At 61.6% G+C, this 57,671-nt stretch carries 44 protein-coding genes, 1 tRNA gene, 1 rRNA gene and 1 pseudogene; 17 read left to right on the top strand and 30 right to left on the bottom strand.

From position 1 onward, the window contains the following. Nucleotides 1–1,171 precede the first annotated feature (1,171 nt). Together lapD and lapG are read right to left on the bottom strand one after the other, a co-directional pair. Complete coding sequence (gene lapD / locus AC30D9_RS28755; protein ID WP_490145335.1) at nucleotides 1,172–3,118, bottom strand: cyclic di-GMP receptor LapD; 1,947 nt, start codon at nucleotides 3,116–3,118, stop codon at nucleotides 1,172–1,174. Nucleotides 3,119–3,132: 14 nt separating this feature from the next. Beyond that, the gene (gene lapG, locus AC30D9_RS28750; RefSeq protein ID WP_370873791.1) at nucleotides 3,133–3,756 is read right to left on the bottom strand and encodes a cysteine protease LapG; all 624 of its coding nucleotides are present in this window, start codon (nucleotides 3,754–3,756) and stop codon (nucleotides 3,133–3,135) included. Between the two features lie 268 nt (nucleotides 3,757–4,024). On the opposite strand from lapG, the gene AC30D9_RS28745 reads away from it, so the two are divergent. The 5 genes from AC30D9_RS28745 to AC30D9_RS28725 all read left to right on the top strand — a co-directional run bounded on the left by AC30D9_RS28745 (nucleotide 4,025) and on the right by AC30D9_RS28725 (nucleotide 11,159). Then, a complete protein-coding gene (locus AC30D9_RS28745; RefSeq protein ID WP_134922351.1) occupies nucleotides 4,025–4,717 on the top strand; it encodes a GntR family transcriptional regulator in 693 nt (230 codons plus the stop codon). Nucleotides 4,718–5,402: 685 nt separating this feature from the next. Continuing rightward, nucleotides 5,403–6,179 (top strand): DUF3050 domain-containing protein, encoded by a 777-nt coding sequence (locus AC30D9_RS28740; protein ID WP_134922350.1) that lies wholly within the window; start codon nucleotides 5,403–5,405, stop codon nucleotides 6,177–6,179. Continuing rightward, the gene (locus tag AC30D9_RS28735) at nucleotides 6,176–7,108 is read left to right on the top strand and encodes a diiron oxygenase (protein ID WP_490145334.1); all 933 of its coding nucleotides are present in this window, start codon (nucleotides 6,176–6,178) and stop codon (nucleotides 7,106–7,108) included. Before AC30D9_RS28740 ends, AC30D9_RS28735 begins: the two co-directional genes overlap by 4 nt. A 10-nt stretch (nucleotides 7,109–7,118) precedes the next feature. Next, a complete protein-coding gene (locus AC30D9_RS28730) occupies nucleotides 7,119–10,664 on the top strand; it encodes an amino acid adenylation domain-containing protein (RefSeq protein WP_490145333.1) in 3,546 nt (1,181 codons plus the stop codon). Between the two features lie 30 nt (nucleotides 10,665–10,694). Then, the gene (locus AC30D9_RS28725; protein WP_490145332.1) at nucleotides 10,695–11,159 is read left to right on the top strand and encodes an SRPBCC family protein; all 465 of its coding nucleotides are present in this window, start codon (nucleotides 10,695–10,697) and stop codon (nucleotides 11,157–11,159) included. A gap of 463 nt (nucleotides 11,160–11,622) precedes the next feature. Here the strand turns inward: AC30D9_RS28725 and AC30D9_RS28720 are convergent, their stop codons facing one another. Then, complete coding sequence (locus tag AC30D9_RS28720) at nucleotides 11,623–13,503, bottom strand: methyl-accepting chemotaxis protein (protein WP_134922346.1); 1,881 nt, start codon at nucleotides 13,501–13,503, stop codon at nucleotides 11,623–11,625. 252 nt (nucleotides 13,504–13,755) lie between these two features. Between AC30D9_RS28720 and AC30D9_RS28715 the strand changes: the two genes are divergently transcribed. The 3 genes from AC30D9_RS28715 (at nucleotide 13,756) to AC30D9_RS28705 (ending at nucleotide 17,837) form a co-directional block, all read left to right on the top strand. After that, a complete protein-coding gene (locus tag AC30D9_RS28715) occupies nucleotides 13,756–14,256 on the top strand; it encodes a sigma-70 family RNA polymerase sigma factor (protein ID WP_490145331.1) in 501 nt (166 codons plus the stop codon). Then, complete coding sequence (locus AC30D9_RS28710) at nucleotides 14,246–15,247, top strand: FecR domain-containing protein (RefSeq protein WP_490145330.1); 1,002 nt, start codon at nucleotides 14,246–14,248, stop codon at nucleotides 15,245–15,247. Before AC30D9_RS28715 ends, AC30D9_RS28710 begins: the two co-directional genes overlap by 11 nt. Before the next feature lie 85 nt (nucleotides 15,248–15,332). Beyond that, complete coding sequence (locus AC30D9_RS28705) at nucleotides 15,333–17,837, top strand: TonB-dependent siderophore receptor (RefSeq protein WP_490145329.1); 2,505 nt, start codon at nucleotides 15,333–15,335, stop codon at nucleotides 17,835–17,837. A gap of 191 nt (nucleotides 17,838–18,028) precedes the next feature. Here the strand turns inward: AC30D9_RS28705 and AC30D9_RS28700 are convergent, their stop codons facing one another. After that, on the bottom strand, nucleotides 18,029–19,102 hold the full coding sequence (locus AC30D9_RS28700; protein ID WP_490145328.1) for a fatty acid desaturase: 1,074 nt from the start codon (nucleotides 19,100–19,102) through the stop codon (nucleotides 18,029–18,031). A gap of 100 nt (nucleotides 19,103–19,202) precedes the next feature. On the opposite strand from AC30D9_RS28700, the gene AC30D9_RS28695 reads away from it, so the two are divergent. Further along, nucleotides 19,203–20,207 carry an AraC family transcriptional regulator gene (locus AC30D9_RS28695; protein ID WP_134922341.1) on the top strand — a complete coding sequence of 335 codons (1,005 nt, stop codon included), beginning with the start codon at nucleotides 19,203–19,205 and terminating at the stop codon, nucleotides 20,205–20,207. 140 nt (nucleotides 20,208–20,347) lie between these two features. Here AC30D9_RS28695 and AC30D9_RS28690 read toward each other — a convergent pair whose 3' ends face one another. Beyond that, nucleotides 20,348–21,034, bottom strand: a complete 687-nt coding sequence (locus AC30D9_RS28690) for a Crp/Fnr family transcriptional regulator (RefSeq protein ID WP_134922340.1) — start codon at nucleotides 21,032–21,034, stop codon at nucleotides 20,348–20,350. A gap of 87 nt (nucleotides 21,035–21,121) precedes the next feature. Between AC30D9_RS28690 and AC30D9_RS28685 the strand changes: the two genes are divergently transcribed. Next, nucleotides 21,122–21,646 (top strand): Mpo1 family 2-hydroxy fatty acid dioxygenase, encoded by a 525-nt coding sequence (locus AC30D9_RS28685; protein ID WP_490145327.1) that lies wholly within the window; start codon nucleotides 21,122–21,124, stop codon nucleotides 21,644–21,646. A 136-nt stretch (nucleotides 21,647–21,782) separates the two neighbouring features. Here AC30D9_RS28685 and AC30D9_RS28680 read toward each other — a convergent pair whose 3' ends face one another. The 9 genes from AC30D9_RS28680 to dibA form a co-directional block, all read right to left on the bottom strand. Next, nucleotides 21,783–24,005: a GMC oxidoreductase gene (locus tag AC30D9_RS28680; RefSeq protein ID WP_134922338.1), complete on the bottom strand. Its 2,223-nt coding sequence runs from the start codon at nucleotides 24,003–24,005 to the stop codon at nucleotides 21,783–21,785. After that, nucleotides 24,002–24,511, bottom strand: coding sequence for a sorbitol dehydrogenase (locus AC30D9_RS28675; protein ID WP_134922337.1), 510 nt, complete (start codon nucleotides 24,509–24,511; stop codon nucleotides 24,002–24,004). The genes AC30D9_RS28680 and AC30D9_RS28675 overlap by 4 nt, the downstream gene beginning before the upstream one ends. Next, nucleotides 24,501–25,868, bottom strand: coding sequence for a cytochrome C (locus tag AC30D9_RS28670; RefSeq protein ID WP_490145326.1), 1,368 nt, complete (start codon nucleotides 25,866–25,868; stop codon nucleotides 24,501–24,503). Before AC30D9_RS28670 ends, AC30D9_RS28675 begins: the two co-directional genes overlap by 11 nt. 422 nt (nucleotides 25,869–26,290) lie before the next feature. Continuing rightward, complete coding sequence (locus tag AC30D9_RS28665) at nucleotides 26,291–27,280, bottom strand: sulfate/molybdate ABC transporter ATP-binding protein (protein WP_109756559.1); 990 nt, start codon at nucleotides 27,278–27,280, stop codon at nucleotides 26,291–26,293. 3 nt (nucleotides 27,281–27,283) lie between these two features. Beyond that, the gene (cysW, locus tag AC30D9_RS28660) at nucleotides 27,284–28,153 is read right to left on the bottom strand and encodes a sulfate ABC transporter permease subunit CysW (RefSeq protein ID WP_063323502.1); all 870 of its coding nucleotides are present in this window, start codon (nucleotides 28,151–28,153) and stop codon (nucleotides 27,284–27,286) included. A gap of 12 nt (nucleotides 28,154–28,165) precedes the next feature. Further along, nucleotides 28,166–28,984 carry a sulfate ABC transporter permease subunit CysT gene (cysT, locus tag AC30D9_RS28655; protein WP_013692011.1) on the bottom strand — a complete coding sequence of 273 codons (819 nt, stop codon included), beginning with the start codon at nucleotides 28,982–28,984 and terminating at the stop codon, nucleotides 28,166–28,168. 111 nt (nucleotides 28,985–29,095) lie between these two features. Next, nucleotides 29,096–30,109, bottom strand: coding sequence for a sulfate ABC transporter substrate-binding protein (locus AC30D9_RS28650; protein WP_109756560.1), 1,014 nt, complete (start codon nucleotides 30,107–30,109; stop codon nucleotides 29,096–29,098). A gap of 137 nt (nucleotides 30,110–30,246) precedes the next feature. Continuing rightward, complete coding sequence (gene oscA / locus AC30D9_RS28645; protein ID WP_003186967.1) at nucleotides 30,247–30,429, bottom strand: sulfur starvation response protein OscA; 183 nt, start codon at nucleotides 30,427–30,429, stop codon at nucleotides 30,247–30,249. Between the two features lie 143 nt (nucleotides 30,430–30,572). Next, nucleotides 30,573–32,480, bottom strand: a complete 1,908-nt coding sequence (dibA, locus tag AC30D9_RS28640) for a phosphodiesterase DibA (RefSeq protein ID WP_134922334.1) — start codon at nucleotides 32,478–32,480, stop codon at nucleotides 30,573–30,575. A 146-nt stretch (nucleotides 32,481–32,626) separates the two neighbouring features. On the opposite strand from dibA, the gene desA reads away from it, so the two are divergent. Together desA and AC30D9_RS28630 are read left to right on the top strand one after the other, a co-directional pair. After that, nucleotides 32,627–33,811, top strand: a complete 1,185-nt coding sequence (gene desA / locus AC30D9_RS28635; RefSeq protein WP_134922333.1) for a delta-9 fatty acid desaturase DesA — start codon at nucleotides 32,627–32,629, stop codon at nucleotides 33,809–33,811. A 219-nt stretch (nucleotides 33,812–34,030) separates the two neighbouring features. Beyond that, a complete protein-coding gene (locus AC30D9_RS28630) occupies nucleotides 34,031–35,020 on the top strand; it encodes a GGDEF domain-containing protein (protein WP_134922332.1) in 990 nt (329 codons plus the stop codon). Between the two features lie 146 nt (nucleotides 35,021–35,166). Here the strand turns inward: AC30D9_RS28630 and AC30D9_RS28625 are convergent, their stop codons facing one another. From AC30D9_RS28625 to gabD, 3 genes are all read right to left on the bottom strand, one after another. After that, entirely contained in the window at nucleotides 35,167–36,384 is a 1,218-nt protein-coding gene (locus tag AC30D9_RS28625) for an HDOD domain-containing protein (RefSeq protein ID WP_134922331.1), read from the bottom strand. 138 nt (nucleotides 36,385–36,522) lie between these two features. Next, nucleotides 36,523–37,800 carry a 4-aminobutyrate--2-oxoglutarate transaminase gene (gene gabT, locus AC30D9_RS28620; protein ID WP_134922330.1) on the bottom strand — a complete coding sequence of 426 codons (1,278 nt, stop codon included), beginning with the start codon at nucleotides 37,798–37,800 and terminating at the stop codon, nucleotides 36,523–36,525. A gap of 171 nt (nucleotides 37,801–37,971) precedes the next feature. Further along, nucleotides 37,972–39,414, bottom strand: a complete 1,443-nt coding sequence (gene gabD / locus AC30D9_RS28615) for an NADP-dependent succinate-semialdehyde dehydrogenase (RefSeq protein ID WP_134922329.1) — start codon at nucleotides 39,412–39,414, stop codon at nucleotides 37,972–37,974. A 350-nt stretch (nucleotides 39,415–39,764) separates the two neighbouring features. Here gabD and AC30D9_RS28610 point away from each other — a divergent pair. After that, a tRNA-Arg gene (locus tag AC30D9_RS28610) sits at nucleotides 39,765–39,841 on the top strand. Between the two features lie 62 nt (nucleotides 39,842–39,903). Here the strand turns inward: AC30D9_RS28610 and AC30D9_RS28605 are convergent. The 3 genes from AC30D9_RS28605 to AC30D9_RS28595 form a co-directional block, all read right to left on the bottom strand. Continuing rightward, complete coding sequence (locus AC30D9_RS28605; RefSeq protein ID WP_134922328.1) at nucleotides 39,904–40,521, bottom strand: hypothetical protein; 618 nt, start codon at nucleotides 40,519–40,521, stop codon at nucleotides 39,904–39,906. Then, a complete protein-coding gene (locus tag AC30D9_RS28600; protein WP_490145325.1) occupies nucleotides 40,518–41,090 on the bottom strand; it encodes an RNA polymerase sigma factor in 573 nt (190 codons plus the stop codon). The genes AC30D9_RS28605 and AC30D9_RS28600 overlap by 4 nt, the downstream gene beginning before the upstream one ends. Before the next feature lie 165 nt (nucleotides 41,091–41,255). Beyond that, nucleotides 41,256–42,929, bottom strand: coding sequence for a vWA domain-containing protein (locus AC30D9_RS28595; protein ID WP_490145324.1), 1,674 nt, complete (start codon nucleotides 42,927–42,929; stop codon nucleotides 41,256–41,258). 207 nt (nucleotides 42,930–43,136) lie between these two features. Here AC30D9_RS28595 and AC30D9_RS28590 point away from each other — a divergent pair, with 207 nt between their 5' ends. Continuing rightward, on the top strand, nucleotides 43,137–43,748 hold the full coding sequence (locus AC30D9_RS28590; RefSeq protein WP_490145323.1) for a hypothetical protein: 612 nt from the start codon (nucleotides 43,137–43,139) through the stop codon (nucleotides 43,746–43,748). Nucleotides 43,749–43,758: 10 nt separating this feature from the next. Beyond that, nucleotides 43,759–44,346: a hypothetical protein gene (locus AC30D9_RS28585; RefSeq protein ID WP_134922324.1), complete on the top strand. Its 588-nt coding sequence runs from the start codon at nucleotides 43,759–43,761 to the stop codon at nucleotides 44,344–44,346. Between the two features lie 88 nt (nucleotides 44,347–44,434). On the opposite strand, the gene AC30D9_RS28580 is transcribed toward AC30D9_RS28585, so the two are convergent. The 3 genes from AC30D9_RS28580 to AC30D9_RS28570 form a co-directional block, all read right to left on the bottom strand. Continuing rightward, nucleotides 44,435–45,748 (bottom strand): MFS transporter, encoded by a 1,314-nt coding sequence (locus AC30D9_RS28580; RefSeq protein WP_490145322.1) that lies wholly within the window; start codon nucleotides 45,746–45,748, stop codon nucleotides 44,435–44,437. A 38-nt stretch (nucleotides 45,749–45,786) separates the two neighbouring features. After that, nucleotides 45,787–45,960, bottom strand: coding sequence for a hypothetical protein (locus tag AC30D9_RS28575; RefSeq protein WP_167659291.1), 174 nt, complete (start codon nucleotides 45,958–45,960; stop codon nucleotides 45,787–45,789). A gap of 155 nt (nucleotides 45,961–46,115) precedes the next feature. Next, nucleotides 46,116–46,676: a YbhB/YbcL family Raf kinase inhibitor-like protein gene (locus tag AC30D9_RS28570; protein WP_307576563.1), complete on the bottom strand. Its 561-nt coding sequence runs from the start codon at nucleotides 46,674–46,676 to the stop codon at nucleotides 46,116–46,118. A gap of 139 nt (nucleotides 46,677–46,815) precedes the next feature. On the opposite strand from AC30D9_RS28570, the gene AC30D9_RS28565 reads away from it, so the two are divergent. Next, on the top strand, nucleotides 46,816–48,348 hold the full coding sequence (locus AC30D9_RS28565) for an FAD-dependent oxidoreductase (RefSeq protein ID WP_490145321.1): 1,533 nt from the start codon (nucleotides 46,816–46,818) through the stop codon (nucleotides 48,346–48,348). Nucleotides 48,349–48,415: 67 nt separating this feature from the next. On the opposite strand, the gene pgaD is transcribed toward AC30D9_RS28565, so the two are convergent. The 7 genes from pgaD to rrf form a co-directional block, all read right to left on the bottom strand. Beyond that, nucleotides 48,416–48,922, bottom strand: a complete 507-nt coding sequence (pgaD, locus tag AC30D9_RS28560) for a poly-beta-1,6-N-acetyl-D-glucosamine biosynthesis protein PgaD (protein ID WP_134922320.1) — start codon at nucleotides 48,920–48,922, stop codon at nucleotides 48,416–48,418. Continuing rightward, the gene (gene pgaC, locus AC30D9_RS28555; protein ID WP_046065579.1) at nucleotides 48,919–50,274 is read right to left on the bottom strand and encodes a poly-beta-1,6-N-acetyl-D-glucosamine synthase; all 1,356 of its coding nucleotides are present in this window, start codon (nucleotides 50,272–50,274) and stop codon (nucleotides 48,919–48,921) included. Before pgaC ends, pgaD begins: the two co-directional genes overlap by 4 nt. A gap of 1 nt (nucleotide 50,275) precedes the next feature. Then, nucleotides 50,276–52,273 carry a poly-beta-1,6-N-acetyl-D-glucosamine N-deacetylase PgaB gene (gene pgaB, locus AC30D9_RS28550; RefSeq protein ID WP_490145320.1) on the bottom strand — a complete coding sequence of 666 codons (1,998 nt, stop codon included), beginning with the start codon at nucleotides 52,271–52,273 and terminating at the stop codon, nucleotides 50,276–50,278. A 12-nt stretch (nucleotides 52,274–52,285) separates the two neighbouring features. After that, complete coding sequence (gene pgaA / locus AC30D9_RS28545; RefSeq protein ID WP_490145319.1) at nucleotides 52,286–54,766, bottom strand: poly-beta-1,6 N-acetyl-D-glucosamine export porin PgaA; 2,481 nt, start codon at nucleotides 54,764–54,766, stop codon at nucleotides 52,286–52,288. 243 nt (nucleotides 54,767–55,009) lie between these two features. Beyond that, nucleotides 55,010–56,515 (bottom strand): YdgA family protein, encoded by a 1,506-nt coding sequence (locus AC30D9_RS28540; protein WP_134922316.1) that lies wholly within the window; start codon nucleotides 56,513–56,515, stop codon nucleotides 55,010–55,012. A 158-nt stretch (nucleotides 56,516–56,673) separates the two neighbouring features. Further along, nucleotides 56,674–57,309, bottom strand: coding sequence for a hypothetical protein (locus AC30D9_RS28535; protein ID WP_025569814.1), 636 nt, complete (start codon nucleotides 57,307–57,309; stop codon nucleotides 56,674–56,676). Between the two features lie 187 nt (nucleotides 57,310–57,496). After that, nucleotides 57,497–57,612: ribosomal RNA gene (rrf, locus tag AC30D9_RS28530) — 5S ribosomal RNA — on the bottom strand. On the opposite strand from rrf, the pseudogene AC30D9_RS28525 reads away from it, so the two are divergent. Continuing rightward, nucleotides 57,602–57,671, top strand: a pseudogene (locus AC30D9_RS28525) (hypothetical protein); the annotation flags it as partial. The gene rrf and the pseudogene AC30D9_RS28525 sit on opposite strands and share 11 nt — an antisense overlap.

The raw sequence follows: 57,671 nt of genomic DNA, 5'->3' as shown, positions 1-57,671 counted from the left end.
AATCTCCTAGGACCTGACTTTTAGAGGGGGTGTATATCCGTTTCTGCGGTAACGGCTACTTACGGTTCCGCCCTGACGGCGGCTCACTTTTGAGAAGCGCAAAAGTAAGCAAAACGCTTTTGCCCCACCACTCGGCACCTCGCTAAGGCTCGGTGTGCCCTCACTCCGGCATTGCTCCGTGGGCCGCCGCGAAGGGCCATCCATGGCCCAGCGCGGCTACCTCGGCATCCATGCCGAGGTGCCCACTGCGCAATGCCTGCGTTCGGCCATCGTGGTTAACGGGGCGCCAAAATCTACGTCCACCGCGAGGCGGCCTTATAGCCGACCTGGTTCTTGATGGAGACCGCGTTTCTCCTGTGGGGGCGAGCCTGCAACATAGAATCTCCCACAGCGTTTACCGTTGATCAATCTGTGCCGTGATGGCTGGGAAGCTTTTGTGGCGAGGGGATTTATCCCCGCTGGGCTGCGCAGCGGCCCCCAAACCAAGCAACTCGGTGTGCCAGGAAGGCTGAGTTCATTGCTTTAGGGCTGCTGCGCAGCCCAGCGGGGATAAATCCCCTCGCCACAGGACTGTGCCGCTCCCAAAAACCCTGTGGGTATCCAACATCACCACAAACTGACCCTCCGCATCGCGAGCAAGCTCGCCCACAGTTGGACCGGGGTATGGCCGGAGAACCAGGCCGGCTGTCAGGCCGCCTTCGCGAGCAGGCTCGCTCCCACAATGGGATCGGAGTACGGCCGGGAGAGCCAGGCCGGCTGTCAGGCCGCCTTCGCGAGCAGGCTCGCTCCCACAATGGGATCGGAGTACGACCGGGAGAGCCAGGCCGGCTGTCAGGCCGCCTCGCTTCGGCTTTTGATCTGGGCCCCCGTTAACCACGCTGGCCGAACGCAGGTATTGTGGAGTGGGCATCCCGGCATGGATGCCGGGATAGCCGCGCTGGACCATGGATGGTCCTTCGCGGCGGGCCCACGGAGCAATGCCGGAGTGAGGGCATGCCGAGCCTAGGCGAGGCACCGAGTGGTGGGGCAAGACCTTTTGGTTACTTTTGGGGCGTTTGCCAAAAGTGACACGCCGTAAGGGCGTAACCGCCAGTGGCCGTTACCGCTGCAATGGATATGTACTCGTTCAAAAAGCACAGGCCGGCTACCAGGCCGCCTCGTCAACAAAGCCTCACCCCCACCGCCGAGGCTCCCCAACCAACTGCCCCTGCACCCCAAACAACCCCATCTCCCGAATCACCGCCAACTCCCCCTCCGTCTCAACCCGCTCGGCAATCAACGGCAGGTCAATACTGTGAGCCGCACGCTGGATCGCTTCAATGAACAGACGCTTGTCACTCTCCTGATCAATGGCACGGATATAACTGCCATCGATCTTCAGATAAGCCAACCCCAGGCGCGACAAGTTGCCGATCATGCTGAACCGCCCACCAAAACGCTGCAGGCTCAGAGAGAAGCCAAGCTCGCGCAGATGCCGGGTCAACTGCTCCAGGACAGCTTGCTCCGGCAGTTGCTCTTCACCAATCTCCAGGGTCAGGCGCTCCCCGAGGTTGGAATGCGCCCGCAGAATTTCAAAGACCTTGTTCAGCGCCTGCGGATCGGCCAAGGTCGCCGAAGACAGGTTCAACGCCAGGGATTGCTCATGTCCGGCCATTTGCTCAAGCACCTGTTCGAGCATCAAGCGGTCCAGGCGCGCGGTCCAGCCAAAGCGTTCCAACCACGGCAGGAACCGCCCGGCGGGAATCGTCTGCCCCTGCTCGTCCAACAACCGCGACAGCACTTTGTAATGCAGTACCACCTGGGTGTCCTGGGCAGCCACCACCGGCTGGAAGTACAGCTCGAAGCGTTGATGGTTCAAGGCCTGGTCGAGCAAAGTGTGCCAGGCATGGTGATCATCACCGACGCTGGCCACCGCACTGTGTTCAAGGCAGGCCCAGCCCGGTTCGCCCTGGCTTTCGGCCTGGGCCAGGGCCTGGTCGCCGAGCTGGAGCACCGCTTGCGGCGAGTCGCCATGGACGAATGGCGCCAGCCCGATGGAGGCCACCGACGCCACATCTGTCGCACCGGTGGCATGCAAGCTCGCCAACGCGGCTTCGAGGTTCTGCGCCAATTGCAGCGCTTCTTCACGCACCAGGCCCGGCGCCAGCACAGCGAACTCCCCGCCACGGATGCGCGTCACCAGGTTGTGGGTTTCCGGATACCGCGCGCACTCACGCAGCAATTGTTCGCCAACCGCTTTAAGCAACTGATCGGTGCGCTGCCCGCCCAGCCGTTGGTTCAAACCGGCCAGGTCCTTGACCCGCAGCAACAGCAGATAACCGGAACTGGCCTGCTCCGGGTTGCTCACCCGGACATTGAGCTGCATTTCGAAATAGCGCCGGTTGGCCAGGCCCGTGAGGTTGTCCTGATAGGACTCGATCCGCAGCTTCTCACTGCGCTCGGCCTGTTCCTGGAACAGCGCCTTGAGCTTCTCGACCATCTGGTTCATCGCCTGCACCACACGGCGCAGTTCAGGCGTGCGCGGCAACTCCGGCAGGCTCAGGAACTCGCGTCGAGCGATGGCATGGGACTGATGCACCATGTAGTCCAGCGGCTTGAGCTGGCGACGCAGCAGCAAGGCCCCCAGCACCGCGCTCACGGCGCCACACAGCAAAAGCCAGCCCAAGCTGCCCAACGCGCTCTGCCACAGCTTGGCGAGGGCGAACATCGGGTGGCTGACCACTTCGACCCGCGCCGCCTGCTCCCAGCCGCGACTGACAATGGCATCGCCGCCGGCCGGTTCCAGGCCGATGAGTTTGACGAACCATTGCGGCACGCTGCCGGCGTCCGGCGTGCCGGTGCGCTCGACCAGGGTCTTGTCGGTGGCCACGTCGACCACGCGGATGGTCGCGTAGTAGCCGCTGTCGAAGATCGAGCTGACCATCAGCTCCACCATCGCCGGGTCGTCGATGTTCGGCGTCAACGACAGTGCCAGCGCCGTGGCCGCGTCCTGGGCGTGGGAGCGCAACTGGTTGACGTACTGGGCCCGCGAGCTCTCCAGGCTGACCATGAAGCTGCCGCTGAAGGCAACCACCAGGAACAGACAGATAGCGATCAACAGCTGTTTGAACAAGGACATCTGAGCGCGCGCTCCTAGTTAGTCGTCTCGACCGGAAAACCTTCGGCCTGCATTTTTTTCAACACATCCTGCCACCGGGACAGGCGCTTGGTGTCACCCACTTTCTTGTTGCCCTTGGCGCCCGGCAGCCACAATCCTTCGGCATTGAAAGAGTAGACCGGGAGCAAGTCGGTTCGCTGGCTGGCCGGCAGGATGCCGTCGATCAGGCTGTCGAGGACCAGCGGCATCGCCTCGGGCGTGGCGTAATAGGTGAGCACCATGTGCGCACGGTTCTGCCGCAAGGCCTTGACGTAGGTGATGCGCAGCTTGTCACTGGACACCCCGAGATGACGCAGGCTGAAGTACTTGGCGATGGCGTAGTCCTCACAGTCGCCAGCGCCCTTCCACAAGGCCTGGATCGGGGTTTCCCAGTAGTCGACCTCGCGCCACAGGTCGATGTCTTCCACGTAGCGCACCTGTTTGTTGAAGAACAGGTTCACCACCTTGAGCTGTTCCAGTTCCGGGATCTGTTTCTGCGTCGCCAACAGTTGCTGCCACGCGTCGATCCGTTGCTGCCCTTCGCCCAAGGGGCCATATAACGCTTGCGCCCGTCGGCTGATCTGCGCAAAGTCCCAGTCAGCCCGTAGACCACCCAGCATCAGGCCGGCCAGCAGCAATGCCGAGCACAGCCAGCGCAAGGACCTGAGAACAGGGAAAGGTGCAGCCAAGGGAATACGTCCGAAAAGGGCCGTTGGAAATTCGTTGGATGGTGAAGCCTGGCCCACTAAAAGACAATGGCAGGGTGCAATCACCGCAGGCAGACTAAACTTTAGTTCAGGAATTGGGGCCGCGATATTTTGACGGCTTGGCAATCTGTAACTAATGTTGGCTTGGATCCAATTTCGTTACTACCAGTCAGGTGTTGTCGTGACACAGAAGCCCAAACCGCTTAGCACTATCCAGGTCAACGGGCCTATCCCGGCTGACCGGGCACGTTCGATCATCGAAGAGTCTCTGCGCGAGGCCATCCTCGATGGCCGCCTGCCTTGCGGCACCGCCCTGCGCCAGCAGGAACTGGCCGACCTGTTCGGCGTGAGCCGCATGCCGGTACGCGAGGCATTGCGCCAGCTGGAGGCGCAGTCACTGCTCAATGTGGTCCAGCACAAGGGTGCCGTAGTGGCGCCATTGATTACCAACAATGCGGTAGAAACCTACGCCCTGCGTTCAGTCCTGGAAGCTTTCGCCTTGCGCCTGTCCATCCCGCTGCTCGATGACAGCGACCTGGCACTGGCCGCCCAGTACATCGAACAGCTGGAAACAGAAACCGATCACGCCGAGATCGGCAAGCTCAACCGGCTGTTCCACATGTCGCTTTATCACAAGGCCCCCAACAGCAAGCTGCTGGACCTGATCGAGCGCGAGCTCAATGAAGAAGAGCGCTTCCTGCGCTTTCACCTGTCATCCATGGGGCTGGGCAAGTTGAGCCAGGACGATCATCGCGCGCTGCTCGACGCCGCGCGTGCCAAGGACATCGACAAGGCCATCGTATTGCTGGAACTGCACCTGGAAAAAGCCTCTGTCACCATGCGCCGGTACCTGGAACAGTCGTCGAACCCTTGACTCCACGCCGGCCGCTCCGGCCGGCGTAAAAACTTCTTACATATCCTTCCGACTCACTTGTCGCCTGCGCGGCACGGCCTGGCCGTGGCCGCGACTCGTCGTCCCATCAGTTCAATGGCACTGCCATCGATTTGGGCTCACTCTTGCGCTTGTCGATTCAAAACAGACCTGAAGAAGTCAACGCCTGGCTGAAACCAGACGAATCGAAGCCAATACGCAAGGAGCGTCGCCCACTGGCGGGATGATCGGCTGTCCGACCGGTGTCCCTCCCTTAAATCACAAACTTCTTAATTCCCTGATCCCTGAAGTGCTCCGAGTGAGGCATTCACTCGAACTATTCGATTCTGATACCCCTAAATCGGAAGGAGCTTCTTCGCCCAAATAAAACTTATATTAAAAGTTTTAACAGACCACTTCGCGCCCAATAAACTTGCCACTTCAAATAATTAAAAAAAATCTTGCCGCTCACTTGTTTTGTGTATTAGTTTTTTATTCGTCGAATTGTTATCGACCGCTTCCGTTTTCGGCCAACGCTTCAGAATCAAGCGTTACAGGCTGGCGACGCGCATTAAAGGCAAACACTTAAACTACTTGGGTAATTCATGGATTCCGGTCCAGGCGCCTGTTCGCCTTGATAAACAACGGGCAACTTTCCGGACACAACATCATTGATGAGGACGTTCCAATGCAGCCAACCAAAGAACAACTATCTCTGAAAAAACACGAACTTGGCCAACATCCGGTTTTTTCCGAAATAACATCAATCGATCTGTTACGCCGCTTTATGGAAAGCCATGTGTTTGCCGTGTGGGACTTCATGTCACTGACCAAACGGCTGCAACGGGAGCTGACCTGCGTGCACCTGCCCTGGCTGCCGCCGGCAGACCCGCACGCAGCACGCCTGATCAACGAAATTGTCTTGGGCGAGGAATCGGATGACCGCCCAGGCGCAGGCTATTGCAGCCATTTCGAACTGTACCTGGATGCCATGCGCGAGGTCGGTGCCGATACCCGCGCCATCGAACAATTCATCACCCTGCAGCAGGAAGGCGTCAGCCCCGAGACGGCGCTGGAGAGTGTCGAAGTAGAACCGGCGGCGGCACGTTTCGTCCGCCAGACCCTGCACACCGCCCTGCATGCCCCGGCCCACAGCGTAGCCGCCGCGTTCGTGCATGGACGTGAGAGTGTCATCCCGCAGATGTTCCAGCGCATGTTGGACGCCTGGGGCATTGGCCTGGATCAGGCACCGACGTTTCGCTACTACCTGCAACGGCACATCGAAGTCGACTCCGAGGACCATGGCCCGGCAGCGGAAAAACTGTTGGCCCGGCTGATCGACGGCGACCCGCAACGTGAAACCGAGGTATTGGCCGCCGCCCTCGCCGCCGTCCATAGCCGCGCGGCCCTGTGGGATGGCCTGCGCCAGAGCATGGCCCAACCGGTTGCACAGGTGACGCCATGAACGCCGTCGAATACCAATCCTTCGCCGACGCCTGGGAAAGCCGCGCCACCATCCGCACTCGACCACGGCGTCGGGTGGAAGACGACGACAAGCTGATCTTCCCCATGAGTCGCCAGCCACTGGTGCACAGCCAGACCTTTCTCAGCCATTGCCCGCAGTTGCGCGACTTTGTACTGGTGCAGAGCCTCTACAAGTTCATCAACGACGTGGTGATTTTCGAGACGGAACTGGTGGACCACACCGCCCGGCGCATCGCCAAGAACAGCTTCGGCATCGAGTTCCCGTTCGCCTGCCGTTATGACGCGATGACCGTGGTGGTGGACGAGGATTATCACGCGCTGGTGGCGATGGATTTCATGCAGCAGACCATCGACATGACCGGCATCGAACCGATCCCATTGCCCTCGCAGATCGAACTCAGCCGCGCCATACCCGCGACCCTGGCCCGGGCACCGGAACATTTGCTCAGCGCCGTGGAGCTGATCTGCATCGCCATTGCCGAGAACACCGTGACCAACGAAGTGGCCGCCTTCGCCCGGGACGACTCGGTCAAGGCCTCGATCAAGGGGCTGATGGCCGATCACTTGCTCGACGAGGGACGGCACTCCGGTTTCTGGACCCGACTGGTGCAGATCTATTGGCGCACCGCCCCCGAGGAAGACCAGGAGGCGATTGCCCGATTGATGCCCGGTTTCGTCGCCCAATACCTGGCGAGCGACCTGCAGCAAGCGTTCGACTTCGAGCTGATCGCGCACCTGCCCGTCGACGAATCGGTGCGCCAGTCACTGCGTGAAGACGCCAGTGCACTGGCATATCCCATCAATCGTTTTCACCCGTTGGTGGGCAACATCACGCGCTTTTTCCGCGGCAGCTCGATGCTCGCGTCCCCCTGCGTACGCGACGCCTTCGCTGATTACCTGACCCCATGAGGACCTTTCGATGAGACGCCTCGAAATTGCAGTGCCTGGCACAAGCCAGGCCATGGCCGAACTGGCCCGGGAACTGGAGCTGCATGGCCACGGTGTGGTGGGTCGGCAATCGCCGGCCGAGCACGGCGCGGTCGACCTGTCGATCGACGACGGTACGGTGACGTGCAACACCCAAGCCCGCACATGCCTTCAAGTGCGCGTGGCGTTGCAGGTCATGCCCGGGCAGGCATTACCGCAACCGGTGTTGGTATTTCGTGACGCTGCGCAACGGCTGTTGTGCCAGGAAGTGATCGCGCCGCAACATGACGGCAATGGCCAATCGTTGCGCCTGCGTACCCTGGCGACGCTGGTCGAGACTGGCGCACGACTGGTCAGCCAGTTATCACGGGATCAAACCTGCTTCGATCACTGGCCGACGGCACACGCTGACGCTATCGACCACCCCTTGCTCGGGCTCGATGCGCTGGAACCGCTGGCGTTCGAGCACGGCCTCAATCGGCCGCCGGTACCCTGGCTGCTGGCCGCCGCCGAGGTGCCGGTGATGCACAGCATCGAACAGCGCATGCTCGATGACGCGACGCAACCGGCCCTGTGGGTCGATGGACAACTCATCGACTACAAATCCTTGCGGCGCCTGGCGTTGAGGTTGCAGCAGCCGATGCTGGAAATACTGCAACGAGCAGAACATGAGAAAAGAGCTGTTGGAGAACCTGTGGGAGCAAGGCTTGCCCGCGATGAAGACACCGATGCTCTCAAACAAACCGCGTCATCGTTCATCGGGGGCAAGCCTTCCTCCCACAGGCCTTCCTCCCACAAGGTGATCGGCGTGTGCCTGCCCAAGTCCGCGCAGTTGTACGCGGCGATCCTGGCAGTGCTGGGCTGTGGGGCGGTGTATCTGCCGCTGGACCCACAGCACCCGGCGCAACGTCGACGCTTTATCCTGGAGAATGCCCAGGCGGACCTGCTGCTGCACGACGGCGACAGCGACCTGGGCGAGCTCTCGTTGCCCACGCTGAATGTCCATCAACTGCCAGCACCCAAGCCGGGCATCCCCGCTTCGCTGATCCGCCGCAGGGTCGACAGCGACGAACCGGCCGTGGCGATCTACACCTCCGGCACCACCGGCCAGCCCAAGGGCGTGTTGCTCAGCCACCACAACCTCAGCCATTTCTGTGCCTGGTACGGCGACTACGTCGGGTTGCAGCGCGACAGCCGGGCGTTGCAGTTTTCCACCATCAACTTTGACGCCTCGCTGCTGGATATCCTGCCGACTTTCATCCACGGCGCCCTGCTGGTGGTACCCAGCGAAGACCAACGCCGCGATCCGCAGCAATTGGTCGCGTTGATTCACCAGCAGCACATCAGCCACGCCTTTCTGCCGCCTGCGCTGCTGAGCGTCATGCCCCTCGATGCACCGCTGGGCCTGACGCACCTGATCACCGGTGGCGATGTCTGCGAGCCGTTCGTGATTGAACAGCTGGCACCGCAATGCAAGTTCCACAACATCTACGGGCCGACCGAAACCACGGTCCTGGCCACCACCCGGCAGTTCGGCGTCGGCGACAACAACCGCAACCTCGGCGTGCCCATCGCCAATGGCCGGGTGCTGATCCTGGACGAACAACTGCAACCCGTACCGCAAGGCACGCCGGGTGAGCTGTACATCGCCGGGCCAGGTGTCGGCCTGGGTTATCTGAACGATCCAGCGCTGACCGCGAACCGCTATCTCGACCTGGCGCTGCCCACCGGGGAAACGCTGCGGGTCTATCGCACAGGCGATATCGGCCAGTGGACCGACAGCGGCATTGAGCTGAGCGGGCGGCGGGATAACCAGGTGAAGATCCGCGGCTTTCGGGTCGAACCCGAGGAAATCGAACATTGCCTGCGCGATAGCCAGTTGTTTCGCCAGGTGGCGGTGGGGGTCGATGAACGGCGGCGGATCCTGGCGTTCCTGGTGCATCCCGAGCAAGCGCGACCCGGCGCTGCTCTCCAGGCGCTACGCGAGCATGTGCAGAACAGCTTGCCCAGCTACATGCACCCGACGGCCTACGTCGAGTTACCCAGCCTGCCATACACCAGCAACGGCAAGGTCGATCGTCGGGCATTGCTCGCCATGGCGGTGCAGGTGCACGTCGACGGCCAGCGGCGCCAGCCGCAGAACGCCCTGGAGACGCAACTGCAGCAACTGTGGGCCGAGTTGCTGGAGCTGCCGGTCGAAGACATCGCCACCGACGAAAGCTTCTTCAACCTGGGCGGACACTCGATCCTGCTGTCGCGGCTGCTGCTGAGTATCCGCCAGACGTTCGGTCGCAGCCTGTCGATCAATCGCTTCATTGAGGCGCCGACGCTGATGACCTTGGCGAAGTTGCTAGACGACCCTGAACAAAACAGCGCATCGACCCTCAGCCCCCAGGCCTTCATCGACGCCGAAGCCGAGCTCAACCTCGACCCGTTGCCCATCAGCCAGTGCGGCGATGTGCATAAGGTTGTGGTGACCGGCGCCAACAGCTTTCTCGGGGTGCACATCGTCGAAGCGCTGCTGGCCTGGGGCGCGACCGAAGTCGCGTGCCTGGTGCGCGCCAGCGCTGAACAAAGCGCGGCCGAGCGCTTCTCCCAGGCGCTTCAGGACAATCACCTGACTCACCTGGACCTGGCCCGCGTCAGCGTATATGCCGCCGACATCACCCAGCCGCAACTGGGTCTGCCGGACGACGTCTACGCGCGCATCGACAGTACCTTCGGTGCGCTGGTGCACAACGCGGCCCACGTCAACCATGTGCTCGACTACGAGTCCCTGGCGCGGGACAACGTGGAGCCGATCTTCGAATGCCTGCGCTTGTGTGAGGGGCGCAGCAAGAAGATCTTCAATTTCGTCTCCACGCTTTCGGCGTCCAGTGCCCTGGATGCCGACGGCCAGGTGCTGGAACAGCCCGCCGCCAAGACTCCGCCGATCTACATCAAGAACGGCTACAACCTGTCCAAATGGGTCGGCGAACGGATCCTGCAGCGCGCTCGGGATCGCGGGGTTTGGGTCAATCTGTTCCGCCCCGGCAACATCAGCTTCAACAGCCTGACCGGGGTCTGCCAGCCCCACAAGAATCGCTTGATGCTGATGCTCAAGGGCTCGATCCAGCTCGGCCAGGTGCCGGACCTCTCCCTCAATTTCGACCTGATGCCGGTGGACTTCCTGGCCCGCTTCATCGCCTTCCACGCCAGCCGCTACCAGCCGACGCAAGCGGTGTTCAACCTGCACAATCCCGAGCCGTTGAGCTGGGACGCTTATGTGGCGTCGTTCCGCGACAGCGGCCGGGAGTTTTCCCTGGTGAGCGTCGCCGAGTGGCAACGGCAACTGGCGCGAGTCGATGCCGACAACGCGTTGTTTGGCGTGCTGGGTTTCTACCTCAACGGCTTCGAGGAAGACATCGGCGACATCTCACTGATCAGCCACGACAACGCCCGCGCCGGTGTACGGCAGATGGGTGCCCGCTACCCGGAAAAGTCCCCGGCCCTGCTGCGTCGCGGCGCCGACTACCTCAAGGCCATCGACTTCATTTGAACCACCCAACCCAAAGCAAGGAGCAAGACCATGAGTGCATTGCAACCCGACACCCTGATCAAGAACCCCCATGCCTGCCACGTCGAAACCTCGGTGGAGGTGCCACGCGATGCGGCGAGCGTCTGGGAAATAGTGGGTAATTTTGGCGGATTCGATCAATTCATCCCGGCACTGGAACGCATCGAAATGACTGGCGACGGCGTGAGGTCCCTGCGCAAGAAGTTCTTCCGCGACGGGCAGAACCTGGTGGTGGAACAGCTCAACAGCCGTGACGACCAGGCCATGCACATGACCTGGACGCTGATCTACAACACCCTGGGCATCGACAACCTGTGGGCGGCCATGCGCGTCGAGCCCCTGACAGACAACCGCTGCCGCGCCACCTGGACCATCATCGCCGACCACACCGATGCTCATACGCTGTCGGGGTTCAGGGATTTCCTGCAAGGGTTTGCCGATGAGGCGATGGGAAATGTGCAAGTGATGTTCAAGTAAGCGCCAATGTCCTGTGGGAGAGGGCTTGCTCGCGATAGCGGTGAGCAGCTGGCAGTGATGTTGATTGCGCTGCCGTCATCGCGAGCAGGCTCGCTCCCACATTGGTTCCGGGCTGGGCCGAAGATCCAGACTCACCGCCAATGCCCTGTGGGAGAGGGCTTGCTCGCGATAGTGGTGGGGCAGCTGGCAGTGATGTTGATTGCGCTGCCGTCATCGCGAGCAGGCTCGCTCCCACATTGGTTCCGGGCTGGGCTGAAGATCCAGACTCACCGCCAATGCCCTGTGGGAGAGGGCTTGCTCGCGATAGCGGTGAGCAGCTGGCAGTGATGTTGATTGCGCTGCCGTCATCGCGAGCAGGCTCGCTCCCACATTGGTTCCGGGCTGGGCCGAAGATCCAGGCTCACCGCCAATCCCTGTGGGAGCGAGCCTGCTCGCGATTGCGGTATCGCGGTTAGCGGTACTGTCAGATCTTGAAGCTGTCCACCAGTTGCTTCAGTCGATTGGCCTGTTGCGACAAGGCATCGCAATCCTTCAGGGTTTCATTGAGGTTGGCCACGCTTTGCTGGTTCAGCAGGTTGATGTGGCTGACGTCCATGTTGAGGGTTTCCACCACGGCGGTCTGTTCTTCGGTCGCGGCGGCCACCGACTGGTTCATGCCGTCGATCTCACCGATGCGCTGCGTCACGCTGACCAGGCGCAGACCCGCCTGGTTAGCCACTTCCACGCTTTCTTCGCTGGAGACTTGGCTCGCGTTCATGGTGGTCACCGCTTCACGGGAGCCGACCTGCAGCGAGGTGATCATCTTGTGGATTTCTTCCGCCGACTCCTGGGTGCGATGCGCCAGGTTGCGCACTTCATCGGCCACCACCGCAAAACCACGTCCGGCTTCACCGGCACGGGCCGCTTCGATGGCCGCGTTCAGGGCCAGCAGGTTGGTTTGCTGGGAGATGCCCTTGATCACATCCAGGATGTGCCCGATGTTGTCGGTGCTGGCGTTCAGGGTTTCGATCTGAGTGCAGGAAAGGCTGATTTTCTGCGACAGCTCGGTCATGGCCTGAATGGTTTTCTCCACCACCTGACGACCGTCATCGGCCTGTTCGCTGGCACCGCTGGCATGTTGCGAAGCATCGGCGGCATTGCGGGCGATTTCCTGGGTCGCGGCGCCCAACTGGTTGATGGCCGCGGCCACGCTGTTGGTGCGGGCGCTCTGTTCATCCGAGCCAACGAGCGAAGCGTTGGACGAGGTCATCACCCGCTGTGACAAGTCATGCACCTGGCGAGTCGCGGAAGACACTTCGGAGATCGACGCGTGAATCCGCTCCACGAACTGGTTGAACGAGCCGCCCAATACCGCGAATTCATCCTTGCCCTGTACAACCAGGCGCCGGGTCAGGTCGCCCTCGCCCTGGGCGATGTCCTGCATGGCGCGGCCCATGGTGGTCAACGGACGCATCAGCACTTGGATCAGCATGCTCAGCAGCAAGGCAATGGCCGCCACCGCGACAAACATCGCGATCAACGCAGACGTACGGAACTGGCTCAGTGGCGCGTAGGCCTTGGCCTTGTCGATCGACAGACCGATGTACCACTCGGCGTTCGGCAGGCCGGTGACAGGGGTAAACGAAAGGATACGGTCCTGGCCGTTGAGCTCGACCTCCTGGATCCCCTTGCCAATGCGCACCGGGGTGCCGGGGTAGATGTCCTTGAGGTTCTTCATCACCTGGTCTTTATCCGGGCTGACGATCACCTGACCGTCGCCGCTGACCAGGAACGCATGGCCGATGCCACCGAAATCCACGGAGTTGATGATTTTCACCAGGGTTTCCAGGCTCAGGTCACCGCCCACCACGCCGAGCAGTTCGCCGTTGTGCTTCACCGGCAAGGCAATGGTCACCACCAGGCCACCCACCGCCGCCATGTAGGGTGGGGTCAGCATGGTTTTATCGGCGCTCACGGCTTGTTTGTACCAAGGGCGCTGACGCGGGTCGTAGCCGTCAGGCATTTTTGCGTCCGGACGTTGGGTGAAGACACCGTTGGCCTGGCCCACATAAGTGAACTGGAAGTTCGACGTCAGCGCCGGCTGATCGACCAACCCCGGCAGATCGGCACCAGAGCCTTGATGGGCGATGTTTTGCGCCAGGTTCTCCAGCACCAGTATCCGGCCACTCATCCAGTTCTGGATGCTGCTGGCGGTCAGGTCGCCGGATTGCTCGATGGACGACTCAAGGCTGCTGCCGATGGTGTTGCGCTGCAAATAATCGTTGTAGAGCGTGAACAGGGCAAAAGCCAGAACCACCACCCCAGAGGCGGCCAGAAGGATTTTGTGGCTGAACTTCAGATTCATCGATGAGCTTCTTATACAGGGAGTGGGGGTGCGTTCCAGGTTGTCAACGTTCCATGTAACAGCGCGGGCGGTTATCACTTCGCTCCACTTTGGTGCACGCATATCAGTCTGTCGGCAAGCCTGTACAAATAATTAGGGTTTCGAAGAAATAGGCGACGGGAGGCCATGGCAGGCGAGCGGTGGTTGCAAATTCGCCGACGCCTGATGACAATGCGACCTATTATCATTTGTAACATCCAGGCCCTCGCGTCCATGTCATCTCCCGAGTTTGCAGTACAGGCGCTCTACAGCCGGCATCACGGCTGGCTCAATACGTGGCTGCGCACCAGGTTGGGCAATGCCGCCGACGCGGCGGACCTGGCCCAGGACACTTTCGTGCGCCTGTTGCAGCGTAGCGAACACCTGGAGCTTCGAGCCCCACGCGCCTTTTTGCGCACCATCGCCCAAGGCCTGGTGATCGATCATTGGCGTCGAGAAGAAATCGAACGTGCCTACCTCCAGACCATAGCCCACCTGCCGGAAGCCGAAACCCCCGGCGCCGAAGCCCGGGCCTTGATCCTGGAATTGCTCGAAGCCATTGCCAGGATGCTCGAAGGCCTCAAGCCGAAAGTGCGCAAGGCCTTTCTGTTGGCCCAGTGCGAAGGCCTGACGTACAAGCAGATTGCCGAACAAATGGGTATCTCGTTGCGCTCGGTGGAGCGCTACGTCGCCGATGCGCTGTACCACTGCTACGTGTTGCGCTATGAAAGCTGAGCCGGCGGATCACTTGCAAAGCCGCCGCAACGGCCCGTCGCAACAGGTGGTCAGGCAGGCGATCAACTGGCTGCTGCGCCTGCGCAATCACACCACCCACCCGACCCTGCGCCAACAGTGCGATGCCTGGCGCGCCGCCCATCCAGAACACGAACTGGCCTGGCAGCGGGTGCAATCGCTGCACAACGAATTGACTTCAAACCTAAGGGCAGTGCCCGGCGCCCATATCGCCCTGGATACCCTGGAAAACAGCGCCCAGCGCCTCAGCCGTCGCCAGGCCCTGAAGTTGCTCTCGGGCGCCGCACTGGTGGGCGGTGCGACATGGCTGGGCAAGGATCTGGGCTGGCGCCCATGGAGCGCCGACTTCGCCACCGCCACGGGTGAACGCCGCGGTTTTCAACTGCCGGACGGCACGCGGCTCGAGCTCAATACCCACAGCGCCGCCGATCTGGACTTCAGCGCCCGGCAGCGCCTGATTACCCTGGTCCGCGGCGAAATCATGGTCACCTGTGGCCGCGACCCGGGACGTGCGCTGCTGGTGCAAGGCCGACATGGCCTGTTCGAAGGGCTGGAGGGACGCTTTGTCGTGCGCCAGGACAGCGACTGCACGCGCTTGAGCGTCACCAGCGGCCGGGTCGTTATTCGTTCGCACGCAAACAGCGATGGCACCCCCATTCAGGTCGAGACCGGGCAAAGCTATCTGCTCAGTGCATCGACCGCGACCCAGGCACCGCCCCTGGACATGGATGCAGGCGCCTGGGCCGATGGGTTGATCGTCACGCGCAATATGCGCCTGGCCGACTTTCTCAACGAAGTAGGACGCTACCGCCCAGGCTATTTGCACTGCGCGGCGTCGATTGCCGACTTGCGCTTGTCAGGGGTTTTCCGTTTGGAGGACACCGACAAGTTGCTGGCCGTCCTGCCACGCACGCTCCCTGTGCAAATCCGTTATCGAACCCGTTGGTGGATCACGGTGGAACGCCTGGCTTGATTTTTTTTGGCGGGTTTCAAGCCGGTGTCCGGCCAAGACAGTAAGCAACCCTTATCTGCCTCCAGCGACTCCAACGGAACCCACAATGACTGAGCGCGTACATCTCAAGAATCCCTTCGGCTTATCTTCGCAACCGGGCCAGTTGCGCCAGGCTGTTCATGCCGCGCTGTTATCCACCGCGCTGGGGGTCAGCCTCGTACCGATGCTTGCGGTCGCCGCACAAAACGACGTGATCGCCAGCCGTCAGAGCTACAACATTGCCCCCGGCCCACTGAGCGATGTGTTGAATCAGTTCGCCCGCCAGGCTGGAATTACCCTGGCAAGCACCCCGGCGCAAACCGGCAGCGTCCAGTCCCCGGGGCTCAAGGGCGAATATTCGCGCGACCAGGCCCTGAGCCAGTTGCTCAGCGGCTCAGGACTGGTTGCCGTCAGCCAGGATGGCAACAGCTACGTGCTGCAAACCGAGACCGTCGGCAGCACACTGGAACTGCCGACCACGGACATCAAGGGCTTCGCCCTGGGTAACGCCCTGGGCAGCATGGAAGGCTACAACGCCACCCACAGCCAGGTCGCCACCAAGACCAGCACCGCCCTGCGCGAAACGTCCCAGAGCGTGTCTGTGGTCACCCGCGAACAAATGGACGACCAGGGCGCGCAAACCGTCTCCCAGGCCATGCGCTACACCCCCGGCGTGCTGACCAACCCCTACGGCGCCACCCACCGTTACGACTACGTGGCGATGCGCGGCTTCAACGACGGCTCGGTGGATAACATCTACCTCGACGGCCTCAAGTCCATGGGCGACAGCGGCACCTACAGCTCCATGCAGGTCGATCCGTACTTCCTGGAGCGGGTCGATATCCTCAAGGGCCCGTCCTCGGTGCTCTACGGCCGCAGTTCGCCCGGCGGCCTGGTGGCGCTGACCAGCAAAAAACCGCTGTACGAGGCCTATCACCAGATCCAGGCCACGGTCGGCACCCAGGGCCAACGGGGCATGGGTTTCGACTTCACCGGCCCGGTGGATGACGACAAACGCATCACCTACCGGCTGATCGGCCTGGCGGATAGCTCCGATACCCAGTTCGACCACAACAAGGAGAAGCGCTTCGCCCTGGCGCCCACGGTGAACATCGATTTCAGCGAGGACACCTCGCTGACGCTCGAGGCCTATCTGCAACATGACCCCGACGGTGGCTACCACGGCGGCATGCCGGCCGACGGCACCTTGCATCAGCGCAACGGCCGGCGGATCTCGGAAAACTTCTTCGAAGGCGAACCGGGGGTCGATGGTTACGAACGCGACCAGCAGTCGTTCGGCTACCAGTTCGAGCACCGTTTCAACGATGTCTTCACCGCCCGGCAGAACTTCCGTTACCTGGACTCCCAGGTCACCAACGATCAGGTCTACGCCTATGGCTGGACCACGCCCACCAGCAACGAATTGAACCGCTATTACACCGGCGCCGAAGAAAAGCTCCATTCCTTCATCGTCGACAACATGCTGCAAGCCGAATTCTTTACCGGCGCGACCAAGCACACCGTGTTGATGGGTGCGGACTATCAACGACGCAAAACCGTGGTCGACTGGACCAGCGGCAGCCTCGCCCCGATCAACGCCTTCGACCCGACCTATGGCAACTCGGCCATCACCTACTTCAGCCCCACCAGCTACCTGCGGCGCCTGGAGCAGACCGGCGTCTACCTGCAAGACCTGATCGAGATGGACAAGTGGCGCTTCTCCCTGGGCCTGCGCCAGGACTGGGTCGAGACCTCGGATGAAAATCGCATTGCCGAATTCGGTCGCCCGCAAGGCACCGAAATCAACGACAAACGCACCAAGCTCACCGGCCGTGCCGGGGCACTGTACCTGTTCGACAATGGCCTGGCGCCGTACATCAGCTACTCCGAGTCGTTCAACCCGAACTCCTACGCCGACAGCGCCGGCAACCCGCTGCCGCCAACCGATGGCAAGCAATGGGAACTGGGCCTGAAGTACCAGCCACCGGGCACCGATGACCTGTACACCGCCGCGCTGTTTCGCATCGACCAGGAAAACCTGGCGACCAAACTGCCCCAGGAGAACTTCTACCGCGCCATCGGTGCCGTGCGCTCCCAGGGCCTGGAACTGGAAGCGCACCTGCAGTTGACCGAGCAACTCAAAGTGCTGGGCAGCTACACCTTCACCGACATCGAATATTCGAAATCGATGGTCAGCACCCTCAGCACGCCCACCGACGTCATCGAAAACAAGGGCAACTCACCGACTCAGGCGCCACGTCATATGGCCTCGGTCTGGGCTGACTACAAATTCGACAGCGGCGCGCTCGATGGCCTGCGCCTGGGTGGCGGCGTGCGCTATGTGGGCTACAGCTGGGCCGATGCGGAGAACACCATGAAGGTACCGTCCTACACGCTGTTCGATGCCTCGGTGGGATATGACCTGGGCAAGGTCGGCTTGAAGGGCATGGACGTGCGCCTGAACGCCAACAACCTGACCAACGAAACCTATGTCGCCTCATGCGCCAGCCTGAGCTATTGCTACCTGGGCGAAGAGCGCAATGTGGCGGCGACGGTGAGTTACCAGTTCTGACCCACTCCTGAGGCCGGGCATATACCTGTGGCGAGGGGATTTATCCCCGCTGGGCCGCGAAGCGGCCCCAAAAAGGTTGGCTGTGATCACACCTGACACACCCCGGCGCTTGGTCCTGGGCTGCTACGCAGCCCAACGGGGATAAATTCCCTCGCCACAAAGTATGTTCTCCATGCATAAGGTGGTGTGTCTCAAACCTGGGCCGCATTCACCTTCTCCCGCACGACACCCACTTCCCGCACAAACCTATTCGCCCGCCCAAACGTCCCGAAATCGTTAAACCGCACGCCCATTTCCCGCATCACCTCGTGAGCCACCGGCACCGTCAGTTGGCGAATGTAGAACGGCTCCTTCACCACGAAATGATGAATGCCGTGGCTGCTGCCGAAGTTGAAGCAGAACGCCTGCAACGGCCACAACCACCAGGGGTTCAGCACCTGTGTCTGCTGGATGACGTTGCCCGGCTCGATGTCGCCGTAGTAGTGCATGTTCGAACTGATGAAGTGCAGGCAAAAGGTCCGCAACACGTTCGGGCCGATGATCACCACCGCCGCAATGTCGATCACCTGCATCGTCGCCAGCGTGGTTGCCGACCAGTCAATCGACGTCCCCAGCAGACTGGCGACACCGTTGGCCCCGTGGAAACCGAGAAACACATACCAGGCGCCCCAGTGCAGCAACGCCAGCGGGAAATAAACCTTCAGCGTGCGCTTGAGAATGCTGCGCTTGTGCGCCCAGGTCTTGGCTCGCAGCAAACGGATGAAGGCCGACATCACGTTGTCGCCGACCATCAGCAACCGCGCCAGCCCCCAGGGTTCGCCGTTGGTGATGGCCCGCTCCTCCATGTCGGCCTCGCTACCGGACACTTTGTGATGGTTGAGGTGCAGGTGGCGGCGGATCCACGGATTGATCGTGCTCGGCCGCGCCAGCCACACCAGGCCCATCATCAGGTTGTGGGGCAGGCGCTGCTTGCGGAAATACATGCTGTGGATCAGGTCGTGTTCCAGCTCATGGGTCAGCGACGCGAAAAAAGCGTTGAGCAACAGGCACGCCCACCCGGCCAGGTCACCGTTGATGTAGAGCAGCGTCGAACCGATCATCCCGACCAGGGCGAACGCCAGGATGCCCGCACCCAGCGCATCCTGATGCCGCAGGATCGGATAACGCTGGCGCAGTTCATCGCCCCGGGCCAGTACCACCTGGCGAATATGGGCGGATCGCTGTTGTGCATTCAATCGCTCGGGGCTTGCGCAAGTGCCGTGCATGGCTTAAATCCTCTGTTATCGATGTGCACATCCTGCCGGGCGTCGTTCCCCGGGGTGGTAGCCGTAAACGCCAACCTGTTGACCGCAAGCGCCAATCGTCATGACTGAACCGACCTCCCTTGCCAGCTGGACCCGCGCCCTGCGCAAACAGCTCGATGCGTTGGGCCTGGACAGCCATGCCCTGTGCGTCGAAGCCGGGCTCGATCCACAACTGATGGACGACCCGAACGCTCGCTACCCGCTCTCGGGCACCACACGCCTGTGGGCGCTGGCGGTGCAGGCCAGCGGCGACCCGGCCATCGGCCTGCGGGTGTCGCGCTTCGTCAGCCCCACCACGTTCCACGCGCTGGGTTATGCCTTGGTCGCCAGCGGCAGCCTGCGGGAAGTGTTCGAGCGGATCGTGCGCTATCACCCGGTGGTCAGCGATGCGCTGACCCTGCAACTGAGCCGCGACGAAGACCGCTACCGCTTCAGTCTCGATGTGCCCCAGGGCCGTCCGGCGCCAGCCTTCGAAGCCATCGATGCGTTCGCGGCGATTTATGTGCGCACCTGTCGCAACCGCCTCGGTCGCGATTACGCACCGCTGGCGGTGTACCTGCGACGCCCGGAGCCGGCGGATCCCAGCCCCTGGCACAAAGTGTTCCGCTCGCCAGTGTATTTCGGCGCCGAACAGGATCGCCTGGAGTTCGAGCTCAGCGACTTCGACAGCCACCTGGACGACGCCAACCCGGAACTGGCCGAACACAACGAAACGGTGCTCGAGCGCACCCTCGCCCAGCTCAAGCCGCTGACCTGGGAGCGCAAGGTGCGCGCGGCCATCGAGGCCCAACTGCCCGAAGGCGAGCCCAGCGCCGAACGCATCGCCCAAGCCATGCACCTGAGCCTGCGCAGCCTGCAACGGCACCTGGCCGACGAAGGCTGCCGCTTCGACGCACTGCTCAACGAATGCCGGGAAAACCTCGCGCTGCTGCATCTGCGCGATCCCCAATGCTCGCTGAGCGAAGTCAGTTACCTGCTGGGCTTTGCCGATGCCAGCAGCTTCAGCCGCGCCTTCAAACGCTGGACCGGAATGACGCCGGGGCAGTTCCGGGATGGATTGCGCTAGGGGGATGGTGCGACCACGATAGCTGCGCCCCCCCTGTGGGGGCGGGCTTGCTCGCGAAGACGACTGCACAGTCAACATCCCTGTCAACAGACCCACCGCTTTCGCGAGCAAGCCCGCTCCCACAGATGCTGGGCCGGATTTCAGGTTGTGGTCAGGGCCCGCAACCGCTCGATATCCAGGATTTCGATCTCGCCATAACCCAGGTGGAGAATGCCCTGGGCCTGCAAGTCCTTGAGGATCTGGTTGGTGGTCTGGCGCGACAGCGCGAGCATCAGCGCCAGTTGTTCCTGGGGCAGTTGCAAGACCCGGCGCGCCGGTTCGATTTCGCCGTAGCCTTCGGCGATCATCAGCAGGCGGTGGGCCACGCGAGCCGGGGCGGGCATCAGGCTCAGGTGTTCGAGGTTGATGAAGGTCAGGCGCAGTTTGTGGCTCATCAATAATGCGAGATGTCGCCAGTAGATCGGTTGTTCTTGCAGGAAGGCCAGCAACGGCGCCTGGGGCAGGTGCAGCAGCGTAGATTGACCTACGACCACCGCGTCATGGGTCCGCGGCTGGCCATCGAACAGGCAGATTTCACCGAACCAATGGGGTGCTTCCACCACACTCAACAGCGCCTCCTTGCCCTGTTCGTTCACCGCACCGACGCGTACCGCGCCTTCGAGCACGGCGTACAGCCCGCAAGGTGGATCGCCGCGCTGGAACAGCCGATGGCCCGGCGGCAGACGACGCACCCGTGACATGCCCAGCAGACTATTCTGTAACTCAGCGGGCAGATGGCTGTACCAATGGCCGGCCATCAGGTGTGAGTGCCAGGGATGCGAATTCATGGAAACTCCGGGACAAGTGTCGGCTAACTGACAGAACGCCTTGTGGTACCTGGGCATCATGCAGGCATCACCTCAGGAGGAACAACAATGAAAAGCCTCGTCGATCATCTCAGTCAATACGCTGCTTATCACCGCGACCCACGCAACATCGCCAGCCATTTCATTGGCATTCCGCTGATCTTCGTCGCCGTCGCCGTGCTGCTGTCACGACCCGGCTGGCCGATGGGTGCGGTTCTGGTGTCGCCAGCGTTGCTGGCGGCCGTGGCCAGTGCGTGGTTCTACCTGCGCCTGGAAATACGCCTGGGTGTGTTGATGACGGTGCTGCTGGGCCTGTCGGTGTGGCTGGGCCAGATCCTCGCCGCGCAAAGCACTTCGGTGTGGCTGGGCAGTGGCCTGGGCATGTTTGTAGTGGGTTGGGTGATCCAGTTTGTCGGTCACTATTACGAAGGCCGCAAACCGGCGTTCGTCGATGACCTCTCCGGGCTGATTGTCGGGCCGCTGTTCGTGGTGGTTGAAGCGGGTTTCCTGCTGGGGCTTCGCGGCGAACTGAAGCAGGCCATTGAAGAGCGCGTCGGGCCGGTAACCCTGCGCAACCAGCGCTCGGCGGCCTGAAAAACAACGCATATTGTTCGCGCAGTGAGACAACTCTGTGGGAGCGAGCCTGCTCGCGATTGCGCTCGGCCAGTCACCGCCATGTTGACTGACCCATTGCTATCGCGAGCAGGCTCGCTCCCACAGGAGTCAGGCCTTACAGCGCACCAAACTCGACCCGTATCGTCAGCGCGCCAGTGTTATCTTTCAAACCAGAACCGTATTTCCCGGTCAGGTCATCGTTGATGCACAGTTGCAGTTCCCCTTGCTGGTCGCCCGGAACCTGCGCCAGATCCCCCACCAGGAAAGGCGTTCCATCGTTGCCCACGCGACCGACCAAGGCGCCTTCGGCGGCACCGGGCAACGCATAGCTGCTGTAGTCGATGTGCCTGGAACCGCCTTTTCCATCGACATTGCCGCCCTGCGGACTCGCGCACCATAACCCGCTGACGTAGCGAACCAGGCGCGGCACCAACCCGTTGACCTGCACACCCGTGCCCTGCCAAGGATTGTTGGCCTGGACCTGCATGGTCACCGCCTTCAGGTCGTTGGCCACGGTGTCTCCAGCCTGGAACGACAGCGCCGCAATCGTCAGGCTCGGATTCGAGGTGCCGGTGCTGGGGAACACGCCATCGCCTACCAGGAACAGGTTCTTGTGGTCCCAACTGCGTTGGTACTTGTCCACCACCGACTTGGCCGGATCATCGCCCATGCGATAAGTCCCCATCAGGTGCCCGGCGCCCTGGAAGCTGTAATCGTCACCTTTGTAGGTGAACGTCCCCTGGCCAATGGGCGCTGTCAGTTCCACGGCCCCGAGCAGATCCTTGATGATGTGGCTCGCCAGTATCTTCGCCTGCCTGAAACCTTCCTTGGTGTAATCGGACAGATCGTAGTGGATCTCCGGCCGGAGAATGCCGAGCCCGTCCGTGAGTTTGTCCGTCGAAGGCACTATGTAGCTATTGGATTGGTCGGGATGCTCCTCCACCTGCTCCACCAAAAAACCGATCCGAAACTGGCGAATGAACAGGTCGTTGAGCCGTTGGATCAGCGCCGTGCCATAAAGCGCCTCGGTGGGCGGCGGCGGGTTCTCTTTCGATGGCAACGGGTTGGTGTGGCTGTTGTTCGCCCCATCGATAAAATCGGCCACGGTGACATAAGGGTCGCCCACCGGCCAGTTCCAGCCCTCGTTGCCGATTTCGATGCGCCATGCCGCTCGCTGGCTGCGAAAATCGCCGTCACGCAGGCTCTCGATGCCCGCCGTGGACACCGGGCCACGGTATGGAAACACCGTCTTGCCTTCCGGCATCAGCCCCCAGGCCAGGTAAATCGGGTGGTCGGACAAACTGCGTCCTACTTGCCCACTGCTGTTGGCCACGCCGTTGGGCCAGTCCGGAGTCTTGGAGTTGAGCAACAATTTAGGGGTTTCAATGGCATGGGCCGCGATCACGTAACGCTGCCCGATGGCCACGCCGGTTCCCGTCTGCGGCCCGTCGCCAAGCTGGTATTGAATGAATTCGACGCCATTGATGTTCTTGTCCGGGCCCACCGTCACTTTGCTGGCCACGGTCCGGTACATGACCCGGACCTTGCCGGTGGACAGGGCCTTGTTCATGGTCACGGTCGCGTCGTACTTGGCCTGGATCGGGCAGATCGGCGTGCAGTTGGTATTGCCGGCACACACCCGGCGCCCGGCGTAGGGCTGGGAATTGCGCCCGGCCGGCGTCGGGCTGACCACCAGTGGCAAGCCGTCGAACGTCTGTCCGGTCACGGCAGTGACAAAACTGCCATCGACCAGGGACAACGGAATGCTGTGCATCGGGAATGAATAGCCTTCGGGAAAAGTCATGCCCAGGTAGGCCTGGTCGGCGACATTGGCCGACACCCCGATTTCCGCCTCGGCCCGGCAATAGGCGCTTTGCAGATCGTCGTAACCGATGGGCCAATCCACCCCGACGCCGTACTTGCTCCTCAGGCGAAAATCGTTCGGCACCATGCGCAGGCACGTCCCGACCCAATGCCAGGTCGTGCCGCCGCCCACCCGCTCATAGGTGCTGTTGAAGGGCAGCGGGCCTTTCTGCACCAGGTAGCTGGTTTTCGGCTCGTTCCAGCCGAGGATCAGGTCGGCGATGGTGGCCCGAGGGGCATTTTCCTTGCTCGGGTCGCGCGGCGTATCCAGGGTCGACACCGGCGGATAAGGGGATTCCGGGGTTTTCAGCGTGGCGGTGTAGAAGCGCTCCAGGTATTGAGTGCGGTTGACCGGGATCTCCGGCCCCGATTCGAGCACCAGTACATCGACGCCAGCCATGCCCAACTGATAAGCGATGATGCTGCCGGCCAGCCCCGCGCCAACGATGATCACCTCTGCTTGTTCGGTACTCATGACGAGGCTCCTTGCTCGTTGGCGGGCACGCCGGTGTAGTCCTCAAGGCTGGGCGGCGTGGTGTTCCAATAGCCGAAAAACATCTCGCTGTAGCCCATGGGATGGGCCTGGGCAATTTTCCAGGCCCAGCTCTGGATGTAGGCCTGGTCGGACACCACCGTCGAATCGGTCGACTTGTAGCTGCCAGTGGCATACGGCTGATACCAGACCCCCAGCAACCACAGCTTCATGATCGAACGCGCGGCTTGGGCAGTCTGCGTGACGGCTGGGCGCGATCCGTCCATCAGCACCGCCTTGGCGATCTGGTCGGGCGGCATGTGGTCGGCCGCCAGCGTGGCGTACTGCGTCAATAACGTGTTGAGCACCCCAGGGGTGATACGCGGAGTGATGAACGCGAGAAACGTCGACGGCAAACCTACCTGGTCGATCGTCGGTGCCAGCCGATCGGTGGGAATGCCGGTCAGGGCCGATGACAGGCCTACGAAATTGTCCAGATCACTGCTCATGGTTGACTCCTTGTCCGCCAGTGGACTGTGCGCGTTCGAGTAAATAGGTGAAATCCGCGAAGCTGGTACGCGGTGACTCGGTGACATGGGTGGCCGCATTGCCGTGACAGGCCATGCAACTGGAAGATGCCTGGGGCACCGTGCCCTGGATGTAGGTTTCCAGCGTGGCGTTGGCCAGGAACAACGGCGCGGGACTGCCCAATGGATTGGCGGCTGATATCTGACAGTTCGGCTGTGGTGCCGAAGGCCACTGGGTACTGATCAATTGATAGTTCGCCCAGACGCTCTGCGGGTTCACCGTGCGCAACAGCGCTTGATAGGTAGCATTCAGAGTCTTGGTGGCGTCGGTCAGCGGCACGTAGCGCACGATTTGCGAGGGCGTCGCCTTGACCGCCGGGTTCCAGGGCCGTGGCGGCGGCTGGTTGATGTCGCTTTTACTGGCGGCGTTGTAGAACAGATATGGCCCGGTCCGCTGGGCGAGGGGTGTGGCTTTTTCCGGCACGTTCTTCACATGCTCGAAGGTTGACCAGATCCATTGCGCCGCGCTGGTGGTCTTATGGACCATGTGCAATCCCACCAGCCCGACCGGCTCGGATACGCACGACTCCTCGACAATCGGCCCATGGCTCGGGTCGCTGTTGCCCGGGGTGTAGACCAAGGCATCGACAGTGTGAAAATCCTGCCGGTTGTCGTTGGGGCCCAGCACTTTCCACGACGCCTTCACCATCACCGCCCCGACCTGTTGGGTCTCGGTGGAACCGCAGCTGAAGGCCACGGCGTTCTTCGGATTGGCGGCAAAGAACTTCTGCTGGCCTTCGATGCTGTACAGGCCGTTGTCGACGATCCCGTTGAACATCGATTGGTTGACCACGATTTCGTTGCGCGTGTAGACACCATTCTGGTCCACCAGCGGGCCGCTCTCGAAGGGCTGGATAAATTCATCCAGCACATCGGGTACCTTGCCCATCTGCTGCAACAACCGGCCGGGCTTGAGTGACTTGCATGCTTCGGGGAGGCTTGCCGGGGCGTTCCAGGGCAGCGGCGCCTGGCCCTTGGCCCGGAAGATCTGGTAGCTCTCTTTCCAGCTTTCCCACACCGTGGCGCCATCCTGCTTGCCGATAGAGGTGCCGGTATCGGGATTGCCGTTGTCCAGCGCCGGCCAGTTCAGGGCAATGAAGGTCTGCCATGACAGGTCGTCGAAATTGGCTTGCAGGCTGGGCAGGGAAACCGGCTTGGTAACCGTGACATCGAAAGGTATCTGCGGCGACAACGAGGGGGTGGCGCTGACGGATGGGCTCAATAAAACGCTTATCAAGGCACAGCCAAACGGGCCGTGCCGACTGACTTCCATTCTCATACTCATCTCCTTGGCATCAGGCGCCAGGAGATAACACCGGTCCGTCATTGGACTCTTACTGCCTCCTGGCAAGTCAGAGTCTAGGTAGGGTTTGAGAGGGGAAAAGGGGTTGAAGTAGAACCAATCGAAGCAAGGTCGGGCGGGGTTATTCGGATTCTGCTCGGGGTGTCAGTGAGGGCGCCATCGCGAGCAGGCTCGCTCCCACAATGGATTGGGGGTTGAACCGCAGAGGTTGTGGCAGACACAGATCCACTTGTGGGAGCGGGCTTGCTCGCGAAAGCAGTGGACCAGATTGCATCGATGCTGAATGTATCTACGCCTTCGCGAGCAAGCCCGCTCCCACAGTTTTGGGGGTTGCCGACAGACTTGTGATCAACCCATTTCCCCTGTGGGAGCGAGCCTGCTCGCGATGCTTTTTGCTTTTAAAGGTTTGAGACTTTCTGCCAGACCTTCGGCTTGAAGAACAGCGTCTCGCCCTTCGCCAGGCCCACCAGGCTGTCGTGGTCCTTCACCACTTCGGCTTCGATCAATTCGCTCTGGCCTTCCACCTTCAGGGTTACCCGAGTGGTGGCGCCGAGCGGGCGAATGTCGCGCACTTCGGCGGCGTGGTGGTCTTCCAGTTCCGAGCGCGACAGTGACACCTCGTGAGGGCGGAACAGCACATGCCGATCCTCGCCCAAGTGCAGGCGGTTCGAGTCGCCGAGGAAGTGATACACAAAGTCACTGGCCGGGTTTTCATACACATCCCCCGGTGAGCCGATCTGCTCGATCACGCCTTTGTTCATCACCACGATCCGGTCGGCGACTTCCATGGCTTCTTCCTGGTCGTGGGTCACGAACACCGAAGTCAGGTTGATGTCCTCGTGCAGCCGCGCCAGCCAGCGACGCAGCTCCTTGCGAACCTTGGCGTCGAGGGCACCGAAGGGTTCGTCCAGCAGCAACACCTTGGGCTCCACCGCCAGGGCACGGGCCAGGGCAATACGCTGGCGCTGGCCACCGGACAATTGCTCCGGGTAACGGTCGGCGAGCCAGTCCAGTTGCACCATGTTCAGCAGTTCATGGACCTTGGTCGCGATCTGGCTTTCGTTCGGGCGCTGATTCTTGGGTTTCATGCGCAGGCCGAAGGCGACGTTATCGAACACCGTCATGTGGCGGAACAAGGCGTAGTGCTGGAACACGAAACCGACGTTGCGATCACGCACATCGTGGCCGGAAACATCCTCGCCATGGAACACGATGTTGCCTTGGTCCGGAGTTTCGAGACCGGCGATGATCCGCAGCAAGGTGGTCTTGCCGCAACCCGACGGGCCCAGCAGCGCCACCAGCTCACCGCTCTGGATATCCAGGCTGATATCGTCCAGGGCCTTGAAGGCGTTGAAATTCTTGCTGACGTTACGAACTTCGATCGACATGACTTATTCCTCCGCGGCGCTGGCGCGCAGGCGGTTGATTCGGTTTTCGCTCCACTGCTTGAGCAGCAGGATGAAGAGCGCCAGGATCAGCAACAGGCTCGCCACGGCGAACGCGGCCACGTGGTTGTATTCGTTGTAGAGGATCTCGACGTGCAGCGGCAGGGTGTTGGTCACCCCGCGAATGTGCCCGGACACCACCGACACCGCGCCGAACTCGCCCATGGCCCGGGCGGTACACAGCACCACGCCATAGATCAGACCCCACTTGATGTTCGGCACGGTGACATGCCAGAACATCTGCCAGCCATTGGCCCCCAACAGGCGCGCGGCTTCTTCTTCCTGGGTGCCCTGCTCCTGCATCAGCGGGATCAGCTCACGGGCCACGAACGGCACGGTGACGAAGATCGTCGCCAGCACGATGCCCGGCAGCGCAAACACGATCTGGATGTCGTGATCAGACAGCCACGGCCCGAACAGGCCCTGGGCACCGAACATCAACACATAGACCAGGCCGGCGATCACCGGCGACACCGAGAACGGCAGGTCGATCAGGGTCACCAGCATGCTCTTGCCACGGAATGAATATTTGCTCACGCACCACGCGGCACTGACACCGAACACCAGGTTCAGCGGTACCGAGATCAGCACGGCAATCACCGTGAGTTTCAACGCCGACAGCGCGTCGGGTTCAAAAATCGCCGTGAAAAACGCCCCCAGGCCGAGCTTCAGGCCCTGGGACACCACGATGAACAGCGGCAGCAGCAGGAACAGAGCAAAAATCAGCCAGCCGAGGCCAATCAGGATTCGCCGCGAAGTCGCACTGCCGCGGCGAGCGGCGTTGGTGGAGGCCGCGGAAATAGACGATTGGGACATGTTCGCGCCTCCTTATGGGGTTTCGATGCGCCGCTGCAGCAGGTTGATCAGCAGCAACAGGACGAAGGAAACCACCAGCATCAGCACGCCGATGGAGGTGGCGCCGGTGTAGTCGTATTGGTCGAGCTTGACCATGATCAGCAGCGGCAGGATCTCGGTTTTCATCGGCATGTTGCCGGCGATGAAAATCACCGAACCGTACTCGCCCACGCCACGGGCAAACGCCAGGGCGAAGCCGGTCAACCAGGCCGGCAACAACGCCGGCACGAGGATGTGGCGGAACACCTGCCACGGCTTGGCACCGAGGCAGGCGGCGGCCTCTTCGACTTCACGGGGAATATCGGCCAGCACCGGCTGCACCGTGCGCACCACGAACGGCAGCGTCACGAAGGTCAGCGCCAGGGTGATACCCAGCGGCGTATAGGCGATCTTGAACCCCAGGTCGGTGGCGAACTGGCCGACCAGGCCGGTCGGCGCATACAACGCCGTCAGGGCGATACCGGCCACGGCGGTGGGCAGGGCGAACGGCAAATCGATCATCGCGTCGATGATCTTGCGACCGGGGAAGGTGTAGCGCACCAGCACCCAGGCCAACAGCGTACCAATCACGCCGTTAATGATCGCGGCGTACAGCGCGGTGCCGAAACTGAGCTTCAAGGCCGCCAGCACCCGCGGCGCCGAGATGATCGCCCAGAACTGTTCCCAGGTGAGTTGAGCGGCATGCACGAACATCGCCGCCAGAGGTATGAGCACTATCAGACTGAGGTACACCAGGGTGTAGCCCAGCGTCAGCCCGAAGCCGGGTATGACGGGGGATATGCGACGCGACATAAAAGTCCTTGGTTGAGAACGCGCAAAAACTGTGGCGAGGGGATTTATCTCCTTGCCACAGATTCAGTGTCCGGCCTTAGCTTGTAATCAGCTCATTCAGGCCTGTCCAGCTTACTGCGCCTGATAGATCTGGTCGAACACGCCGCCATCATTGAAGAATTTCGGCTGGGCGGTTTTCCAGCCACCGAAGTCCTTGTCGATGGTCACCAGGTCCAGTTTCGGGAACTGCCGGGAGTACTTGGCGGCCACGTCCTTGTCACGTGGACGATAGAAGTTCTTCGCGGCGATTTCCTGGCCGGCCGGGCTGTACAGGTGCTTGAGGTAGGCTTCGGCAATTTCAAGGTTGCCCTTTTTCTCGGCGTTCTTGTCCACCACTGCCACTGGCGGTTCGGCGAGGATCGACAGCGACGGCACGACGATGTCGAACTTGTCGGCACCACCGTCTTCCTTCAGCGCCAGGAAGGCTTCGTTTTCCCAGGCCAGCAACACGTCGCCCTGACCGTTGTTGACGAAGGTAATGGTCGAACCACGAGCACCGGTGTCGAGGACCGGCACATGCTTGAACAGCGCTTGCACGTATTCCTTGGCCTTGGCTTCGTCACCGCCGTTGGCCTTCAGGCCATAGGCCCAGGCCGCGAGGAAGTTCCAGCGAGCACCGCCGGAGGTTTTCGGGTTCGGGGTGATGACCGACACGTCATTCTTGATCAGGTCGCCCCAATCCTTGATGCCCTTGGGATTGCCCTTGCGCACCAGGAATACGATGGTGGACGTGTAGGGTGTGCTGGCCTCCGGCAGACGCTTTTGCCAGTCCGCCGGCAGGGACTTGCCCAGCTTGGCGATCTCGTCGATGTCACCGGCCAGGGCCAGGGTCACCACGTCAGCCCGCAGGCCATCGATCACCGCCCGGCCTTGCTTGCCCGAGCCACCGTGGGATTGTTGGATTTTCACGCTGTCGTCCGGGTGCGCTTTCTTCCAGAAACTGACGAATTCGGCGTTGTAATCCTGATAAAGCTCGCGAGTCGGGTCATAGGAAACGTTGAGCAGCTCATAATCCTTGGCGACAGCCGAACCTGCAAAAACAGCACTGGCCAGGGCGGCCAGGGCATAACGACGAATTGACGACATGGTGAAAGCTCCTGGAATTCTGGTTTTCTTATGGCTTCTGGAAATCGGGTGGCCGGTAAAAAGATCACAGCCTTCGGCAGCTCCTACGCCAAGCCCCCCTGCAGGAGCTGCCGAAGGCTGCGATCTTCTAGGTTTTCTCAAGACGGCTTATGACTCGGCTGTTGCAAGCGGAATTTTTCCTTACGTTCGATCTGGACCACCTGGGCGTTGTGCACAGTGATTTCCACCGCGCCAAAGCGCAGATCGCGCAATGCGCTCTGGATCTCGCGCAAGATGGTTGCTTCGTCCTGGCCGTCAACGCTACGTAGAGATGCGCTCATGCTGCTGCTCCTTGAATGAATGCCTGGCAGTGGGCGGCACTGCCTGCGGCGTGGGAGCAATACTAGATAAAGCGAGATATTCTTAAAAAGACTATTTAAGAATTTTTATATAACTAAAAAACCAATCAGCTCACATGACATCTTCAGACGATAGCCGGCGCATGACTCCAGTCCAGTTGCGCCGCCGCAACAGGCCGCCCAAACCAGTAGCCCTGGCCCAGTTCACAGGCATGTTCGAGCAAAAATACCGCTTGCTCGCGCTGCTCGATACCTTCGGCGTGCACCTGCATGCCCATGCTGTGGGCCAGGGCAACGATCACCCTGACGATCGCCGCGTCGTCCTCATCCCACGGCAACCCGGCGACAAAACCCTGATCGATCTTGAGCTTCTGTACCGGCAAGCGCTTGAGCCGCAACAACGACGAATAACCTGTGCCGAAATCGTCGATCGCCAGCCGCACGCCCAACTCCCGCAGGCGATGCATCTGCTCCAGCGCCACTTCGGGGTCTTCCATCACCGCGCTTTCGGTCACTTCCAGCTCCAGGCACGCCGGGTCCAGGCCCGTGTCGTGCAGCACCCGGGCGACTTGCTCGTACAACTCGTGACGGGCGAACAACCGACTGGAGACGTTGACCGCGACAAATGACAGCGCCACGCCAGCCTGCTGCCACTGGCACATTTGCCGACAAGCCTGCTCCATGACCCACGCATCGATCTGGGCGATCAGCCCGGTGCGCTCGGCGATGGGAATGAACTCGGCCGGCGACACCAATCCACGCGAGGGATGCTCCCAGCGCACCAAGGCCTCGACACCGATCAGACGACTGGTCGCCAGGTCGTGTACCGGCTGGTAGTGAACGCGCAACTCCTGTTCCTGCAGCGCGCGACGCAGTTCGAAGGCAATCTCGACCCGTTGTTGAGCGTGGGCCGTGAGTTCCTCGGTGTACAAGGCATAGCCATCGCGCCCGGCACTCTTGGCCTTGAACAAGGCCGAATCGGCGTTGCGCAGCAGTTGCCCGGCGCTGAGGGCATCGCCGGGAAACAGGCTGATGCCGATGCTGGCATTGATGAACAAGGCGTGGTCATCGAAGCGCAGTGGCTCTTTCAATGCGTCGAGGATGCGTCGGGCCAGCGCCGCTGCCTGGCCTGGCTGCGAGCAGTTTTCCACCAGTACCGCAAACTCGTCGCCCCCCAGCCGGGCCAGGGTCACACCGGGCGCGAAAAGCCCGCGGAACCGCTCGGCCACGCCTTTTAGCAGCTCATCGCCCACGTTGTGACCCAGGCTGTCATTGATGTTCTTGAAGTGATCCAGGTCCAGCAGCAACAGGGCGCAACCACGCTTGTGCAACTGCGCCGACGCCAGGGCCTGCTCGGTGCGATCAGAAAACAGCAGGCGGTTGGGCAAGCCCGTCAGCGGGTCGTGATGGGCCAGATAGGCCAATTCGTGCTCGGAATCCTTGATGGCGCTGATGTCCGAAAACACCGCGACATAATGGCTGATCTGGTCGTTATCATCGCGAATGACACGGATCGTCTGCCATTGCGGGTAGATCTCACCGCTTTTACGCCGATTCCAGATTTCGCCGCTCCATTCGCCCAGGCTGGTCAGGGAGGCAAACATGTCGCGATAGAAATCCGGACCATGGCGACCGGACTTGAACAGATTGGGACGCTGGCCCAGCACTTCCTCGCGCACATAACCGGTGATCGCCATGAAAGCCCGGTTCACGTGCACGATCAGGCCGTTGCGGTCGGTGACCAACACCCCTTCGCGGGTGCAATCGAAGACGGCGGCAGCCTGGCGCAGGCGCTCTCGATCGGCGCTGTGCTCGCTTTTCCCGAAAAATCGCGAAATCCGCGCCCGCGCCAGGAAAACCAAGCCAGCGCTGAACAGGATCCAGGCATAACCGTTGATCAGTAGCCAATACTGTCTATCGACGAATTGATCGAAGAAACTGCTCGATAAATAACCAATCAGTTGCAGCCAGACGACTGACAGTACGAGATAAAGCAGCGCTACGCGCATGGCACTGCGTTGATAGGCAGTCATTCGGCCATCCATGTCCCTACGAAGAGGTGGGGATTATAAAGGAAGAAACATCCAGCCACTCTTATCTGAAAGGCCGACTGGTTTTATCTGTGGGGCCGGTGATAATGCAACGGCAGTTTCTATCTTTATCGAGGGCCCTACAGCCTATGTGGTACGAAGGTTTTCTTGGCTTGTCGGCCTGGTCACTGGTGGCAGTCACCCTGCTGATGACCCACGTCACGATCATTGCCGTCACGGTCTACCTGCACCGTTATTCGGCGCATCGCTCCCTGGAGCTCAATGCCGGCCTCAAACATTTCTTCCGCTTCTGGCTGTGGCTGACCACGGCACAGAACACCCGCGAGTGGACCGCCATCCACCGCAAGCACCACGCCAAATGCGAAACCGTAGACGACCCCCACAGCCCGGTCATCAAAGGCTTGTCCACCGTGCTGCGCAAAGGCGCCGAACTGTATCGCGCCGAGGCGGAAAATCCGGAAACCCTGCGCATCTACGGCAAGAACTGCCCCGACGACTGGATCGAGCGCAACCTCTATAGCCGCTTCCCTCTGTTGGGCGTGGCGATCATGGCGGGCATCGACCTGCTGCTGTTCGGCACCATCGGCATCACCATCTGGGCCATCCAGATGATGTGGATCCCAGTCTGGGCCGCCGGCGTGGTCAACGGCCTGGGCCATGCCGTGGGCTACCGCAATTTCGAGTGCCGCGACGCGGCCACCAACCTGGTGCCCTGGGGCATCCTGATCGGTGGCGAAGAGCTGCACAACAACCACCACACCTACCCCAACTCGGCCAAGCTGTCGGTACGCAAATGGGAGTTCGACCTGGGCTGGGCCTGGATCCGGGTGTTCAGTTTCCTGCGCCTGGCCAAGGTCCAGCGGGTTGCACCGATCGCCCACCGGGTCGAAGGCAAGGGCCATCTGGACATGGACACGGCCATGGCGATTCTCAACAACCGTTTCCAGATCATGGCGCAATACCGCCGGCTGGTCATCGCGCCGCTGGTCAAGCAGGAACTGGAGAAGGTCGATCACTCGGTGCGGCACCAGTTCCACCGGGCCAAACGCCTGCTGTCGCGGGAAACCAGCTTGCTGGACGATCGTCACCACGTGCGCATCCAGAACATGCTCGAACACAGCCAGGCGCTGAAGGTGATCTACGAGAAACGTCTGGCCTTGCAGCAGATCTGGGTCAAGACCAGCAGCAACGGCCACGACATGCTCGCCGCCATCAAGGAATGGGTCCACGAAGCCGAGGCCAGCGGCATCCAATCCCTGCGAGACTTCGCCACCCAACTCAAGACCTACTCGTTACGGCCTGCCACGGCCTGACAAGACCACTGCGGTGAAGGGCTGCTGTGGCGAGGGGATTTATCCCCTCGCCACAGGTTCAACCCATACTTTGACTCGCTAAATCCCCCGCCCTTCGTCGCCTGAAAAGGAACTTCGCCCAGAATCCCCTATCTCAAAGAGCACTTCGCCATCCAGGCGGGCTTTGGAGAAAAGTGCGTGCGAACCAACAGCAGTGCACGCTCTTTGAGATTTGTGCCGATGGTCGACAAGAACCTACAGGATTACTCCCTACCTCAATGGCCCGAGGCGGCCCAGACGCTCATGGCGCTGATGCATGCCCAAGGCGAAGTGGCGCGCCTGAGCGAGCGTGAGCAGTTGTTCAGCTCGCTGCTGGTCAGCGTCAATGCCGTGCTCTGGGCGTTCAACTGGGAAACCCGGCAAGTGCTGTATGTCAGTCCCGCCTACGAGCGGATCTTCGGCCGCCCCGCCGGCCTGGTCCTGGCTGACTACAATGAATGGCGTGACGCAATCTACCCCGATGACCTGGAGTACGCCGAACGCAGCCTGGCCGAAGTATTGGTCAAGGGCGCCGTCGAGGACCGTGAATACCGCATCATCGCCGGTGATGGCCAGGTCCGCTGGCTGAGCGACAAGTGCTTCATCAACCGCAAGGCCGAGCCCGGGCAACCGGTGATCGTGGTCGGTATCGCCGAGGACATCACCGAAAAGAAGCTGCTGGAAAGTGAACTGCAGCGCCTGGCGACCACCGATGTGCTGACCCAGAGCAGCAATCGCCGGCATTTTTTCGAATGCGCCAACCGTGAATTCGAGCAGGCCAGGCTACAAGGGATGCCGATGGCGTTCCTGTTGCTGGACATCGATGACTTCAAGGTGATCAACGACACCTACGGTCATCAGGAAGGCGATACCGTGTTGCAGAAAATCGCCGAAAGCGGGCGGTCCGTGCTCAGGCGCGGCGACCTGTTCGGGCGGATCGGTGGTGAAGAGTTCGCCGCAGTGTTCCCCGGCTGCGCCCCCGACATGGCATTGCAAGTCGCCGAGCGCTTGCAACGGGAAATCCAGCGCCTGATGTTCCGCTGCGGCGAGCAGGCCTTCGGCATTACCGTCAGCCAGGGCCTGACCAGCATCACCGCCGACGACCAGAGCCTCGACAACCTGTTCGCGCGCGCCGACGCGGCCATGTACGAAGCCAAGCGCAAGGGGAAGAACCGCATCATTGCGGCTTGACGCAATCACAGTGCAATTGAACTCAGCCCTGCACCGCCCCTGCGGGAGCGAGCTTGCTCGCGATGAGGGCCTGACATTCAATGATGTGCTGACAATCATGCCTCTATCGCGAGCAAGCTCGCCCCCACAGGGGTTGGGCAGCGGCTTTATTTACGGCGCAACCGCATCAACTCCGGCAAGCCAATCTTCAGCAACCGCGCCGTGCGGCCACGGGCCAGCTCTTCAAGGCCCTCATGGGCGGGCAGATGCGCCATCTGCGCCGCCATGTTCATCACCAATGCTTCACGGGAATAAACCCCGCCCCCAAGGCTGTAGACCGCCGCGATCAACTCTCGCAGCTCCAACGGCAGACGCCAGCGGGCCCGCAACGCCGAGCCGAAACTGGCGCCGAACTTGACCAGCGAGTCGCCCACTTCCTCCGGCTCGTCCAACTCGCCCCCGGCCTGTTTCCATTCCTCCAGGCAACGCAGCAACGCCAGGTCGCCCAGGCGATGCAATAATCCGGCGCAATAACAGCGCTCCTGCTCCAGGTCCAGCAACCGCGCCATCGTCCGGGCGTATTCGGCCGTGTGCAGCGATAGCTCCCAGTAACGCTCGGCATAGTCCGCCAGGCACGGGACGCTGAGCCGGGCACAGCGCTTGAGGGTAAGGCCGAGGATCAGGTTCATGCTTTGCCCGGTGCCGAGCTGGTGCAGCGCCTGGGCCACGGTCTGCACCGGGCCACCTCCCTGGTGCTGGGCAGCGCTGTTGGCGGCGGCGATCAGCACCGCAGTGATCTGCGGGTCGGTGCGGATTTCTTCTTCGAGCAGTTTCAGATCCAGGCCGCCGGGGTTGAGGCTGCGCTTGACCGCCACTTGCACATCGGTCATCAAGGGCGCGCCCTCGGACAGGTCACGCCGACGCTCCAGAAAGGTGGCCAGGGTCAACCCCGCTCCTGGGATCGGCGCGTCGTTGGACGGTTCCTCACCACCGCCCAATAACAACCCCTGCAAACGCTGGGTCAGGTTTTCCCGGTTCAAGGGCTTGGTCAAATACGCGGTCGGCGCCAGCGGCAAGACCTCGCGCACGCTGGCGCTGTCGTTGCGACGGCTCATCAGGATGAACGGCAGCGGCGGGGTACGATGCTGCTGGCGAAGGCCACGCAGGATCGCCAGGCCATCGACCCCCGGCAGTTCCCAATCGGCGATTACCAGGTCATAGGGGTGACTCGCCAGCAAATCCAACGCCTGCCGGCCCTCCCCACATGTGTCCACCCGGGCATCACAGCGCACACCCGACAACACCTGCTCAAGCAGCTCACGGGACGCCGGATCGGCCTCGGCGATCAACACTCGTGGTACAGCGGGTAAATCCACAGCAGTCATGCAGCATGCTCCCTTGCCATACTTGCACCTTAGACGTTGGTGGCCGTTCCAGACAGCTCAAAATCCATGGGATAGGTTCGCGCACATGAAAAAACCCGCCAAAAGGCGGGTTTTTGTGGATCAGCGCACAACCCGGGCTCAGAGCTCGGAGAAGCACTCTTCGATGATTGCCAGGCCCTTGTCCAGTTGCTCATCCGGCGCGGTCAGAGGCACCAGCACCCGCAGGACGTTGCCGTAGGTACCGCAGGACAGCAGGATCAGACCCTTGTCGCGCGCCTTGGCCACGACCTGAGCGACCGCGGCGGCATTCGGCTTGTGGGAATCGCCGTTTTCGAACAACTCCACGGCGATCATCGCGCCCAGGGCCCGGACGTCACCGATCACCGGGTACTTCTTCTGGATCGCCTTGAGGCCAGTGACCAGACGCTCGCCCACGGCCTTGCAGCGATCGAGCAGGTGTTCTTCCTCGAACACTTCCATCACCGCCAGCGCCGCCGCACAGGCGATCGGGCTACCGGCATAGGTGCCGCCCAGGCCACCTGGCGCGATGGCATCCATGTACTCGGCCTTGCCGCAGACACCGGCCAACGGGAAGCCGCCAGCGATGGACTTGGCGAAAGTGGTCAGGTCGGCGGCTACGCCCATCTGTTCCATGGCGAAGAAGGTACCGGTACGGCCGGCACCGGTCTGCACTTCGTCAGCGATCAGCAGAATGCCGTGCTGGTCGCACAGGGCGCGCAGGCGCTTCATGAATTCCTTCGGCGCCACATAGAAACCACCCTCGCCCTGTACCGGCTCGATGATGATTGCCGCGATGTCACGGGGTTCGGCGTCGTTCTTGAAAATGCGCTCGATGCTGGCGATGGAATCGTCAATGCTCACGCCGTGCAGTTCATTCGGGTACAGCGCGCGGAAGATGCCGCCGGGCATCAGGCCCATACCGGCCGAATACGGCACGACTTTACCGGTCAGGCCCAGAGTCATCATGGTGCGACCGTGGTAAGCGCCGGTGAAGGCGATGACACCGGCACGGCCAGTGGCGGCGCGGGCGATTTTCACGGCGTTTTCCACCGCTTCGGAACCGGTGGTCACCAGCAGGGTTTTCTTGGCGAAATCACCTGGGACCTTGGCGTTGATTTTTTCGCACAGCTCCACGTATGGCTCGTAGGCCAGGACCTGGAAGCAGGTGTGGGTCAGCTTGTTCAGTTGCTCGGTCACGGCGGCGATGATTTTCGGGTGCACGTGGCCGGTGTTCAACACGGCGATGCCGCCGGCGAAGTCGATGAATTCACGGCCTTCAACGTCGGTTACCGTGGCGTTCTTCGCCGATTCAGCGAAAATCGGGTGAATCTGGCCGACGCCACGGGGAACAGCGGCGGTACGGCGGGCCATCAAGTCAGCGTTAGTCTTGCTCATTACAGTCCTCATTCGCCGCTCATCGGTCGGCGTAGTTCAAGGAATACATGGCGGGGAGGCAACTGCGACAGCATGCGATGATCGACTGCCGCAGCGTTCCGGCCACAAGAAACAGAACGGGTGAAACACGCAAAGGGACAGCGCTCTCGTGCCCTTTGCGCTTGAAGCGGATCAGATACCCAGGCAGAGGTACTTGATTTCCAGGTAATCCTCGATGCCGTACTTGGAGCCTTCACGGCCCAGGCCCGAAGCCTTGATGCCGCCAAACGGCGCGACTTCGTTGGAGATCAAACCAGTGTTGACACCGACCATGCCGTATTCCAGGGCTTCGGCCACACGGAACACACGACCCAGGTCGCGGGCATAGAAGTACGAGGCCAGGCCGAACTCGGTGTCATTGGACATCGCGATCACTTCGGCTTCGTCTTTGAAGCGGAACAGCGGCGCCAGCGGGCCGAAGGTTTCTTCCTTCGCCACGGCAGCGTTCGATGGCACGTTGGTCAGGATGGTCGGTTCGAAGAAGTTGCCTTCCATCGCCTTGCCGCCCGACAGCACGGTCGCGCCTTTGCTGACTGCATCGGCGATGTGTTCCTGCACCTTGGCGACCGCCTTGCCGTCGATCAACGGACCGGTGGTGGTGCCATCGTCCAGACCGTTGCCGATCTTGAGCTTGGCAACCGCCGCCTTGAGTTTTTCGGCGAATGCGTCGTACACCGAATCCTGGATGTACAGACGGTTGGCGCAGACACAGGTCTGGCCGTTGTTGCGGTATTTGGAAATGATCGCGCCTTCCACGGCCTTATCCAGGTCCGCGTCGTCGAACACGATGAATGGTGCGTTGCCGCCCAGTTCCAGGGAGACTTTCTTGATGTCCTTGGCGCATTCGGCCATCAGCTGGCGACCGATCTCGGTCGAGCCGGTGAACGACAGCTTGCGTACGATCGGGTTGCTGGTCAGCTCGCCGCCGATGTCGCCGGCACTGCCAGTGACCACGCTCAGCACGCCTTGCGGGATGCCGGCACGGTGCGCCAGCTCAACCAGGGCCAAGGCCGAGAACGGGGTTTGCGAAGCCGGCTTGATGACCATGGTGCAACCGGCAGCCAGGGCCGGGCCGGCCTTGCGGGTGATCATCGCGGCGGGGAAGTTCCACGGGGTAATGGCCGCGGTCACGCCGATCGGCTGCTTGATCACGATCAGGCGCTTGTCGGGCTGGTGGCCGGGAATCACGTCACCGTAGATGCGCTTGGCTTCCTCGGCGAACCATTCGATGAACGAGGCGGCGTAGACGATTTCGCCCTTGGCTTCGGCCAGCGGCTTGCCTTGTTCCAGGGTCATCAGGCGACCGAGGTCGTCCTGGTTCTCGATCAGCAACTCGTACCAGCGGCGCAGCTTGTTGGCGCGCTCCTTGGCCGTCAGCGCACGCCAGGCCGGCAGTGCCTTGTCGGCGGCTTCAATCGCACGACGGGTTTCGGCAGCGCCCATCTTCGGCACGGTGCCCAGTACTTCGCCCGTCGCCGGGTTGGTGACATTGATCGTCTGACCATTGTCCGCATCGACCCAAGCGCCATCGATAAAGGCTTGCTGGCGGAACAACTGGGTGTCTTTAAGCTGCATGTCGGCTTTCCTTAACAGCACCGCGCACGCGCGGAGCGAATTAGATTTGTAGAAAGGCGCCTCGGGGGCTGCCGTCAGGGAAATCATCCACCGGGCTGAAGCACAGAAATAACGCACATTAAGCACAGACGTGCGGTTCAGCACCCAGACAAGAGCGTTTGAAATCTCAAACGAATCCTAGGGCCGATGGGGGTGAAGGACAATAGGCTGTTCGAAAAAAAGAACGAAAAATACGAATTTGTCCGATTTTTCTGATCAGCGTAGACGCCGCCAGCCCTGGCTCAGGAAAACACCGGCAAATCAGCAGCATGGACGCACGCCATGCATATGAGTATCATGGCGCCCGCGTCGCACCAGTAGCTCAGCTGGATAGAGTACTGCCCTCCGAAGGCAGGGGTCGTGGGTTCGAATCCCGCCTGGTGCACCATCTTCAGAATCAAAAGCCCCTGGTCGCAAGGCCTGGGGCTTTTTTGTGGGCGCCGATCTCACTCAACGCTTTTGCAGCGCCTCCAACCGCGCCGGCAAATCCTCCTTGGGAAAACGCTTGTGCAGCGCCAGCAGCTTCTCATCAGCGGCCTTGCTCTCACCCGCCTCGCGCAAACGCAGGATTTCCATCAGACCTTGCTCCAGCGATGGCAGTGCAGCCGGCGCGGATTTGCTCATCTTCGCCGCTGGCTTTTCCGCCAATGATTGCACAGGGCTTTCCGGGACCCGGGCCAGTTCGCCTTGGGGCGCCATGCGGGTGATCGGTGCCGGAGCGGGCATGGCCGGCGGCGGTGCAGCGGCAACGGCGGGCGCTTGCCGATCGGCGGAAAACTCCATCGAGGCGGGTGAGGACAGCTCGTCATGAGGCACGGGCGAACGCAGCACCAGGCCGATCATCAGCGCCACGCCGGCGATCGTGGCGAATGCCATTTGCCAGCGCGGCCGTTGGCAGGCTTGCAGCCAGCGCGCCCACAAGCTTGGGACGGGTGTTGGCGCTTCGCGATGGGCGGCAGCCAGGATGAAAGTGTCCAGGGATGCGGGCGGTTCGCCGCCGGTGTGTTGACGGAAATGCTCGATCAGCCTTTCGTCGTCGGGATCCGGGATGTGTTTTGAATCAATCATGCGGGTACCTCCTCGGCCAGCAGTCGCTGCAATTTCTGCTGGGCGTAACGCAAGCGGCTTTTGACCGTTTCCAGCGGGGCGCCGGTCAAGGCAGCGATCTGCGGCAGCTCCAGGTCGCCGTGCAGGCGCAGCAGGAAGACTTCCCGCTGATCCTCGGGCAAGGCCTGCAACGCGGCGTCGAGACGGGCCTGATCGCGACTCAGGCTCAGTTGTTGCTCGGGGCTGCCGGTGTCGTCGGGCTGGACGTGAAGCTGCTCGTCGTAACTGTCGTGCAACGGGTTGTGGACCCCGTGTTTGCGCCAGTGGTCGATCAAGCGATTGCGGGCAATCTGGAACAGCCAGGTACGAAAACTCGCCCGGCCTTGTGGCTGGGTGGTGCTGCGGATCAGGCTGAGCCAGGTCTCCTGGAAGACTTCCTCGGCCAGTTCGGCCTTGTTGCTCAAGGATACGAGGAAACGGTAAAGCCCTAACCTATGGCGGGCGTAGAGGACTTCAAAAGAAGCCTTGTCGCCGTTGCGGTAGCGGGCCAGCAGCGATTCGTCGCTGGGAGGATCAAGCGCAGCGGGCATGTGGGTGGCGAACTCCTTTCGATGTGGAACAATCTTGCAAATTGCAGAGGATTCCGTGGGAGCGAGCCTGCTCGCGATGGCGTCAGGTCAGTCAACAATGATGGTGACTGGTCCACCGCAATCGCGAGCAGGCTCGCTCCCACCTTTGATCCGTTGTGCTCGAGATCAGCGCTTGGCCGCAGGCTCGAGGCTCTGGGCCAGTTCCACCAACTGCACAAACTCGGCACGCAGCCCAAACGGATCATCACCGCGGGCCGAGCGCGCCAATTGCGCGGTGTCCTTCAAGGTCATCGTCCCAGTGTAGCGTCCATCACCCTTGAGCTGCTGGGCAAACGCAGCCACGGCGGCCGAGAAGCGCAAGTCATCGCTGGTCTTGGCATCGTTTGGCGCGCTGTCGATAGGATGCTCGATCAATCGGCTGCTGCCACCCTCGGCGGGCTTGTAGCGTACGCGCAACATCGCCAGTTCTCCTGACCTGCCGTCCAGCTTGGGCGTGTTGGCATAACGCAGCGGCTCCAACCAGCCCTGCTCGCCTTTCGGGACAATTTCATACAACGCCGTCACCGTATGTCCGGCGCCGATCTCACCCGCATCGACCTTATCGTTGTTGAAATCCTCACGCTTGAGTGCGCGATTCTCATAGCCCAACAAGCGATACTCACTGACCTGGGCGGGGTTGAACTCCACCTGCAACTTCACATCCCGCGCCACCACCGCCAGGGTCGAGCTGAGTTGGTCCACCAACACCTTGCGCGCTTCGAGCAGGTTGTCGATGTAGGCGTAGTTACCGTCACCGGCGTCGGCCAGTTGCTCCATCAGGTGTTCATTGTAGTTATCCACACCGAAGCCCAGCGTTGTCAGGGACACGCCGCTTTTACGCTGGTCAACGGCCATCTGCTTGAGGCTGTCGAAATCGCTGACACCGACGTTGAAGTCGCCATCGGTGGCCAGCAGGATGCGATTGATGCCCTTGTCGATAAAGCTCTCCCGAGCCATTTGATAAGCCAGTTCGATCCCCGAGGCACCGGCCGTGGAACCACCGGCGTCCAACTGATCGATCGCATTGCGGATCTTCACCTTGTCGCGGCCCGAAGTGGGCTTGAGCACCACCCGGGATTCGCCGGCATAGACCACCAGGGACACTCGGTCCTGGTCACGTAGTTGATCCACCAGCAACTTCAGTGTGCTTTTGACCAGCGGCAGGCCTTCACGGCGGTCCATGGAACCGGAAACGTCCACCAGGAAGACCAGATTGGCCGGGGCCAGGTCCGCCACGGCGCGGTCGCTCGCCTTGATGCCAATGCGCAGCAGGCGGGTGTGTGGATTCCACGGTGACGGGGCCACTTCGGTGGTCACGCCAAAGGGGGAACCGTCGGTGGGCAAGGCATAGTGGTAAGGGAAGTAGTTGACCATTTCCTCCAGTCGCACAGCCCCTTCGGGCGGCAGGCTGCCTTGATTGAGGAAACGTCGCACATTGGCATAACTGCCGGTATCGACATCCACGCTGAAGGTCGAGACCGGCGTTTCGGCCACGCTGTGGATCGGGTTGTCCGGCAGTTTTTCGTACTGCTCACGCGGTTCGGCGCGATAACCCGCAGCGATGGCATCGTTCGCCACGCTTGGGGCGGGCATCGCCGCCGGCTTCATGAGCATGCGCTTGACCGTCGACTGGCGCACTTCGGCGATCTCGCCTTGCGGCACAGCGCTGGGCGCCACAGGCACCGGCTCGGACGGCCTGGCCGCCTCTCGGGAAGACAACCCACATCCGGCCAACGCCACCAGCAAAGTCACGGCGAAGCCCTGGGCAGCAGGACGCATAAAGGGGAGTGGACGGGACATGGACTGAACCTCGTGAGTGAATGATCCGTACACGAGCTCAGACGCAAGGCACTTACGGTTCGGGTTAACCGGTCGAAAATATTTTCCGGCGGCTGACAAGCCTCGCCATTTTCCTCTCCAGTCCCTTGATACCTTTGCGGTTTTCCCTCAAGTTACCGCCCCCCAGGTCGAGACATTAAAGTGCCATCAATCCTATAAGGACATTCCGTGCTCAAAACACTTCTCAAGGCCACCGCCCTCATCGCCACCCTGTCGATGACCGGCTGCGTGTCCTATACCGTCACCGGCCCAGTGGGCGCTCCGCAGCACCCAGCTCCCGTCAGCAGCCCGCGTATCGCACAAATCGCCGATGTCGCCGTGACTGCCCCCGATGTCAACGATGCCACGCGCACGGCCATCAGCCGCTCGCTCACGGCCCAGCTCAATCAGTACGTGCAGACCGGCGGCTACTTCAAGCAAGTCACCGAATACCCGACACGCCTGGGCGAGAACGACGTGCTGCTCAAATTCAACATGACTTCCCTCAAAGGCCACCGCGCACCGCACCCGGGCTACTTCCCCGGCGCGTTGCTGACGCTGACGGTCTGGATCTGGGTTAACGGCCCTATCTACGTCGACAGTTTCGACGTTGCCGGCAACCTGGTGATCGTCGACCGCGACGGCAAGGAACTGGCTGCGGCCAAGGAAGAGGTCAAGCTGGAGCGCAATGTTGGGCTGTATGGCCGCGAATACTGGGCGCCAACCATGGGCGCCCAGCAAATGAACCAGTTGGTCGCACAACTGCTGGACACCGCCACCGCGCGCCTGGCCAAACAATAAGGAGCAACACATGATGGGTTTCATCAAACACAGCCTGGTGCTGGCCGCCGTCCTGCTGACCGGTTGCGTGTCCTACTCGCAACACGAATTGCCCGACGTGAAGACCTGGCCACCAGCCGCCGCCACGCCAGCCGCCAAACCCAGCGCCTTCCTGCGCACCACAGCGCAGAACCAGGTCAACAGTGGCCCGGCCGTGGCTGCTTCGGGTGCCCAGGCCACCGCTTGGGAAACCTCCGTGGCCGAGACGTTCCGCGATTCCGGGCGCTTCGCGCGGGTCAGCACCGACAAGGTCGAGTCGGACATCTATGCCGAAGCTACCTTGAGCAACAACGAACAGTTCAGCATGGCCTCGGCCATCATCACCGGCGCGACCTTCTTCGTGATTCCCTCCACGGCCGAGAACACCTTCACCCTCGAAACGGTGTTCAAGGACAAGGACGGCAAGGAACTGGGCCGCGTGCAGAAAAGTGAGTCGGTGCGGACCTGGATGCATCTGGTGCTGATTTTTGGCATTCCGTTCCAGCAGGACACCCGCGACGTGGTACAGGCGCTGACACGTAGCACGTTGGAAGAGGCAGTGCAGCGGCGGTTGCTGTAAGGCAGAGGTCGCTAACATGACGTTCCTGGCGAACCACTAAGGAGTACTTAGTGGTTCGTTTTGAACAAGCGACTCTTGAGCAGGATCTTTACGACTCACAAGCCAAAGATACCGGCTCAACCTTCCCATGCCGCCCCGGGAAATACGCCGCCGCAGCCACGCCCACCGCCCCCATCACCACGCAATACCCCACGCACACCCACGGGCTCCACGGCACCAACGCGATCAACATCAACGGCGTCATGCTCGCCCACAATGCATAGGCGATGTTGTAGGTGAGCGAGATGCCGGACACGCGGATCTTCGGCGGGAACAGGCTGACCATCACCGACGGCACCGCGCCGACCACGCCGCAACCCAGGCCGGCCACGGCGTAGGCCAGGCCCAGCCAGGTGCTGCCGCTGATCAGGCTGGCGTAGAGCACGGCGATGCCCACGGGCAGCAACAGGCTGTAGAGCATGACGGTGCGCCAGGCGCCGAGGCGGTCGACGATGAGGCCGGCCAGGACGCAGCCGATGTTCAGGAACACGATGCCCAGGCTGCTCAGGGCGAAGGTGTGGCTGGGGGTCATGCCGAAGCTTTTCTGCATCACGGTGGGGGTGATGACCACGAACACCACCACGGCAGAGGTCAGCACGCAGGTCAGGATCGCGGCCGGCAGCAAGGCCTGGCGGTGATCGCGCAGGACTGTGCGCAGGGGCAGTTCCGCAGCGCCCTCGCGATTGGCTTGCAGGGCCATGAAGATCGGCGTTTCGCTCAGCCAGCGACGCAACCAGACGCCGATCACACCGAAGACCCCGCCGAGCAGGAACGGCAGGCGCCAGGCGTAATCGAGGATCTCCGCCGGTGTATAGATCCGCGCCAGGGCTGTGGCGGTCAGGGCGCCCAGCAGGTAGCCGAAGGTCAGGCCGGCCTGGAGGAAGCCCAGGGCATAGCCGCGATGACGCAGCGGTGCATGTTCGGCCACGAACACCCAGGCGCTTGGCACCTCACCGCCCACCGCCGCGCCCTGCAGGATACGCAGCGCCAGCAACAGCAACGGGGCGAAATAACCGATTTGCGCGTAAGTCGGCATCACTCCGATGAGCAGGCACGGCAAGGCCATCATCAGGATGCTCAGGCTGAATACCCGCTTGCGGCCCAGGCGATCGGCGAAGTGCGCCATGAGAATGCCGCCCAAGGGCCGGGCCAGGTAGCCGGTGGCGAAAATCCCGAAGCTTTGCAACAAACGCAGCCAATCGGGCATTTCCGGCGGGAAGAACAACTGGCTGAGAGTCAGGGCGAAGAAGACGAAAATGATGAAATCGTAGATCTCCAGCGCGCCGCCCAAGGCGGCCAGGCCCAGGGTCTTGTAGTCGGATCGGCTGAATCGGTCACCGGGTAAAACAGTGGTGGCAGTCATAGGCAGGTTTGAACGATAAGTTTGAGAGAGGCGACAGCTCAGTCGTCGCGATCATTGTCCGCCGATTGCATCGGTGGCTGGCCTGGCTCGGCGTCTTCGGCCTCGTCGGCAGGCAGGAAATCCTTACGGCTCTGGGCGATGGCCCGGCGTATCTCATCCCCCTTGGTGGGGCAGTTCAGGAGGCGGGCGATGCCGTCGGGTTTCTGCGTCATCGCCATCCTCCGGCATGAGTGAACAGGGGCTCGATAGTGCTCGCTTTTGGCCCATGATGCCAATTTTATGGTGTGGGGCCGCTTCGCAGCCCAGCGGGAGCAAGCCCCTCTCTAACCCCATCCCCTGGTTTAAACAGGGGGTGTGTTGTCCCGGGTCAGCGGTGATAACGGCGCACGACGCTGCTGTTGCGCAGTACGTGGCCTTTGATTTTTTCCATCAATTGCGCGCGCGTGAGGTCGGCAGGCAGGGCTTCCGGCGGCAGGTCCAGGGCGAAAAGCTGGATCAAGTAGTGGTGAGCGCTGTCGCCGATAGGCGGGCAAGGGCCGATGTAGCCGTGGGTGTTCTTGCTGTTGATGCCGCTCATGCCTTCCAACGAGGACTTGGTGCCGGCACCCGCCGGAATCTGCCGTGTGCCGGCCTTGATGCCGTAGTGGATCCAGTGGTCGACCCCTTGGCCCCTTTGACCGTCCGGGTCCAACATGACGATGGCGTAGCTGAGGGTTCCGGGTGGGCCGGCGTTCCAGCTCAGGGCCGGGGAAATGTTCTTGCCACCACAGGTGTTGGCGTCACTGGCCGCCGCCGCGGTGAAGAGGCGGTCGTCCGACACGCCGGGAATACTGAGGGTAAAACGCTCCTCGGCCTGGACAGCCCCTTGTGCGCACAGCACCAGGGCGACGGCCGCCAGCCAAGGGGAGAGAGAGTTCAATCGGGTCATACCGGGGCACCTTGTGCGTGTCAGGCCATGGACGGCTTGCGAACTATAGCCGCAGCTTCGCCAAGGTTGCAGTGACAATTACGCTGAAACTCGTCCCGGCCTTGTGACTCCAAAGGGAAACGCCTGCCGGAGAACGACCATGTCTCTGCATCAAGTCGCCCATTTCGCCGATGTTCGCGAAGACCGCGGCCTCGAAGTCAAAATCAATGACACGTCCATCCTGCTGCTGCGCTCAGGCGATCAGGTGCGCGCCTTCCAGGGCAAATGCCCGCATGCTGGCGCACCACTGGCCAAGGGTGCGGTGTGCCATGGAAGGCTGATTTGCCCATGGCACAAAGCGGCGTTCCGAACTGAAGATGGCGCCCTGTGCGAACCGCCGGCCCTCGACAGCCTGGCGCGCTATCACGTCGAGATCCGGGACGATGACGTCTGGGTCGACGATCAACCGCTGCCGACCGATAAGGTCCCACCGGCCGATGACTCGCGCACATTTGTCATCATCGGCGCCGGTGCGGCCGGCACGGCTTGCGCGGCGGCGTTGCGCGAAAAAGGTTTTGGCGGGCGAATCCAGTTGATCGACCGCGAAGCCGAGGCCGGCTACGACCGTACGGTGCTGAGCAAGTATGTGTTGGCCGGCGACATGGCAGTCGATGAGACTTCGTCGCTGCGCGATGAAACATATTTCACCCAGCAACGCATCGAAAGGCTCCACGGCGAGGTCACTCATCTGGACCCCGATGCCCGGCAAATCCAGCTCGCCGATGGCCGGTACCTGAACTACGACGCCGCGCTCATTGCCACGGGCGGGGTGCCGAAGACGCCAGCGCTGCCCGGTATCGATTTGCCGCAAGTCTTCGTACTGCGCTCGATCGCCCACGCCCGGCAGATTCTCGACACTGCCCGGCCAGGGCTACGGGCGGTGATCATTGGCGACAGTTTCATCGCCATGGAAGTGGCCTCGTCCCTGCGCAAGCGCGAGCTGAACGTCACCGTCGTGGCCCGGCACCCGGTGCCATTCGCCGCGCAATTGGGCGAGAGCGTCGGCCAAGCCATCCTGGCCCGGCATCGGGCCAACGGCGTGGTGTACAGCTGCGACAGCGAAGTGGTGCGGATCGAGGGGGCGGGCAAGGTCGAGGCCGTGGTGCTGGACAACGGCCAGCGCATTACCGCGGACCTGGTGATCATCGGCGTCGGCGTGCGCCCGGCCACCGAGCCGTTTGCCCAATTGCCAAGGGAACAGGACCAGTCACTGTCCGTTGATGCGGGCATGCGCGTGACTGATGGCTTATGGGCCGTCGGTGATATCGCGACCTTCCCCCTGAACGGCCAGCCCCAGCGCATCGAGCACTGGCGCCTGGCCCAGCAACAGGCCCGCATCGCCGCCGCGAACATGCTCGGCGGCGACGAGCACTATCTGGACGTACCGTTTTTCTGGACCTATCACTTCGGCAAACGCTACGACTACCTCGGCCACGCCGAACATTGGGACGAGGTGGAATTCAAGGGCACGCCCGAGCATCCGCCGTTTATTGCCCTACTGGGCAAGGACGGCCTCGTTGCCGCCGCAGTGGCCTGCGATGAAGGCCGGGCCATGGCGGCGTTGGCACAGCGAATGAAACAACCGTTGCCGGTAGATGAGGCATGGCGGCTGATCCGGGATTTCTCCACGTAGATCTGGACGCCACCCCAAATCCCCTGTGGGAGCGAGCCTGCTCGCGAAAGCGTCGGCACGGCTTGCATCAATGTACGGACTGATCCGCCGGCAAATGGATAATCCGTGGCCGCTCCAATGGCGCCAGGGGCGGTGGCTGCAAGTCCGGGCTGAGCAGGTGGAAATGCGGTACTACGTGGCTGATGTCGCCGTCCTGGTTGTTGTGAATAATCTTCGAGCCGGGCTGACGCAAGGTATCCAGGCGCTCGCCGCTCAACTTGAAACTGGCGCTCAAGCCCTGGTCATCCACCACCGGAGCCGGCAGCCGACGCTGGGCAAAGCTGCGGCTTTTGCGCTGTTGATAACGCGCCCAGGTAATCAACAACACCGCGTTGACCAAGGCGATCCAACCATAGATCTGCAAGGTCCCCAGGGTGTCGAACAACGCCCCTCCCAAACGCGGGCCAGCCTGGCTGTCGAACAATGGCCACAATCCATTGACCAGCAAGTACAACAACCCCACCCACGCCAGCACGGTAAAAAACGCATCGATGACCACCAGAAAAGGCCGTTGCCGGGTCCTGATAATTTTCATCGGATCACTTCCTCTTCCTGATCATCGAACGGTTTGATACCGCGATCCGGACTGATCCAGCGCGCACGCTTCTGATGCTGCCCGAACAGCACTTTGGGAAAACTCACCAGGGTGGTGAAAAGGCTGATCAGCCAGAACACCAACGGGTACCAGACCACCCAGAACATGATGTGCCACAGGCCTTTTTCGTAGCGCCGATCGATCAGGATGCTCACCGCGAACTGCAGCAGGCACACCACTGCCAGCAACAGGCCGGTGAAGGCCGGCGGCATCAGGTGATCCACGGCGATGGCCGCTGGCATCTCGACGAATTTGCCGGCGCCCCAGAAAATCACCGACAGCAGGAACGTGAATGCCCAACCGGTGGACAGGCAGTATTCGAACAACAATGGCCACAGGTAGCGGTGACGGTATTGCCAGATGCCACGGATGTTCTTGAACAGTACCTCGGCGCCACCCTGGGCCCAGCGCAGGCGTTGCCGCCACAGGCCACGCAGGGTTTCGGGCATGAGGATCCAGCACAACGCGCGGGGTTCGTAGAAGATGCTCCAGTGATCCAGCTGCAGCTTCCAACTGATGTCGATGTCTTCGGTGATCATGTCCGGGCTCCAGTAGCCAACCCGGTGCAGGGCCGTGCGACGGAACGCGACGATCACGCCGGACACGGTGAAGATCCGCCCGAAAACCCGCTGGGTACGCTTGATCAGGCCAATGATCGAGGAGAACTCGCCGACCTGGACCCGGCCCACCAGGGTCGAGCGGGTGCGGATGCGCGGGTTGCCGGTCACTGCGCCGAGGCGGGCGTTATCCAGCATCGGCGCCACCAGGTAAGCACAGGTGTTCGGCGCCAGCAGCGCGTCACCATCGATGCACACCAGGTATTCACTGCGCGCCGCGATAGCACCCATGCGCAGGGCCACGGCCTTGCCTTGGTTTTCCGCCAGGTGCAGCACGCGCAGGCGGGGGTCTTCAGCCGCCAATTGGTCGAGCATCTGGGCAGTGTTGTCTTTGGAGCCATCGTTGATGGCGATGACTTCGATGTTCGGGTAATGCTGGCCCAGGGCCGCGTGAATGGTGTCGGCGACGTTATCGCCTTCGTTGAAGCACGGGATCAGGATGCTGATCAACGGCTCGCCAGCCAGGGGCGGTGGCAAGGTGTCGTCCTTCCACGGCCAGTGGCGCTCCCAGTGCAGCCAGAAATACAGGCCGCCGGCGATCCACAGCCCGGACATGAACAGCGGGTAAAAGAACACGAAGTCCATCAGGAATTGCCCGGTGACCAGGAAGATCAGGCCCAGGGGCACCCCGAGGACAATCGCCAGCACCAGCAGGGCGAGCAGTCTGTCGAGCATGTCAAGGATTCCACTTGTTGGAGAGCGCCGGCCGTACGGCTTTCACGGCAGGCTGGTCTTCGATGAAGTTGTCCGGGTAGTAGCCGAAACTGGTCACGCCTTGACGCTTGAGGCGCCCCATCCAGTCGGCCAGGAGTTCGTCGTCAACGTCGGCCACCGGTTGGCTGTCCCAGTCGCGCGCCTGCAACTCGAACACCGTGCGCTTGAGTGCATCGGGCCGGTTCTTGACGGTCTGGACCAGGCGTTCCAACCAGGGGCCGGACTGCGCGCGAGTCTGCTTTTCCATCAGCGGCATGGCCATTGGCGCCGTCCAGTCATAGGCCCCGAGGAAATCGTCGAGGTTCTGGGCGAACCAGGCTTCGCTTTCCGGATTGAGCATCGGCTCGGCAAAGATGTTGCGCGCCGTCAGCACCTGTGGGCCGCGAATTGCCCGCACCTTGGCGGTGAGCTCGTGGGTGAAGTCGATCAGGTAGCGGCTCTTGAAGCGGGTCCAGCGTTGCATCGCCGCAGGATCGTCCCGCAGGGCGGCAATGGAGGTCGACAGGCCGTTGGCGGCATAGACTTTCAGAGCGGCGGGGCTGGCATCCTCGAAGTCGGAGAACACCGCATCGTCATGGTACAAAACGCCGTCCAACGAGCTCATCCGCGCCAGGTCTTCATAGATCTCACCGATGACCTTGCGCACGTTCGGGTCGAACGGCGACAAACGCACGTACTGGTCCGGGGCGACGCCGACCTTGCCGGTTTGCGGATCCCAGCGCTGTACTCGCGGTAGCTTGGCGTCCAGGGCGAAACTGAGCACCGGCATCCAGGCATAGACCTTGGCATTGGCCCGAGTGCGCAATTGCCAGGCAACCCGGTCGAACAGATCGGCCCGTACAGGCAGGTGGCGGTTGGGGAAGTACAACGAATGCACGAGGCCGTCGCCTTTCGGATCGGCAAAGGCTTGCAGGAACACCGTATTGGCGCCCAGGTCAGCAATGCGCTGGACCAACTTGCCGACATTGGCTTCCTGCTGCACCGGGTCCGGGTCGTAGACGTAATCCAGGTCGACATGCACCACGCGCATGGGGTCAATCGTCTGCACCGACACGATGCTTTCAGCGAAATGGGCACCGTCCGGATCGGAGGCCACCAAAAAGCGTGGGCCGCTCATCAGGTTATCCAGGCTGTCGAGACCGTCCTCCAGGGTCAGGGCCATCTGATAGCCCTCACTGCCAATCACCTGCAACGCCGTGCCGTCGGCCTCGCCGTATGGCCAGACCCAGACGCGCGGACTGTAGCCGGCGACCTTGCGGATTTTTTCGGAAATGGCCACCACATCCTTGCGCAGGCGAGCCTGGAAATCGGCCTCGGTCTCATAGCGACCGGTGACCGGATCGTAGCGCCGGGTGGTCGCGGCGGGTTGCTGGTTGCCTTGCGGGTTGGCGAGGACGCCTTTGTGGTTGGCGTCGGTGTGGGCGGCGATTTCCACCAGGCCCGATTTCGACACCTCGCGAATCTGCTCCCAGGTCAGGAACTCGGAACGCTTGCGCGGCACGCCGGCGAAGTCCACCGTCTGGTTCAGCGGCGTATCCACCCAACTGCCGACCGGGGCGAGGATCGCCGGCCAGTTATAGGCTCGCAGAATGGGCATGACGCGGGTGTAGAAGCTTGAGTAGCCGTCGTCGAAACTCAGCAGCACCGCACGCGGAGGCAGTTCCGGGCCGCCATTGCGGGCCGTGATGATCTGGTCCACCGTGACCGGCTGGTAGTTGTTCTCCCGCAGCCACGCCAGTTGTTCGATCAGGCGTTCGGTACGCACCGCCACCAGCGCCTGGTCCGGGTCCCGGTCGTTGACATCGTGGTAGGCGATGCCAAGCACATGGTTCTTCGGCCACGGGGCATCATTGGCTGCCACCGGGCGCTGCGAGGGTGGCGTGAACGCCGGGGCTTGCTGGGCACAAGCGCTGATCAGCAAGACCCCCAGCAGAAGGATGAATCGCGAAATGACAGGCATCTTCAAACTCTTCTAGAAGCGATAGGTGAGGTCGACAAGCAGGCGCAAATCGCTTTCGCGATCGCCGTCGTAGGGGCGGTTGAGCCAGCTCAGCGCGGCACCTGCCTCTAGCACGTCGTTCCAGATGAAACGCTGGCCGTAGCTGAGCAACCCCATGGCCGCAGTGTTGTAGTCGCGCTGGCTGTAGGTACCGGCACCGACCTGGAACTGCTGGCTCCACGTGGTCTCGTAGCGGCGGTACAACACGTGGTTGGCACTCACGGTCGGCATGACGCTGAAATCCGTTTTCGGATTGAAATAAGGCACTTCGTTGGAACCGCTGTTGCGGCTGGCGCCCACTTCCAGCCCCAGCTCCACTTGCAGGCGCGGCGCGCTATAGATGCCTTCACGGCCGGTCAGCTGGGTTTCGAGGCGGTTATTGCCATCGCTGAAATGGGACGGGCTGACAGCCAGTCGCCACTCGCGGCTTTCATTGGCGCGCCAACGAACAAAACCACTGCCGCCATTGGCGCGGACGCCGCTGTTGAGCGCCCGCAGCGGGGTATTGGCCGAGAGATAGTCCAGGCTGCCGCCGTACTGCCAGTGGTCGTCGATATCCCGCGCCACGGCCACGCGCGCGCCCTGCTTGTCGCCGGAACCATAGGAATGATTGGAAACCTCGGCTTCCAGGGTCATGTCGCGGGTGCGACGCTCTACGCCCAGGCGCTGCCAACGGTGGTGGCCGGTACCTTCCTCGAAATCACCGGTGGCATAGCCGGAACCGCCGAACAGCCGCCAATCCTCATCGATGGGCGGGCTGTAGAGCAGGGTTTCGATACCAAAATCCCGACTGCCAGTGACTGCACCGGCGTCACCGTTACCACCGCCATAGCTCTTGCCGGTGTAGGCCTCGATGCGCAGCTCGGCCATGTCGTGCACCTCGCGCTGGCGTTGCAGGCGTTTGACATGGGCGTTTTCCGGATAGCGGGCGACCACGTCGTCGGTCAGCGCATCCATCTGCCGCCATTCCTGCAGATCCATGGCGGCGCGGGCCTGGGCGATTTCCAGGTCACGGTTGCGCGGGATCGTCGCCTCGACTTCCTTGAGCAGGTTTTCCGAACGACGCGGCCAGTCACGGGCCTGGTACAGATCGGCCTGGGCCAGGCGCATGCCGGTGTTGCCGGGGCCTTGGCTGACCAAGGTTTCCAGGCGCGCCTCGGCAGAAGGCAGGTCGGCGCCGTAAGTGCCGGCCTGGGCGGCGAGTTGCTGGGCGTCCATCCATTCATCGTTGGGATTGCCGATCGGCAGGCCCTTGAGCTCGATGCGCGGGCGCTGGGATTTCGCCATGTCTTCGGCCAGTGCGCGGGCTTCTTCGGATTGTTCACTTTCCAGCAACGCGTAATAGAGCGCGGTACTGTCCTCAAAACGCTCCGCAGGATCGGCATCCGGCGCCGCCAGTACCCGGCGGTACAGTTCGACGGCGATCTCTGGCTCACGTTGTTCCAGATAGGAAGAGGCCACCCAGCGCAGGGCATAGGTAGGAATGCTCACGCCCTCGGCGATCAGCTTCTGGTACTCGGCAATCACTTCAGCGCGCCGGGCGCGGGCATTGAGGGCGCCCATGCGGTCGATGCGCCAACGCAGCACGTCATCATGGGCTTCGGCCACCGGGGTCCAGGTGGCGAGCAACTTGTCGTAGTCGGCCAGGGCACGGTCGGCAATGACGAAGCGCTCCTGTTCGCTGCGGCTGGCCATATCCGCCAGGCGCACCCGTTCGGCTGCCACGTCACCCTCCAGGCGCCGCTGCACGCCACGGTCGATCAACCCAGGCTGTAAGCGCGCCAGGCGCAGCGCCGGCTCGGGCAGCCGCGCGCGTTGCAGGGCATAAATATATTCGCGCGCAACCTCCGGGCTGTTACCGGCGCGGGTGAAGGCCTGGTCGTATTCGAACAGCGCTTCGTGGGGGTCGTTGGCGCGGGTCAGGGCATAACCCAGCGCCAGTCGACGCATCGGATCTGCCGGTTTGGCGGCGACCATGGCCTTGGCGCGAGTGACGGCCTCGTCGGGCTGGCCTGCATCGGCCTGGGTCAAGGCCAGGCCGAGTTGCAGGTCAGGATTCTGTGGGTCGATCACCAAGGCCTGGCGGTACAGCTCGGCCGCCGAATCCCAACGCTTGAGGTTGCGATAGGCGCGAGCCGTAGCGGTCAAGGCCTGTACGGGCAGCGCTCGGTTGCGGCCCTGGGCCTCATAGACCGCCACCACCTCGGCGTCGAGGCCGGCCCAACTGGCGATCTGCAGGTGATCACTGATTTGCGCGGTGCTGGCCTGGGCAGCCGGCACTTGGCGCAACGCAGTCAACGCGGGCGTGTAATGGCCGGCACGGGCATCGAGCACCATCTGGTCATAGGCCGTATCGGCAAACGCCAGCATCGGCCAGCACAATTGACTGCACAGTGCGACGCGAAACAACGGGCGCAAACCACGTTGAACAAAAGGACCCACAGTACGCGGCATTCGTCAGCATCCTTACATGGCCAGCCGGGTCGCAGTGCCCCCTTGCCCATCAAACAGGAAGCCGGATCAAAGGAATCCAGCCAAGCTCTAATGGGCCTAGTCTTGCACTCCTGGGCAGGTGATTTTCCAGAACGCCACAATTCTTCAGAATCGGCGCAGATTTCGGCGCGGGGAATCGTTGAACATAAAAAAACCCGGCCCGTGCGCAATGCACGGGCCGGGTTTGGGTATTGCTCGAAGGAGTTACTGAACGGCGACGCCGCCGCCCAGCTTGCTCATGACGAAGGCGGTGAATTGTTCAACGGTCATCTTCTGGCCGTTGAAATCGACCTGATTGTTGGCGTAGTGCAGCTTGGTAACCACATCGTTGCCTTCAAGTTTCGCCAGCTCTGTACCAACGGCCATGGCGCTGAACATATCGCTGGTGGCAGTGGCTTGATCGGCAATCAGCTTGGCATCGGTCTGGCCTTCCATCTGTGCCTGTACCGTCATCAGGTCCACCAGCATCGGCTTGGAGACCTTGAGGTTGAAATCCAGCAGGGCGAGCAATTGACGTCCCAATTCATCCGGTGGCAGGTCCATGGACTGTGGCTTGGCCAGATCAACGATCAGGTTGGCGCGGCTTTCACCGTTGGCGGTGCTGAACGACAGGTTTTCCAACGCCACTTGCGGGGCACCGGCCAGGAGTTTCTCCAGATCAGCCTTGACCTGCGCCTCTTCGGCCTCGGTCAGGCTCAGTTCTGGCGCCGGCTCACCGGCAGCAGCGGCCTCGGCAGCCGCTTTTTCGTAGGGTTGCAGCTTGGTCTGGTAAATCTGCATCAGCGACATGGTAGCCGGGATGTCCAGGTTCTTCAGGCTGACCGCCATTTGCGCCGAACCAATGGTCTTGTCGTTGAACGACAGCTCACCGAGCTTGTAATCGGCACGCCCCGAAGCGCTGGTACCGCTCTCGGTGCTGCTGTTCTTCATCTCGAAGTTCTTCAGGCCCAGCACCGACTTCGGCTCACCGAAGGTGGCCTTGGTGCTGCTCAACAACAGGGTGTTGTCACCCATGTAGTAACCGTAGGAGCTTTTGCTCAGGTTGCTGGCCAATGTCAGTCCGTTCAGCTCGACCTGCACCGGAGTCTGGTCTTCGGCAACGGTGGTCAGTTTGAAGCTGTCCATGTAGCCATCGGCCTTGATCTTCTGGCCTTGGGCGCTGGCGGCCAGGTCGATTTTCAGCCCGGAGAAGGTGAGCTGGGATTGCTCATCCAGCTTGGTGTCCAACGGCAGCAGCTCGTAGCTGCCATTGATGGACTGGTCGTAACCCAGGTTGACTACACCCTGGAGCGGCGATTGATCCTTGGTGGCGGCGAACCACTTGTCAGTCAGTGGATTGCGCTCGAGGGAGGTGTGACTGGTGGCCATGACCGGCAGCCATTTGAGCGTTATCAAGCGCGAGAACGGCAGCGGGCCGTGTTCGATCCGATCAACGAAGAGCAGCTCGATCGGCTCACCACCGAATATCTCGCCTTCACCTTTGAGGCGGTAGTGGGCGGTGCTGCTGAACGTTCCACGGTCCATGGAAACCAGCTCCAGGGTGGCGCTGCTGTTGGACCCGGCCAAGGCTGTCTGCATCTGCTTGTTGCTATCGGCAATAGCGTTCGTCAACACGCCTTCGAGTTTGGTCCCGGTGTACCAGGCGCCGCCCGCGCTGATAGCACCAACAGCCACAACGATTCCCAGAAGTACGCTTGCTGATTTATTCATGAGTGACCCGATCGATATCCATGGTTGAAGAAAGCCGTCGTCTTCCCTGACCCGCAAAGGGTGTGGCTCGACGCCGCAAAGAGGAAGGGGAGATTACCATCAGGCACACCTGCGGGCCCAATGTTTAAAGGGGCAAAAACGTTTTCTTGAGAGGTGGTCTACGAATATTGGACTTCGATCTCGTCGAGCTGGTGGTCGAAAGTCTTGAGGCGGGCCGTCCAGGTGTACACCAGCACTTCGAAATCGCGATTGATCACCGCGGCCCCCGATGAGTCTGCGCGTGTATCGCAGAAATCCAGTTGGTAGCGTTCACGCGCCATGGCGTTAGCCACGTCGCACAGCTCTCGGGCGTTGTTGAGCCAATGCCAACCATCCTGGGTGACTTGTTTATCCAGGGCAGCACATTGGGTTTTCAGGGCTTCCAGACTTTTTTCCAGCGGAGTTCCGGTGAGCTCCCCCATGACTTCCTGAAATGTGCGGCCGGGCTGCCAATAACTGCCCCAGAAATAACGGTCGAACACCGTTTCGACACGTCGCAGCGCAACCTTGGTATCCCAAATCAGCACCAGGGTTTTGCCTTGCTCAAGGTGTTTTTTCTTGATGCGTTGACCCTGAAGCGATGCCCAGGCCACGATTGCAATGGATATCACACCGATCAACGCCGCGGCGCTATCGAGGAACAACAGCGCTTTGTCGATTTGATGAGTGAGCATGACGCCATAGAAGTAAGTGGCCGAAAGCAGCAGCAGAGCCGCAAGGGCGCACCAAAAGCCGGGAGCATAAGGGTTTTTCATTATTGGAATCCCCATGACCAGTGACGTCGCGGGCCCCTTTGGTCGCCAGTGCCCGACTATCACAGCATAGCAACGGCGCTGGGGGTTTGCCGGGGCGTCGCCATTAATCGGAGGCTCGATCCGATTACCGGCCCAAAACGACAAAACCCCTGTCTGCTTCAGCAGACAGGGGTTTTGGGGAATTCAATCTTGACGATGACCTACTCTCACATGGGGAAACCCCACACTACCATCGGCGATGCATCGTTTCACTTCTGAGTTCGGGATGGGATCAGGTGGTTCCAATGCTCTATGGTCGTCAAGAAATTCTGTGACCAACCCGTTCAACAGCGACGTGTCGGTAAAATCGATGACTTCTACTA

This window comes from Pseudomonas sp. DF11 (genome assembly GCF_058148565.1).
This window is presented reverse-complemented; position numbering and strand designations above follow the sequence as displayed.

Bases quoted from the DNA above. Each gene is read 5' to 3' on its own strand.
- lapD (WP_490145335.1), bottom strand. From the start codon at position 3,118: ATGTCCTTGTTCAAACAGCTGTTGATCGCTATCTGTCTGTTCCTGGTG.
- lapG (WP_370873791.1), bottom strand. From the start codon at position 3,756: ATGCTGGGTGGTCTACGGGCTGACTGGGACTTTGCGCAGATCAGCCGA.
- AC30D9_RS28740 (WP_134922350.1), top strand. From the start codon at position 5,403: ATGCAGCCAACCAAAGAACAACTATCTCTGAAAAAACACGAACTTGGC.
- AC30D9_RS28735 (WP_490145334.1), top strand. From the start codon at position 6,176: ATGAACGCCGTCGAATACCAATCCTTCGCCGACGCCTGGGAAAGCCGC.
- AC30D9_RS28730 (WP_490145333.1), top strand. From the start codon at position 7,119: ATGAGACGCCTCGAAATTGCAGTGCCTGGCACAAGCCAGGCCATGGCC.
- AC30D9_RS28725 (WP_490145332.1), top strand. From the start codon at position 10,695: ATGAGTGCATTGCAACCCGACACCCTGATCAAGAACCCCCATGCCTGC.
- AC30D9_RS28720 (WP_134922346.1), bottom strand. From the start codon at position 13,503: ATGAATCTGAAGTTCAGCCACAAAATCCTTCTGGCCGCCTCTGGGGTG.
- AC30D9_RS28715 (WP_490145331.1), top strand. From the start codon at position 13,756: ATGTCATCTCCCGAGTTTGCAGTACAGGCGCTCTACAGCCGGCATCAC.
- AC30D9_RS28710 (WP_490145330.1), top strand. From the start codon at position 14,246: ATGAAAGCTGAGCCGGCGGATCACTTGCAAAGCCGCCGCAACGGCCCG.
- AC30D9_RS28705 (WP_490145329.1), top strand. From the start codon at position 15,333: ATGACTGAGCGCGTACATCTCAAGAATCCCTTCGGCTTATCTTCGCAA.
- AC30D9_RS28700 (WP_490145328.1), bottom strand. From the start codon at position 19,102: ATGCACGGCACTTGCGCAAGCCCCGAGCGATTGAATGCACAACAGCGA.
- AC30D9_RS28695 (WP_134922341.1), top strand. From the start codon at position 19,203: ATGACTGAACCGACCTCCCTTGCCAGCTGGACCCGCGCCCTGCGCAAA.
- AC30D9_RS28690 (WP_134922340.1), bottom strand. From the start codon at position 21,034: ATGAATTCGCATCCCTGGCACTCACACCTGATGGCCGGCCATTGGTAC.
- AC30D9_RS28685 (WP_490145327.1), top strand. From the start codon at position 21,122: ATGAAAAGCCTCGTCGATCATCTCAGTCAATACGCTGCTTATCACCGC.
- AC30D9_RS28680 (WP_134922338.1), bottom strand. From the start codon at position 24,005: ATGAGTACCGAACAAGCAGAGGTGATCATCGTTGGCGCGGGGCTGGCC.
- AC30D9_RS28675 (WP_134922337.1), bottom strand. From the start codon at position 24,511: ATGAGCAGTGATCTGGACAATTTCGTAGGCCTGTCATCGGCCCTGACC.
- AC30D9_RS28670 (WP_490145326.1), bottom strand. From the start codon at position 25,868: ATGAGAATGGAAGTCAGTCGGCACGGCCCGTTTGGCTGTGCCTTGATA.
- AC30D9_RS28665 (WP_109756559.1), bottom strand. From the start codon at position 27,280: ATGTCGATCGAAGTTCGTAACGTCAGCAAGAATTTCAACGCCTTCAAG.
- cysW (WP_063323502.1), bottom strand. From the start codon at position 28,153: ATGTCCCAATCGTCTATTTCCGCGGCCTCCACCAACGCCGCTCGCCGC.
- cysT (WP_013692011.1), bottom strand. From the start codon at position 28,984: ATGTCGCGTCGCATATCCCCCGTCATACCCGGCTTCGGGCTGACGCTG.
- AC30D9_RS28650 (WP_109756560.1), bottom strand. From the start codon at position 30,109: ATGTCGTCAATTCGTCGTTATGCCCTGGCCGCCCTGGCCAGTGCTGTT.
- oscA (WP_003186967.1), bottom strand. From the start codon at position 30,429: ATGAGCGCATCTCTACGTAGCGTTGACGGCCAGGACGAAGCAACCATC.
- dibA (WP_134922334.1), bottom strand. From the start codon at position 32,480: ATGACTGCCTATCAACGCAGTGCCATGCGCGTAGCGCTGCTTTATCTC.
- desA (WP_134922333.1), top strand. From the start codon at position 32,627: ATGTGGTACGAAGGTTTTCTTGGCTTGTCGGCCTGGTCACTGGTGGCA.
- AC30D9_RS28630 (WP_134922332.1), top strand. From the start codon at position 34,031: ATGGTCGACAAGAACCTACAGGATTACTCCCTACCTCAATGGCCCGAG.
- AC30D9_RS28625 (WP_134922331.1), bottom strand. From the start codon at position 36,384: ATGACTGCTGTGGATTTACCCGCTGTACCACGAGTGTTGATCGCCGAG.
- gabT (WP_134922330.1), bottom strand. From the start codon at position 37,800: ATGAGCAAGACTAACGCTGACTTGATGGCCCGCCGTACCGCCGCTGTT.
- gabD (WP_134922329.1), bottom strand. From the start codon at position 39,414: ATGCAGCTTAAAGACACCCAGTTGTTCCGCCAGCAAGCCTTTATCGAT.
- AC30D9_RS28605 (WP_134922328.1), bottom strand. From the start codon at position 40,521: ATGATTGATTCAAAACACATCCCGGATCCCGACGACGAAAGGCTGATC.
- AC30D9_RS28600 (WP_490145325.1), bottom strand. From the start codon at position 41,090: ATGCCCGCTGCGCTTGATCCTCCCAGCGACGAATCGCTGCTGGCCCGC.
- AC30D9_RS28595 (WP_490145324.1), bottom strand. From the start codon at position 42,929: ATGTCCCGTCCACTCCCCTTTATGCGTCCTGCTGCCCAGGGCTTCGCC.
- AC30D9_RS28585 (WP_134922324.1), top strand. From the start codon at position 43,759: ATGATGGGTTTCATCAAACACAGCCTGGTGCTGGCCGCCGTCCTGCTG.
- AC30D9_RS28580 (WP_490145322.1), bottom strand. From the start codon at position 45,748: ATGACTGCCACCACTGTTTTACCCGGTGACCGATTCAGCCGATCCGAC.
- AC30D9_RS28575 (WP_167659291.1), bottom strand. From the start codon at position 45,960: ATGACGCAGAAACCCGACGGCATCGCCCGCCTCCTGAACTGCCCCACC.
- AC30D9_RS28570 (WP_307576563.1), bottom strand. From the start codon at position 46,676: ATGACCCGATTGAACTCTCTCTCCCCTTGGCTGGCGGCCGTCGCCCTG.
- AC30D9_RS28565 (WP_490145321.1), top strand. From the start codon at position 46,816: ATGTCTCTGCATCAAGTCGCCCATTTCGCCGATGTTCGCGAAGACCGC.
- pgaD (WP_134922320.1), bottom strand. From the start codon at position 48,922: ATGAAAATTATCAGGACCCGGCAACGGCCTTTTCTGGTGGTCATCGAT.
- pgaC (WP_046065579.1), bottom strand. From the start codon at position 50,274: ATGCTCGACAGACTGCTCGCCCTGCTGGTGCTGGCGATTGTCCTCGGG.
- pgaB (WP_490145320.1), bottom strand. From the start codon at position 52,273: ATGCCTGTCATTTCGCGATTCATCCTTCTGCTGGGGGTCTTGCTGATC.
- pgaA (WP_490145319.1), bottom strand. From the start codon at position 54,766: ATGCCGCGTACTGTGGGTCCTTTTGTTCAACGTGGTTTGCGCCCGTTG.
- AC30D9_RS28540 (WP_134922316.1), bottom strand. From the start codon at position 56,515: ATGAATAAATCAGCAAGCGTACTTCTGGGAATCGTTGTGGCTGTTGGT.
- AC30D9_RS28535 (WP_025569814.1), bottom strand. From the start codon at position 57,309: ATGAAAAACCCTTATGCTCCCGGCTTTTGGTGCGCCCTTGCGGCTCTG.